This window comes from Leptothoe spongobia TAU-MAC 1115 (assembly GCF_018739885.1).
GTDB classification, from domain to species: domain Bacteria; phylum Cyanobacteriota; class Cyanobacteriia; order Phormidesmidales; family Phormidesmidaceae; genus Leptothoe; species Leptothoe spongobia.
Window position 1 is genome coordinate 1 of sequence record NZ_JADOES010000041.1, and the last position, 49,746, is coordinate 49,746.

The 49,746-nt window shown below is 48.4% G+C and carries 48 protein-coding genes and 1 pseudogene; 21 read left to right on the forward strand and 28 right to left on the reverse strand.

Going from position 1 to position 49,746, the window contains the following annotated elements:
* Positions 1 to 108 precede the first annotated feature (108 nt).
* Entirely contained in the window at positions 109 to 360 is a 252-nt protein-coding gene (locus IXB50_RS17505; RefSeq protein WP_215610284.1) for a hypothetical protein, read from the forward strand.
* Positions 332 to 1,495: a SagB/ThcOx family dehydrogenase gene (locus tag IXB50_RS17510; protein WP_215610285.1), complete on the forward strand. Its 1,164-nt coding sequence runs from the start codon at positions 332 to 334 to the stop codon at positions 1,493 to 1,495. The genes IXB50_RS17505 and IXB50_RS17510 overlap by 29 nt, the downstream gene beginning before the upstream one ends.
* A gap of 57 nt (positions 1,496 to 1,552) precedes the next feature.
* On the opposite strand, the gene gcvA is transcribed toward IXB50_RS17510, so the two are convergent.
* Positions 1,553 to 2,449, reverse strand: a complete 897-nt coding sequence (gene gcvA, locus IXB50_RS17515; RefSeq protein WP_215610286.1) for a transcriptional regulator GcvA — start codon at positions 2,447 to 2,449, stop codon at positions 1,553 to 1,555.
* 268 nt (positions 2,450 to 2,717) lie between these two features.
* On the opposite strand from gcvA, the gene IXB50_RS17520 reads away from it, so the two are divergent.
* From IXB50_RS17520 to IXB50_RS17530, 3 genes are all read left to right on the forward strand, one after another.
* The gene (locus IXB50_RS17520) at positions 2,718 to 3,026 is read left to right on the forward strand and encodes a hypothetical protein (RefSeq protein WP_215610287.1); all 309 of its coding nucleotides are present in this window, start codon (positions 2,718 to 2,720) and stop codon (positions 3,024 to 3,026) included.
* A gap of 107 nt (positions 3,027 to 3,133) precedes the next feature.
* Complete coding sequence (locus IXB50_RS17525; protein ID WP_215610288.1) at positions 3,134 to 3,316, forward strand: hypothetical protein; 183 nt, start codon at positions 3,134 to 3,136, stop codon at positions 3,314 to 3,316.
* Positions 3,317 to 3,322: 6 nt separating this feature from the next.
* A complete protein-coding gene (locus tag IXB50_RS17530) occupies positions 3,323 to 4,153 on the forward strand; it encodes a class I SAM-dependent methyltransferase (RefSeq protein WP_215610289.1) in 831 nt (276 codons plus the stop codon).
* A gap of 22 nt (positions 4,154 to 4,175) precedes the next feature.
* On the opposite strand, the gene IXB50_RS17535 is transcribed toward IXB50_RS17530, so the two are convergent.
* Positions 4,176 to 4,706: a hypothetical protein gene (locus IXB50_RS17535; protein WP_215610290.1), complete on the reverse strand. Its 531-nt coding sequence runs from the start codon at positions 4,704 to 4,706 to the stop codon at positions 4,176 to 4,178.
* A gap of 170 nt (positions 4,707 to 4,876) precedes the next feature.
* Between IXB50_RS17535 and IXB50_RS17540 the strand changes: the two genes are divergently transcribed.
* On the forward strand, positions 4,877 to 5,767 hold the full coding sequence (locus tag IXB50_RS17540; protein WP_215610291.1) for an AEC family transporter: 891 nt from the start codon (positions 4,877 to 4,879) through the stop codon (positions 5,765 to 5,767).
* Here the strand turns inward: IXB50_RS17540 and IXB50_RS17545 are convergent.
* From IXB50_RS17545 to IXB50_RS17580, 8 genes are all read right to left on the reverse strand, one after another.
* Positions 5,753 to 6,811, reverse strand: a complete 1,059-nt coding sequence (locus tag IXB50_RS17545; protein WP_215610292.1) for a bifunctional riboflavin kinase/FAD synthetase — start codon at positions 6,809 to 6,811, stop codon at positions 5,753 to 5,755. The genes IXB50_RS17540 and IXB50_RS17545 overlap by 15 nt on opposite strands.
* 75 nt (positions 6,812 to 6,886) lie before the next feature.
* Entirely contained in the window at positions 6,887 to 7,033 is a 147-nt protein-coding gene (locus IXB50_RS17550; RefSeq protein WP_215610293.1) for a hypothetical protein, read from the reverse strand.
* Positions 7,034 to 7,195: 162 nt separating this feature from the next.
* The gene (locus IXB50_RS17555) at positions 7,196 to 7,597 is read right to left on the reverse strand and encodes a fasciclin domain-containing protein (protein ID WP_215610294.1); all 402 of its coding nucleotides are present in this window, start codon (positions 7,595 to 7,597) and stop codon (positions 7,196 to 7,198) included.
* 92 nt (positions 7,598 to 7,689) lie between these two features.
* Complete coding sequence (locus tag IXB50_RS17560; RefSeq protein ID WP_215610295.1) at positions 7,690 to 8,979, reverse strand: CO2 hydration protein; 1,290 nt, start codon at positions 8,977 to 8,979, stop codon at positions 7,690 to 7,692.
* Positions 8,980 to 9,112: 133 nt separating this feature from the next.
* The gene (locus IXB50_RS17565) at positions 9,113 to 10,621 is read right to left on the reverse strand and encodes an NADH-quinone oxidoreductase subunit M (protein WP_215610328.1); all 1,509 of its coding nucleotides are present in this window, start codon (positions 10,619 to 10,621) and stop codon (positions 9,113 to 9,115) included.
* 84 nt (positions 10,622 to 10,705) lie between these two features.
* Complete coding sequence (locus tag IXB50_RS17570; RefSeq protein WP_215610296.1) at positions 10,706 to 12,583, reverse strand: NAD(P)H-quinone oxidoreductase subunit F; 1,878 nt, start codon at positions 12,581 to 12,583, stop codon at positions 10,706 to 10,708.
* Between the two features lie 289 nt (positions 12,584 to 12,872).
* A complete protein-coding gene (locus tag IXB50_RS17575; RefSeq protein WP_215610297.1) occupies positions 12,873 to 13,652 on the reverse strand; it encodes a PD-(D/E)XK nuclease family protein in 780 nt (259 codons plus the stop codon).
* Entirely contained in the window at positions 13,652 to 14,239 is a 588-nt protein-coding gene (locus IXB50_RS17580) for a PAP/fibrillin family protein (protein WP_215610298.1), read from the reverse strand. The genes IXB50_RS17575 and IXB50_RS17580 overlap by 1 nt, the downstream gene beginning before the upstream one ends.
* Positions 14,240 to 14,587: 348 nt before the next feature.
* Between IXB50_RS17580 and IXB50_RS17585 the strand changes: the two genes are divergently transcribed.
* From IXB50_RS17585 to IXB50_RS17605, 5 genes are all read left to right on the forward strand, one after another.
* Positions 14,588 to 14,848 carry a DUF3134 domain-containing protein gene (locus IXB50_RS17585; protein WP_215610299.1) on the forward strand — a complete coding sequence of 87 codons (261 nt, stop codon included), beginning with the start codon at positions 14,588 to 14,590 and terminating at the stop codon, positions 14,846 to 14,848.
* A 220-nt stretch (positions 14,849 to 15,068) separates the two neighbouring features.
* Complete coding sequence (gene mraY / locus IXB50_RS17590; RefSeq protein ID WP_326520829.1) at positions 15,069 to 16,166, forward strand: phospho-N-acetylmuramoyl-pentapeptide-transferase; 1,098 nt, start codon at positions 15,069 to 15,071, stop codon at positions 16,164 to 16,166.
* Between the two features lie 303 nt (positions 16,167 to 16,469).
* Complete coding sequence (locus IXB50_RS17595) at positions 16,470 to 17,810, forward strand: FAD-binding oxidoreductase (protein WP_215610300.1); 1,341 nt, start codon at positions 16,470 to 16,472, stop codon at positions 17,808 to 17,810.
* Between the two features lie 132 nt (positions 17,811 to 17,942).
* Positions 17,943 to 18,572: an SH3 domain-containing protein gene (locus tag IXB50_RS17600; protein ID WP_215610301.1), complete on the forward strand. Its 630-nt coding sequence runs from the start codon at positions 17,943 to 17,945 to the stop codon at positions 18,570 to 18,572.
* Positions 18,573 to 18,840: 268 nt separating this feature from the next.
* Positions 18,841 to 19,152 carry a carbon dioxide-concentrating mechanism protein CcmK gene (locus tag IXB50_RS17605; protein ID WP_215610302.1) on the forward strand — a complete coding sequence of 104 codons (312 nt, stop codon included), beginning with the start codon at positions 18,841 to 18,843 and terminating at the stop codon, positions 19,150 to 19,152.
* Positions 19,153 to 19,170: 18 nt separating this feature from the next.
* On the opposite strand, the gene hflX is transcribed toward IXB50_RS17605, so the two are convergent.
* On the reverse strand, positions 19,171 to 20,856 hold the full coding sequence (gene hflX / locus IXB50_RS17610; RefSeq protein ID WP_407658820.1) for a GTPase HflX: 1,686 nt from the start codon (positions 20,854 to 20,856) through the stop codon (positions 19,171 to 19,173).
* A gap of 352 nt (positions 20,857 to 21,208) precedes the next feature.
* Here hflX and IXB50_RS17615 point away from each other — a divergent pair, with 352 nt between their 5' ends.
* Genes IXB50_RS17615 through IXB50_RS17620 form a run of 3 tightly spaced genes read left to right on the forward strand, consistent with a single transcriptional unit; the run spans position 21,209 to position 23,127 of the window.
* Positions 21,209 to 21,589: a CAAD domain-containing protein gene (locus IXB50_RS17615; RefSeq protein ID WP_215610303.1), complete on the forward strand. Its 381-nt coding sequence runs from the start codon at positions 21,209 to 21,211 to the stop codon at positions 21,587 to 21,589.
* 44 nt (positions 21,590 to 21,633) lie between these two features.
* Positions 21,634 to 21,768: a hypothetical protein gene (locus tag IXB50_RS22530; RefSeq protein WP_281413294.1), complete on the forward strand. Its 135-nt coding sequence runs from the start codon at positions 21,634 to 21,636 to the stop codon at positions 21,766 to 21,768.
* A 54-nt stretch (positions 21,769 to 21,822) separates the two neighbouring features.
* Entirely contained in the window at positions 21,823 to 23,127 is a 1,305-nt protein-coding gene (locus tag IXB50_RS17620; protein ID WP_215610304.1) for a hypothetical protein, read from the forward strand.
* A gap of 64 nt (positions 23,128 to 23,191) precedes the next feature.
* Here IXB50_RS17620 and IXB50_RS17625 read toward each other — a convergent pair whose 3' ends face one another.
* The 3 genes from IXB50_RS17625 to IXB50_RS17635 all read right to left on the reverse strand — a co-directional run bounded on the left by IXB50_RS17625 (position 23,192) and on the right by IXB50_RS17635 (position 25,473).
* Positions 23,192 to 23,551 (reverse strand): hypothetical protein, encoded by a 360-nt coding sequence (locus IXB50_RS17625; protein WP_215610305.1) that lies wholly within the window; start codon positions 23,549 to 23,551, stop codon positions 23,192 to 23,194.
* 167 nt (positions 23,552 to 23,718) lie between these two features.
* Entirely contained in the window at positions 23,719 to 24,579 is an 861-nt protein-coding gene (locus IXB50_RS17630) for an ABC transporter permease (protein ID WP_215610306.1), read from the reverse strand.
* Positions 24,580 to 24,687: 108 nt separating this feature from the next.
* On the reverse strand, positions 24,688 to 25,473 hold the full coding sequence (locus tag IXB50_RS17635; RefSeq protein ID WP_215610307.1) for an HAD family hydrolase: 786 nt from the start codon (positions 25,471 to 25,473) through the stop codon (positions 24,688 to 24,690).
* 234 nt (positions 25,474 to 25,707) lie between these two features.
* Here IXB50_RS17635 and IXB50_RS17640 point away from each other — a divergent pair, with 234 nt between their 5' ends.
* A complete protein-coding gene (locus IXB50_RS17640) occupies positions 25,708 to 27,369 on the forward strand; it encodes a D-Ala-D-Ala carboxypeptidase family metallohydrolase (protein ID WP_215610308.1) in 1,662 nt (553 codons plus the stop codon).
* Positions 27,370 to 27,489: 120 nt separating this feature from the next.
* Positions 27,490 to 28,242, forward strand: coding sequence for a hypothetical protein (locus IXB50_RS17645; protein ID WP_215610309.1), 753 nt, complete (start codon positions 27,490 to 27,492; stop codon positions 28,240 to 28,242).
* 36 nt (positions 28,243 to 28,278) lie between these two features.
* Here IXB50_RS17645 and IXB50_RS17650 read toward each other — a convergent pair whose 3' ends face one another.
* Both IXB50_RS17650 and IXB50_RS17655 read right to left on the reverse strand, forming a co-directional pair.
* The gene (locus tag IXB50_RS17650) at positions 28,279 to 29,571 is read right to left on the reverse strand and encodes a glycosyltransferase family protein (protein WP_215610310.1); all 1,293 of its coding nucleotides are present in this window, start codon (positions 29,569 to 29,571) and stop codon (positions 28,279 to 28,281) included.
* Between the two features lie 194 nt (positions 29,572 to 29,765).
* Positions 29,766 to 30,944, reverse strand: a complete 1,179-nt coding sequence (locus IXB50_RS17655) for an RpoD/SigA family RNA polymerase sigma factor (RefSeq protein WP_215610311.1) — start codon at positions 30,942 to 30,944, stop codon at positions 29,766 to 29,768.
* 369 nt (positions 30,945 to 31,313) lie between these two features.
* Between IXB50_RS17655 and priA the strand changes: the two genes are divergently transcribed.
* Positions 31,314 to 33,836, forward strand: a complete 2,523-nt coding sequence (gene priA, locus IXB50_RS17660) for a primosomal protein N' (RefSeq protein WP_215610312.1) — start codon at positions 31,314 to 31,316, stop codon at positions 33,834 to 33,836.
* A 25-nt stretch (positions 33,837 to 33,861) separates the two neighbouring features.
* On the opposite strand, the gene IXB50_RS17665 is transcribed toward priA, so the two are convergent.
* From IXB50_RS17665 to nudC, 5 genes are all read right to left on the reverse strand, one after another.
* Positions 33,862 to 34,035, reverse strand: coding sequence for a hypothetical protein (locus IXB50_RS17665; protein WP_215610313.1), 174 nt, complete (start codon positions 34,033 to 34,035; stop codon positions 33,862 to 33,864).
* Positions 34,036 to 34,170: 135 nt separating this feature from the next.
* Positions 34,171 to 35,019 (reverse strand): anti-sigma factor domain-containing protein, encoded by an 849-nt coding sequence (locus tag IXB50_RS17670; RefSeq protein ID WP_215610314.1) that lies wholly within the window; start codon positions 35,017 to 35,019, stop codon positions 34,171 to 34,173.
* Positions 35,020 to 35,118: 99 nt separating this feature from the next.
* The gene (locus tag IXB50_RS17675; protein ID WP_215610315.1) at positions 35,119 to 35,700 is read right to left on the reverse strand and encodes a sigma-70 family RNA polymerase sigma factor; all 582 of its coding nucleotides are present in this window, start codon (positions 35,698 to 35,700) and stop codon (positions 35,119 to 35,121) included.
* 69 nt (positions 35,701 to 35,769) lie between these two features.
* Complete coding sequence (locus tag IXB50_RS17680) at positions 35,770 to 36,369, reverse strand: hypothetical protein (RefSeq protein WP_215610316.1); 600 nt, start codon at positions 36,367 to 36,369, stop codon at positions 35,770 to 35,772.
* Positions 36,366 to 37,256 carry an NAD(+) diphosphatase gene (gene nudC / locus IXB50_RS17685; protein WP_215610317.1) on the reverse strand — a complete coding sequence of 297 codons (891 nt, stop codon included), beginning with the start codon at positions 37,254 to 37,256 and terminating at the stop codon, positions 36,366 to 36,368. The genes IXB50_RS17680 and nudC overlap by 4 nt, the downstream gene beginning before the upstream one ends.
* A gap of 164 nt (positions 37,257 to 37,420) precedes the next feature.
* Here nudC and IXB50_RS17690 point away from each other — a divergent pair.
* The 3 genes and pseudogenes from IXB50_RS17690 to IXB50_RS17700 form a co-directional block, all read left to right on the forward strand.
* Positions 37,421 to 37,789, forward strand: a pseudogene (locus IXB50_RS17690) (cell-cell signaling protein); the annotation flags it as partial.
* Positions 37,790 to 38,192: 403 nt separating this feature from the next.
* Positions 38,193 to 40,121, forward strand: coding sequence for a polysaccharide deacetylase family protein (locus IXB50_RS17695; RefSeq protein ID WP_215610319.1), 1,929 nt, complete (start codon positions 38,193 to 38,195; stop codon positions 40,119 to 40,121).
* Positions 40,122 to 40,127: 6 nt separating this feature from the next.
* Positions 40,128 to 41,675 (forward strand): phytoene desaturase family protein, encoded by a 1,548-nt coding sequence (locus IXB50_RS17700; RefSeq protein ID WP_215610320.1) that lies wholly within the window; start codon positions 40,128 to 40,130, stop codon positions 41,673 to 41,675.
* A 191-nt stretch (positions 41,676 to 41,866) separates the two neighbouring features.
* On the opposite strand, the gene IXB50_RS17705 is transcribed toward IXB50_RS17700, so the two are convergent.
* Complete coding sequence (locus IXB50_RS17705; protein WP_215610321.1) at positions 41,867 to 42,193, reverse strand: hypothetical protein; 327 nt, start codon at positions 42,191 to 42,193, stop codon at positions 41,867 to 41,869.
* Positions 42,194 to 42,280: 87 nt separating this feature from the next.
* Here IXB50_RS17705 and IXB50_RS17710 point away from each other — a divergent pair, with 87 nt between their 5' ends.
* Positions 42,281 to 43,012: a transaldolase family protein gene (locus IXB50_RS17710; RefSeq protein WP_326520831.1), complete on the forward strand. Its 732-nt coding sequence runs from the start codon at positions 42,281 to 42,283 to the stop codon at positions 43,010 to 43,012.
* Between the two features lie 18 nt (positions 43,013 to 43,030).
* Here the strand turns inward: IXB50_RS17710 and IXB50_RS17715 are convergent, their stop codons facing one another.
* The 6 genes from IXB50_RS17715 to IXB50_RS17740 all read right to left on the reverse strand — a co-directional run bounded on the left by IXB50_RS17715 (position 43,031) and on the right by IXB50_RS17740 (position 49,338).
* Positions 43,031 to 43,939 (reverse strand): class I SAM-dependent methyltransferase, encoded by a 909-nt coding sequence (locus IXB50_RS17715; RefSeq protein ID WP_215610322.1) that lies wholly within the window; start codon positions 43,937 to 43,939, stop codon positions 43,031 to 43,033.
* A gap of 111 nt (positions 43,940 to 44,050) precedes the next feature.
* The gene (locus tag IXB50_RS17720) at positions 44,051 to 45,211 is read right to left on the reverse strand and encodes a glycosyltransferase (protein ID WP_215610323.1); all 1,161 of its coding nucleotides are present in this window, start codon (positions 45,209 to 45,211) and stop codon (positions 44,051 to 44,053) included.
* Positions 45,212 to 45,275: 64 nt separating this feature from the next.
* A complete protein-coding gene (locus IXB50_RS17725) occupies positions 45,276 to 46,349 on the reverse strand; it encodes a glycosyltransferase family 4 protein (protein WP_215610324.1) in 1,074 nt (357 codons plus the stop codon).
* A 10-nt stretch (positions 46,350 to 46,359) separates the two neighbouring features.
* The gene (locus IXB50_RS17730; RefSeq protein WP_215610325.1) at positions 46,360 to 47,505 is read right to left on the reverse strand and encodes a glycosyltransferase family 4 protein; all 1,146 of its coding nucleotides are present in this window, start codon (positions 47,503 to 47,505) and stop codon (positions 46,360 to 46,362) included.
* A gap of 94 nt (positions 47,506 to 47,599) precedes the next feature.
* Positions 47,600 to 48,382 carry a YdcF family protein gene (locus IXB50_RS17735; protein WP_215610326.1) on the reverse strand — a complete coding sequence of 261 codons (783 nt, stop codon included), beginning with the start codon at positions 48,380 to 48,382 and terminating at the stop codon, positions 47,600 to 47,602.
* Between the two features lie 350 nt (positions 48,383 to 48,732).
* Positions 48,733 to 49,338: a PTPA-CTERM sorting domain-containing protein gene (locus IXB50_RS17740; protein ID WP_215610327.1), complete on the reverse strand. Its 606-nt coding sequence runs from the start codon at positions 49,336 to 49,338 to the stop codon at positions 48,733 to 48,735.
* Positions 49,339 to 49,746: the final 408 nt, after the last annotated feature.

The following is a 49,746-nucleotide window of genomic DNA, read 5'->3' on the forward strand; positions in this document are numbered from 1 at the left end:
GGTCGAAAAGGCCTGCCTCCACCGTCTCCTCCTCAACTCCAAGAAAGTATTGGTTAGGGGAGGAAGTGAATTTATACTGAAGAGCGGCCAGAGCTTTCATGGAAAATCATGCAAGAACGCTCTCAACTCTCTGAAAGAGACTATCATCTGTTCACCGAAGGTGTTTATATCTTCTCTCCAGAAGAGAACCAGGCTGCCTTCACTCCAGGTAATAATTTAGAGCACCTATCCTATACGCTTGAAAAAGCGGCGAACTTTTTAGTCAAGGCAGGCAAGCTCAGGCAACCACTCAATTTCGATACACTATTAGATGATCGTTTTGTGAGGGCCTATGGCAATAGTAAAACGGCGCGATCTTGACTATGTCGTCATTACCCTACTGGTCGGTAGCAGCATCTATGTCTTTATCACCGGGTTAATCGCTGATGCCATGGGGCTACATCACTTTGGCTTTCACAGCCAGGTGGGATACCTATGGGTGGCGTTAGCTGTTACTCATCTGATTCAAACCTGGGCTCGGGTCAAAGCATTTGTCCGCAATCGCTTTCGAGAACGGTCTGACAAAATATTTCCAACGCAAAAATTAACTCAACCACTAGAAACAGTGAAGCCCACAGAACAGTCTACATCGTCCCAGCCATTCACGCTGCCGCACAAGGGACGGCGTAATTTATTGTTGTTTATTCTGGCAATTGCGACTGGTATCGGATTTGAACGGTTTGTTACTCCTCAGAAAAGTATTGGTCCTGGTGAGGCGAATCAAGACATTGGGTTGCTATATCACCGATGGAGCCAACCAGGCTATGGTGAAACAATCGCCACTATCTTGAACTGGGGTCAACAACCCGCCCTCTACAAGACCTATCCCAATAGCCAGATCATTGAACTACCTAGTGTGGAGCTGTCAGATCCTTCATCTATCACCACGCTGGACCTCGCTACTACAATAACCCAGCGTCGCTCACGACGTCGATACAACACCCAAAGCAGGCTTTCTCTAAAACAGCTATCACAACTGCTTTTTCTAGCCCAGGGCATTACCTGGGATGAGCGAGAGTTTCGTACAGTCCCGTCGTCTGGAGCATTATATCCACTGGAAATCTATCCGGTCGTTCATCGGGTAGATGGGTTAGAACCTGGTCTTTATCACCATGCTGTGGAGAAGCATCAACTGGAACTGGTAAAAGCTGGCGATCTGCGGCAGCCCTTGATCAAAGCAGGTCTAAACCAGGATTTTCTCGGCGAAGCCCAAGTTTGTTTTGTTGTCTCAGGCATTTTCCAACGAACACGTTGGAAGTATCATGAACGCACATATCGCTATGTGCTGATGGAAGCTGGACACTTAGGTCAGAATTTATATTTAGCAGCAACCGCCCTGGGTTTAGGCGTATGTGGCATTGGTGCCTTCTTTGATGATCCGCTTAATGAACTACTGGGCATTGATGGAGAAGATGAAGCGGCACTGTATTTAGTGACTGTAGGGGAGGTAACGTAGTTATTATGCTTTTGCCTAACCACTTTAGAAGGTTGTAGAGCGTCACTTAGCTTGGTGCTAACTGTGAGCTATTTTTTCTAGCCAGTCAACAAAGTTTGTAATGGCCTTTTGCTTGGGATGTTCAGGTAAATAAACTGCATAAAAGCTAAACCCTTGAAGCTCAATATCAAACGGTTGTATCAGTCGCCCTTTAGCCAGATCATCAGCGGCATGGATATTACTGCATAGCGCTACACCTTGACCATTTAAGGCTGCCTGAATCGCTAGGCTTTCCCCTGTAAACTTTAGTCCCCGTGTTGGATCAATCGTTTTTATCCCAGCTTGTTGCAACCATTTTGCCCAGCTGGGTTGATCATTACCGCTGTAATTTACCCACTCACAATGGATGAGGGTATGATGCACCAGATCATCCAGGGAGTCTAAAGACTGCTGCTGGAGTAGAGGACTACATACCGGGATAAACGCATCTGAGAGCAATTTAATAGCGACTAAACCGGGGTAGTTGCCATGACCATAACGAATGGCCATATCCACTGTGCCAATCTTAAGGTCGATGACATCCACGGATGTTTGCAGCCGAATATCAATATCCGGATAAGCAGCTTGAAACTTGGGCAAGCGGGGTAGCAACCACTTAGAGGCAAAATCATTAATGGCCGTTACCGTTAGTTCTGTCACTATTTGATCAGTTTGCAAATGAGCGATCGCAAAAGCAAACCGATCAAACCCATCACGTAATACCGGATAAAGCTGCTGTCCAGCCGCTGTTAGCATCAACGGTCGCGGATTGCGACGAATAAAGAGCGCTAACCCCAGGTGTTGCTCCAGATTCTTAACCTGATGGCTAATGGCTGTGGGGGTCACCTCCAATTCTTGGGCAGCATCCTGAAAACTCATATGACGTGCCGCCGCCTCAAAGGCACGTAGGGCATTGAGGGAAGGTAAATCACGCATGGTACTGGGCAAGCTGAATTTTTCTCATGGTACGCCTGAGGAAATTGATTTTGCAAACGGACGTTACCCCTGATTAGACTAAAGTCATTGGAAGAGATTTTGTTGTCACTAAAATATCAGCAGGTATTTTGGTGACAATTTCCCAAAAGGAATACGCATTTCGATCAGTCAACAACAAAAGAGATGGAATGACAACGGAGTCTTATACGCTAACCATTGGTGATAGCGTGCCTAATTATTTTGGGTTCAAAACCAGGAGAGTTGAATTATGGCCAGCCGACTTGGAGAGTTGACATGTATTACGTTGGCAATTGCTACTGTTGCCGTACCTATCGCCGCTGGCAAAGTGGGTACTCGTCTGGGCACCTATACCGCTATCAGACAAGCCAGATTGGATAGAGAGTCCATAGAGCCCATTACCGTTCAACCCTATGAGCTAGAACCTATTATTGCCACTCAGCTGGAACCATCCCATGAAGACTGCTTATGGAGTAAGCAACACCTTTCACACCCAACCAACCATCCAAGCTATTTGCCTATGAAGGTCGCGTTTCACGAGTGGCATCGGAGAATGTGATACCATCGTCTGCCATTGTCTACACCGGGAGCTGACATACAATCTGCCAGTTCAGGATGCTAGGCGATATTATGAACCCAGGGTTAGTGTCCTTAGCAGTAAAACCAATGCCTGAACTGATCTGGGAAAAACTGAACTGCAAAAATCAACCGGTTGGAGGATTAGGCCTATGGCGAGCCAAAGTACCGGGCGGTTGGCTTGTGGCTAGTCGCTGTGGCGGCGGCGAAGGTAGCGGCATTACCTTTTATCCAGATCCTAAACACGAATGGAATGGAGGATCTTTGCCATAAATCACCATGAATGATGAAAACCTGAGGCAAATGATTGCGAGCTATGCCAATCGGGAATTAGAACAACGTAAAACTTGGTATTCCAGGGCAGCTAATGCCTATAACCAGTCGAGACCCCATTATCCGCCATCGTTAATCGCCCAGGTCATCGAAATCGCTCAGCTCTCTAGCACATCATCCATTCTCGAAGTGGGCTGTGGTCCTGGTACTGCAACCGTTGCCTTTGCGCCTTTAGTAGGCCCCATGGTAGGTGTGGAGCCTAACCCTGACTTCACCCATCTCGCCAAACAAAACTGTCAAGCATATCCCAATGTGACCATCCATAATACATCCTTTGAAGAATGGCCCGTCACTCAAGCTGTGTTCGATGCGGTGCTGGCAGCTACCTCATTTCATTGGATCCCTGGGGAGGTGGGGTATCCTAAAGCAGCTCAAACCTTAAAAGAAAATGGGAGATTAATTCTGTTATGGAATAAAGAGTTGCAACCCAGCTATGAGGTTTATCAACGTTTAGCCGTAGTTTATCAGCATCATGCTCCATCTCTAGACCGCTATGAGGATAATCCCACCCAAGAAAAGACTCTGCAGGACTTAGGCAATATGATGGTTGAATCTGGACATTTTGGGAATATGGTCAGCGGTCATGTGTCCACAGAGACCACCTACACGACATTAGAATATTTAACCCTGCTGACCACATACTCCCCTTACTTAGAACTTGAGACTTCTGCTAGACAACGCTTATTTGCTGCTTTACAAACACTTATTGAAGAAGAGTTTGATGGGAAGTTAGAGCTTTCTTACATCTCAGCGTTTCATATTGCGCAAAAAGCTTAGAGTCCGTTAGCAGACAATCGCCCTAAGGAACAATAATCAAGTTGAGATAATGATCAGAGTTATTAGTAACTTCCGTAGGGTCCACCTTGAATTGAGGATTTTCCTCGGCCCAAGCCAACAACTCATCCAGATTTTCTAACATATCATCCATAGTTCTCAACCGTTGGCCATCCAAAGCATCGATCAAGCCTGGATGATCAAAGGACAAATACCGTCCAGGTTGAAGATTCTTTTCCAATAGTTGAACACCAGCTGCGCGATCGCGACAGTCACGGGGCTGATTGCCATCATAAACGTCAATGCCTAATTGTTGCCCAGAAGCAGTGCGAAATCTCCAGCCAAAGTCTTCTAAGATCATGTCCTGATGCTGCCATCCTTCAATAACTTCGAACTGATGACGTTCCAGGCAAGCTTTTACCTGCTCATAATCAGTATAGGTAGCGTGGATCGTCCAACGAAGCCAACCCACAAAAGTCAGAAAACCGCCTGGGATGACAATCAGGGCTGCAATCACCAACCAACGCAGTCGTTTTCTCCATGGAGCATCAATCATTATTCAAATAGTTAGAGCGTAAGCATAAGACAGTTAGTATTTCAGTCCCCAATACTGATGGCTTCACCAGTAAACCAACACTTTTCGGACTGCAGCTGACTAAATCGGCCTGAAACTGGCTAAAGCGTTAGGATGTGAAGGGTTTGCATCGCTGATTATATCTTGACAGTATGGGGATTTTAATTTCAGCTGTCCTACCTATTGCGTTGGTTGCTCTCGTCGGAGTTTGGGTAGGGCGCATGTTTACGCTGGAGCGACAAACGCTAGCACGGTTGAGCATTTATGCCCTGGTGCCCGCCTTGGTGCTCCATAGCTTGGCGAAAACCACCTTGGAATTAGGCAATGCGATCGCAATCCTCTTCGCCTTCCTCCTCCACACGGCCCTCCTCTATCTGCTGGCCATCACTCTAGGCAGACTCCTCAAGTTCTCTTTGGACGAAAAGAAGAGTCTAATCGCCACAACAATCTTTGCCAATGTTGGTAACATGGGACTTCCCTTTGTTCTCTTCTCTTTAGGAGAACCCGGTCTAGAACGGGCCATCGTCTACCTGGTGGGATCTAGTTTAATGACTGCCAGCGTCTTTCCCATTGTGCTTAAAGGGGAAGGGATATTAAAAGGGTTTCGTTATACTCTGTGTTTACCAGTTTTATGGGCTGCGATCGCAGGCCTCCTCCTCCAGGGATCAGGCACTGTACTCCCCATCCCGCTTGAGCGTGGTGTCACTCTGCTCAGCGAAGGTGCGATTCCTGTGGCCCTACTGATGCTGGGCATTCAGCTATCTGAAACCCCGTTTGTCTTTGGTCAGTATGAGCTGATGGGAGCAGGGCTACGGCTGATTGTGTCCCCCCTCCTAGCCTTTAATATTGCTAACTTGGTCGGTCTCACAGGTATAGACCGTCAGGTCGTTGTCCTACAGGCTGCCATGCCTGTAGCAGTAAATTCACTTATATGGGTGACGGAGCTAGGGGGCGATACTATTCGGGTGGCAAGAACTATCGTCGTCTCAACATTGCTGAGCCTGGGAACGCTACCCATTGTATTGTGGCTAAGTAGCCGCTGAGGCCATTTGTTGCAATCTCACCTTGGCTGTCTCACAATCTCGAGAAATCTGTTCCTTCAAAGCATCTAACGAATTAAACTTCTGTTCTGGGCGAATAAAACTCTCTAAGCTGACGGTCACGGACTTTCCGTACACATCCCCCTCCCAATCAAAAAGATGCACTTCAACACTTAAGTCTTGACCGGCCACCGTCGGTCGATTACCAATATTCATCACACCGAAGATAGGCTTCTGATTGGGCAGAATGCCAAAGGCTTTAACACTATAGACACCATGGCGAGGAATAAACTTATCGCTGGGCAGCTTGAGGTTAGCAGTGGGGAAGCCAATGGTGCGGCCTAGTTGTTTGCCTAAAACAACTAGGCCCGTGAGGGTATAGGGGCGACCCAGTAAATGATTGGCTTTGGCCAACTTGCCATCAGTCAGTGCCTCACGAATGCGGGAACTGCTAATGCGCCCTTCGACGTCGTTGTGGAGGGGGACGATGGTAACAGGAATATTGTGGCGGGTTGCGATCGCTCTCAGCAGCTCAGCATCCCCCCCACGTCCCTTCCCAAAATGAAAGTCACTACCCACACTTATGTGCGTCGCCTGCAAATCATGAATCAAGACACGCTCCACAAATGCAGTAGCATCCAGATTAGCTAATTCCGCATTAAACGGCAGTAACACCAGCTGATCTACCCCTAGACAGGCCAGTTGACGACTCTTTTCCTCCAATGGCGTTAATAACGGACGAGCCTGCCCTGAGAAAAATTCCTTGGGATGGGGAAAAAAGGTCACCACCGAAGCCCACTCCGCCTCACCCAAAGCTGTCGGTTGCTCAAAATGGACTGCTTTAGAGGCACCTGGTAAATGGCTATAGCCGGAGGCTGATGATGCCTGTAAACACATATCCTCGGCCAAAATCAAGGACGGGAGACCGCCTTTATGAGTCAAGACAGGTTCAATTACACGCTGGTGGCCAAGGTGCACACCATCAAAGTTACCAAGAGCAATTTTAGTCGGCTTTTTCGCCGATGTAGGAGATGAAGTAATCCACACGCTTTACATTCTGACATGAAACTCCGAGCATCGCTCGGGATTCCCATTACATGTTCTTCAAAACGACTATTGTGCCTACTCGACTGGCTCAGTCATCGCCTGCACAAAATCGCTATACGGACTCACCATTTCAACGTTAGCCACATCCACGAGCGTCACGCCCGCAATCACAACCGCTACCATCCAACAAAATGGATCCAGTTCGGCTAAAATCTTGCCCATGATTAGCTATCTCCTAAAGCAAAGTGCATCTTAATCGAGTGTGTCTGAAGCCTGAGGTTTGCTCATGCTAGAGAAACCTTACAGCTCTTCCCTATATTCTTCCTGACGCAATTTATAAAGCTTCTAACAGAGATAATTCTTCAAATAGCTTGATCAAGCGGATTAGCCCATCAAAATGACGTTATCGATCACATGGATAATGCCATTGCTCGCTTCAATGTCCGCTGCTATGACAGAAGCATTTTTAATTTCCAATGGCTCATGGCTGCGAATCGGGATGGGGGAGCCCTCCACCGATGTCAGTTCCGATAACTGAGCTAATGATGCACTATCCCACCGCCCAGACACCACGTGGTAACACAGAATACGTCCGAGCTGAGGCGGATTCTGCACTAAATTATTCACCGTATTCGGCGGTAGCTTTGCAAAGGCATCATCATTGGGCGCGAACACCGTAAACGGCCCTTCGCCCTGGAGTGTTTCCACCAAGTTAGCGGCCTTAACAGCAGCGACCAAGGTCTCAAAGCCAGGGTTATTAACTGCGATATCGACAATCGTTGCCATAGTTCAAACAAAATTCAGGGGACATATAGTAGTCGTTTACCATGGCCGTTGTAGGGGCGTTCCATGGAACGCCCCTACAACGGCCAATGCTTTTAACGATAATCCGCAGTTTGAATATCCTGCAGCCTTGCCTCAGATCGCGTTAGCCGATCCATCTGTTCTTCAAAAAAGCGCCGGTTAGCCTGACGATGCTGTGGGTTGGGATCGTCCAGCGGATAGTAAAGGGCTGCCCGCAACGCCTGAATCACTGCCGACGTTACGTTGTACATCGACCGCTGAAAGGTAATCCCCAGCTGAATTAGCTGATCATCTTCCCCACGACAATACTCCTGGTAATACTCCTGCAAATAGGGTGGTAAAAAGTGCAGCATATCCTGCATCAGCAACGTAGGTGGAATTCCTGCACTGCCCACCGGAAAAACATCCGCATAAAGAATGCCATAGTGAAAGTCCGACTGCTCACCGGGCACCTGTTGGGCTTGGGCATCATAGGATTTAGTACCACGAAACGGCGTCGTACGATAAAAGACCGCCTCTACATAGGGCAAGGCCGCTTCATAGAGCCAGGTCATGCCAGCCGACTTCGGAATAATTTCAAAACACTCATCACCAATGTATACATGGTGATAAATGGGACGACCCGCCACTGCAAAAATGCCATTCACCAAAAAATCCATGGCATCAGATACCGTGGCAAAACCACCTTCATCATAGATATCTGACATTTCAAAAAATACCGGAGCCATTACCTCCCAAAACAAACCGAGGTTGGCATAGTAAGACAGCTGTCGTACCTGTTCCATAAACATGTCAGGAAACAGCTTATAAAGCCCCAAAACGGCCCAGTTACCCTTGAAATAAGCCTTGATCGCTTTATCGGCCGCCGCCTTATAGGCATCGCTATAGAGATAGGCATTAAATTTCGGATTAATATCTACATGCCAAAACATCGCCCGCATACAGGCTTCCGCAAACTCCATGTTGATGCGGTCATGGCCCAGGTGATGTAAAAGTCGAGGCCGCTTACGACCAGATTCTCCCTTGGCCATAAATTCCAGCAATTCTGGATGGGCCTCACCACCACCCCGCCAAACTCTCAACGGAGACTGATCTCCAGAGTAAGTATTGTGGCGATCCAAATACTCCTTAGAAATGAAGTACTTGAACAGCGGTAACGGCTTTAAGAATACTCGCTCAGCAATATAAAGCAAATCTCGCCAATAAAAATCCATCGGCACCGCATAGGCCTTATAAATACCGATAACCTGCATCAGATTCTCTGGCGTATCCGGCAGCATCGACCCACCAGCTTCCAACCGATGAATCACATCCGCATGCACATGGGAAGACGGCGGCAAAGTTGCAGTAATCGTTGTAGACATAATCCTTACCCAAAAGAGAGACAATCACCGTAGGTTGGGTTCACCCTAACCAACCCACCAAAAAAATCGAGACAATTCACGCAACTCAACATTCAACATCCATGATTCGTTGGACAACAGACACCAACAACCATTACAACGACGAATCACCTAACAACAACCCACCAATATCGCGCAGCGATACATTATGCTCACCCGGCACAATCACCACTGTTTTCACCTCTGTCGGCTCGCTCCACCGCATCAACCAATTCGGCTGCACACCCAATACCACAATCAATACTGCCAGCACCAACGCTGGAGCCTTCTCATTAAACGAAACCTTGGGAAAATACGCTCGCTTACTATCCAATCGACCAAAACAAGTCCGATTCAACAAAATCACAAAATAAACCGCTGTTAGACCAGTCCCCACAATCCCTACTAGTGTCTGTAGGGGAAATACACGATAACTCCCCTGGAATACCGCAAACTCAGCGGCAAAATTCACTAAACCAGGAATTCCCGCGCTGGCCATCGCCCCCAGCACCAACATCGCACTCACAAAGGGCAAGCCGCGCACTGGGTTCATCAATCCATTTAGCTGGTCCAGGTCACGGCTGCCCACCTTGGCCTCAATTACCCCCACCAGGTGAAACAAAATCGCCAACACTAAACCATGGGCCATCATCTGAGCAATGCAGCCCGACAAGCTCAAATTATTACCTGCCGCACTCCCCAGCAACACATACCCCATGTGACTCACAGAGCTATAGGCCACCATCCGCTTGAGATCCTGCTGAACAATCGCCAGAAACGCACAATAAATGATCGTAATTGCCGCCCAAGTCGCAATCCATGGTGCAACCACAGCCCAACCATCGGGCAATAAACTCAGGCCAAAGCGCAACAGTCCATAGGTGCCTAGTTTTGCCAACACCCCACCCAGTAAAATTGCCACCGGAGTGGACGCCGCTACATAGGTATCCGGCAACCATGTATGGAGAGGCACCATCGGAACTTTAATCCCAAACCCGATGGCCAATGGAACCAGTAGTAATACCTGCCACTTAAGTGACAAACTATTATCCGCTAAAGCAGCATAGCTAAAGTCCTCAGCACCCCCCAGCCATAACAAACCAAACCCACTAATCAGAATCAGTGCTCCAGAAATTGCCGTATAAATCAGAAATTTAGTAGCAGCATAGCTGCGTTTCTCACCACCCCAAATGTTGATCAACAGATACAGGGGAATCAAACACGCTTCATAGAAGAGAAAGAATAGAAGAAAATTCTGAGCGATAAACGAGCCTGAGATGACGCTGCTAGTAATCAGCATCAAACTGTAAAACAAGCGGGGACGTTCAATCTCTGATCGGGCGCTATAAATTGCAATCCAAGTCAGCAAAGTGTTGAGGGCCACCATCAGCAACCCCAAGCCATCCATACCTAGCTCATAATTGAGACCGAGGACGGGTAACCAAGCCCCAGCCTCTGACCACTGAAACTGGCTATTACTGATATCAAACTGACTAAATAGCCAGAGAGTCCACAGGAGAGGAATACCGGCTCCCCATAACGCCACCAGCTTCGCCTTGGCTGGGGGAAAGAGCAGTAATGCTAGGGCTCCTAGCAACGGTAGCCCCATGAGCAGAGTTAACATCATGGCTTGAATGAGTGAAAAAGCGTTTACAGAAAATCAGAGATTAAAAAATCAAAGCCGAGAAAATAAGAGATTAGAAAACAGTCATCTAGAGAACAGGCCTCTAGAAAACAAATTCTGGCCCAGGTGTGGCAGATAACTCCAGCTCATAAACAGGCCTAAGAGCACTACACAAATAGCAATGGTGAAGACATAGACCTGAGACCGTCCAGGATTAACGTATTTGAGGGTTTCACCACTGAGCAGCGGTAATACACCGACAAGATTGACAACGCCATCAATAACATAGCGCTCTATCCAGTTAAAGCCTTTAGCCGTCGTAGCTACGGGCCAAATAAACAGGTTCTGGTATAGACCGGTGGTATAGAAGTCATCGGACAATAGATTGATGCACCACTGAGGCATATAGTCCGCCGGTAATTTCTCTCGTTGAATACCGTAAAAGACAATGCCCAGGCCTAGACCCAGACCACTGGACCAGATCAAGAGCAGACCTGTCTCACCAATGGCGGTTTGCATAATGGGCAATAGCTTAAGTGTCTGCAACATAACCGGTATGTGCAAGGTGAGAGCCGCCATCGCGACCATGGGTATCACCACCGTCCAAATGGGCTCTGGGGCACGACTACTCATGACCTGTGGCTTACCCAAAAAGATCAGACAGAACATCCGCACTAGACTAAAAGCGCACAGACCGTTAATGGCCAAGACAATTGCAAAGGGGAGAACCTGCCCCTCATACCATAGACTTGTTTCGAGAAAGCGCATGGCCCAAAAAACACCGAAGGGAGGCAGGCCGACTAATCCTAAAGTTCCAAAGATAAATGACAGTGCCGTTACCGGACGGCGAGACCATAGACCACCTAACTGCGTCAGGTCCTGGGTAATGCAGGTGAGAATGATAGAACCGGTACTGGCGATGAGAGCTGCGATCGCAACCGAAAACGACATCAACAAAAAGTACGCCACCCCAACCTGGGATGTACCGACAGCAATAAACACCAACCCCATAAAAGCAGTCGTCAAATAGGACAGCACCCGCTTAACATCCACCTGTGCAATTGAGATTAACGCCGCCCCAATCGCAGATATGGTACCGATAGCAACCGCTACGCCATCTACCACAGGCGATAGAGCAAAAACCGGCGTCAGCTTAATCAATACCCATGCTCCCACCGGAATCACCACAGAGTTCCGCAAAATTGTTGTCGGCAGCGGTCCCTCCATGGCCGAATCCAACCATAGATGCAATGGAAACTGAGCACACTTACTAATAGGACCCGCCAGCAAGGCCAAGCCTACCAACGTTGCCGTTGTCCCGCCAATGGGATTTTGTGATGCCCAGGTTGCTAATTCGGCATAGTTCCAGGTGCCTGCCAGGGGATACAACGCAATCACCCCCATCAGCAGGATTAAATCCCCCACCCGCTTAGTCAAAAATGCATCTCGCGCACCTGTTACCACCAGAGGCTGATTAAACCAAAAACCCACAATCAGGTAGGTTCCCAGGGTCAAAATCTCCAGCATCATGTAGCTAAAGAACAACGAGTCACATAGCAACAACGCCGTCATCCCCGCCTCAAATAATGCCAGGAGACAATACAAACGCGCCCAGCCCCAGTCCATCTCTAAATAGCCAATGGCATAGATCTGGACTAAAAAGTTCAGCACCGTTACCACTGCCACTGCCGCCAGATTCAGGGTAGACAGCTCAAACGGCAGCGAAATTGATAGGTCCGCCACCTGCATCCAATCCACTGTCCAACGCACCGGATGCTCTCCCCAGACAGCCTGTAAACACAACACCGTGTGCACCAGGGCTACCAGTGTCGTCAGAAGATTGAGATATCCAGCCGGCCGTGGACCCGTGCGACGCAATGACATCCAGGGCACCGTCAACAAAATACCTAGCAATGGGTAAAGTGGGATTAGCCATCCCGATTGCAAATAAATCTCAGCCATGGAAGGATTTCAAACAGCAACAGTGGAGACAGACGATCAAATCCGCAGGCATAGATGCACAAGCATTGAGCGAAAGGCCTGAATCCAGGTACTTACCTCCGATCAGAGCACGCTAACGCCTATGGATTGAGTGCGAGAAACCATTTAGTCGAGTCTATTAAAACTCAGAAATGATTTATTAAAATCTATTTACATTCCAAGTTTAATCAGCTGGGTGCAAAAGATCCAGCACTTCAATAGATTATTTTTAATGTAATTGTTTAATTAGATTTATATAAGTCAATGGAGCCTAGTCCAGGCGGATTTCTTCGATGGCATCGAGATCAAGGGGTAAGGTGGCTTCATCTAAACGCTGACAGCGAATCTGAAAGGGGCAACGGCAACAGCGATCGAGAAGCTGAGTTTGCGGAAATTCTCCCCCCTGACGTAACCTCGACAACCGCTCAGTTAACTGCAATAGATCCGCTCTGGTTTGATCATGCTGCTGCAAATTATAGGCAAATCGATAGTCACTGGGGGGTAGATCGTTGCCCTGCTGATCACGGTGACGGACAAACCAATAGACCATAGTCAGCTGTTCCGGATCTAAGTCACTCGTTTCAGCTAATACATATAAATAGAGGCGCGTTTGCCAATCACTGGCTAAATACTGCTTGAGGGGTGGCTTGAGGTAAGTCTTCCAGTCAAAGATCACCCCTGACTCCTGGGTCAACACGACCAGGTCATAAATCACCGTAAATACATAACCATTAAAGGCCAGGGTACGCTGGTGTTCACTTTGTCGGAGGTATTCATTCGGCTCCGGCTGAAATAGATGGGGAGCCCGCTGACGTAACGCCTCAACTTTGGCAGTCATATCCTCATTGGCAGTTGCCATCACTGCCATCGGCATACCCAAGGCCTGCTGCTGCATCAGCAGGTGAAACTGACTCCCCCAGAGAGCGGCCTCCTGTCCCTCAGGTTTGGGCGGCACTGCCAAGGATTGATCAAAAATGTACTGAAACCGTCTGGGACAGGTTTCCAGCAATGTCAGGTGGGCTTGGGATAGGGAGAGAATGGGCAAGGCCATTACACTTTCCGTAAGACAAAGACACTGCCTTGGTTCCCTCGACCCAGGCGCATGGTGTGATCTAAATAAGTGACTTCTAGCCAACCGGGGTCGCGGTTGGAGCTGACAGTAAAGTCTATGCCTTTGAGAAAATTGAACTGGTTGGTTTGCTGCATGGTTGCTATAAACTGCCCAGGATTTTGATACCCCAAGGTGGATTGCAAGCCAAAGATGGCGCGATCAAACCGGACATTAACTCGCTTGTCTGAAACACCTTCAAAGGTAGCCGTGACTGAGACCAATCCACCCAAGGCCGATTTTATTTCTGCCAGGTTATAGATACGTTGTTGCTCAACACGAACACACTGATAGATATTGCCTAGGGTAAGGAATGGAAATCGGTCAATGCCGAGCAGCTCTGTACTAGTGGTGTAAAGCAGCTGCCAGTTTCCGTTGATTAAATCAGTTGCCTCTAAAGGCTTAGGAGTGGGATTACATTGCTCCAGTCGGGCAACTTTAGTCAGGATGTCTTGCTTTTGATCGGGCGTTGCCAGTAGTCCACGATTAGTGGATGCGATCGCATCTAACAATTCTGTTTTTTCAAGCATGGTGTTCTTATTAACACACATGGTTTTAGCATGCGGATGCCTAACCATGTGTGTCAACTATTTCAAGGGCTAGCAAATTCTTATCCTGAGGGGCTTGACATCAGCATACTTTCATACTTTATTGGCATGACATGGTAAAAAATGCTTAATAACTAGCTTCAGGCCATCAGTATTCATGATGAGTTCTGAAGTAATGTATATTTTGATGCAGAGTGACATACTCTCTGTATAGGAAAACCTAAGTTAGTCTTTGCCATGTGTGGACATATGCCGACCCTTCTCCTGGAGAAATCTGCATGCGTTTAGATACGTTTGTTCACCCATATTCAATCTGAAACACAAACGCGTATGACTAAGTACAATCCCTCCGTACGGCAAATCCCTCGCAAGCAACATGCATCAGTGATCCCTGAGCGGGGTGACTCCTCTATCCTTCGCTGGTTAGAAAATACAGGTCGTTTGATTCCTCGTGAACCCGTAGAAGGTGTCCGCGACGAAGCCGATAGCGAAGAAATCTCTGACCTGATGGGCAGTGAAGATCAGAGTTTCGATGATTCTGATGACTCTGATAATTCGTCTGACTCCGATGATTCGTCTGCTTCCACTTAGGTCGCAGCTGACTAAATCATCCGACTAAATCCGCTAGGCTAAACATTAGGTTTTTATACTTAGCGATTTTGTATCCTAGGTCCCTAGACTTTCAGTAGAATTCACTGGAGAATCTAGGTTGTGAGGTTTTTCGTTTTTTAGCACTCCTTATCTACAGGCAATTCTGTACGGAAAGTGGGGCTAAACGCTTGAAGTGTGTGGTGTGTGAAGGACGTGAGTTGTGGATGCTAAATTCTTTACCTCTAGGGCAACAGCCCTAACAGGTACGAGCCTCTCGGTACTCTTAATGGGTATCCTGGCAAGCTTGGCTGCTGCTTTAGATATATGGGCAAGCCGTGATTGGTTAACGCAGTCTAATCTGCTAATGCCGTTTTTATTATCAGCCTTAGGCTCATCCCTATTGGGGTATGTGGTCGTACCGGTATTAAAACGGCTCAAAGCGGGACAGTTTATTCGTGAGGAAGGTCCCAAGGCTCACCTCAAGAAGGCGGGTACGCCTACCATGGGGGGTATATTTTTTGTCCCTGTGGCGTTACTCGTAGCTATTCTTGCCTCTGGTGCGGCAGTCAATACCTTAGCGGTCTGTGCTTTGACTATCGCCTACGGTTTTATCGGTTGGATTGACGATTGGCAAGTGCTGCAGCGGCGCTCCAATAAAGGTATTTCTCCTAAGATGAAACTGGCCCTACAGATTGGGTTTTCCATTGCTTTTTGTGCCTGGGCGATGACTAATCAACCAGCTGAGATTACTGAGCTGGCGTTGCCCTTTGGTATTTTGCTACCCCTGGGTATTTTGTTCTGGCCCTTGGCTGGTTTTACGATGGTGGCCGAAAGCAATGCAACGAATTTAACGGATGGTGTTGATGGGTTGATGGGGGGTACTGGTGCGATCTCGCTACTAGGCTTCGGTGCTCTGATTGCTCCTGACTATCCAGAACTAATGGTTTTCTGTGCAGCGATGAGTGGTGGGTGCGTCGGCTTTTTGACCCACAATCGTAATCCTGCCCGAGTATTTATGGGTGACACTGGCTCTCTTGCCTTGGGCGGAGCGTTAGCCGCAGTCGGTATTTTGAGCGGCCATTTGTTTGCCCTGTTTATCATCACTCTGCTCTTTGTAGCCGAAACCCTATCTGTAATTATGCAGGTGGGTTACTACAAAGCAACAAAGGGGCCCGATGGCAAGGGCAAGCGTCTGTTTAAGATGGCACCTTTACATCACCACTTTGAGTTATCTGGCTGGTCCGAGATTCAGGTAGTCAGTGTGTTTTATGTGGTTGCCGGATTTCTATCTTGTGTGGCATTAACCACCCTTCATTAGTGGTTTGAGAGGTAAGGCATAAATGTTGCTCTTTACCTAAGCTCTACCGCTTCGCAATTTCATACAGCGTTTGAAAACAGTGACGTTCGTGTCACTGTTTTTTTTATTGACTTTTGGAAACAGTGACACGAACGTCACTGTTTTTTTTATTGACTTTTAGCAACAGTGACGCAAACGTCTATGTCGTTTGGTATGAACAAGTGCTCAGTGCAGGAGACTCTGCCTTGATCCACTTGGGAATTCTTGCCACACTACTCCTACGGTTAAATTTTGCCTCACTTCCCCCACTGTCTGACATAAAACATGCCCTCCCCAATCCTATCCCTCCTCCCTCAAACCCTCGATGTCATCCAAGACCCACACCAAGTGGCTAAGCTCTCCAAGGACTACTACCACTTCAGTCCCATCCTGACCCCGCAACTAGATGACAAGGTGGCTGAGTTGGTAGTGCGACCGAGTACAGAAGCAGAGGTCCTGCAGGTGGCAAAGGCTTGCGTGACTACTAAAACACCGCTGACAGTGCGCGGCGCAGGAACCGGAAACTATGGTCAATGCATTCCCCTTGAAGGTGGGGTGATCCTGGATCTGAGCAAGCTGAATCAAGTGAAGTGGGTTAAGCCAGGGATCGCCTGCGTACAAGCAGGTGCCAAACTAGCCGCTATTGATAAAATCACCCGCGAGCAAGGATGGGAAATTCGGATGGCTCCGTCGACCTATCGCACGGCCACTATTGGTGGCTTTATCGGGGGCGGTAGCGGTGGGATTGGTTCGATTACCTATGGTCAGCTGGCGGATCGAGGGAATCTCACTGCAGTGCGGGTGGTCACCATGGAAAATGAGCCACATATTCTAGAACTGCGTGGCGATCAGGTGCAAAAGGTCAACCATGCCTACGGCACCAATGGCATCATTACCGAGTTAGAGATCCCCTTGGGACCGGCTTACCCATGGGCTGAGGTGATTGTCACCTTTAATGACTTTATGACTGCCGCTCGCTTTGGTTACACCCTCGGCGAAGCAGACGGCATTATCAAAAAGCTGATCAGCATTCACGCTTGGCCTATCCCGAGCTATTTTGCCGCCCTGCAGGATGTACTACCAGAGCGACAGGCTGCCGCCTTGTTGATGATTGCCGAATCCTCTCTGGAGTCTTTTAATGAACTCGTTAAAGAATTTGGCGGTACGGTCACCTATCAAAAAACAGCTGAACAGGCCAAGAAAGGAGCTGCCCTGGCAGAGTTTACGTGGAACCACACCACCCTCCATGCCAGGAATGTGGACCCTAGCCTCACCTACTTGCAAACCCTGTTTCCCTATGACACCGCTCTCAAATTGGTAGAGCACATGTATCAGCACTTTGGCGATGAAGTCATGATGCATCTAGAATTCTTTCGGGTGCATGGGCAAGTTTGTCCAGCCGCCCTACAGCTGATGCGTTACACCACTGAAGAGCGGCTGAATGAGATTATTCGCTACCACGAGACCCAAGGAGCCTTTATCGCCAATCCCCATACGTACATTTTGGAGGACGGAGGACGTAAGCAGATTAATGAAACTCAGGTGGCATTTAAGGCCAAAGTCGATCCCTATGGGCTATTGAATCCTGGCAAAATGCGTGGTTGGCTAGAGCGGACGCAGTCTTAAATTTTTGCGTCTGGTTTCCTTCCCCTTGGAGTCAGGCTCGATACGCTTAGGCTAGAAATCTGACTAGCGAGGTGCAGCCATGCGACTCTTCTTTCTCTATCATATTGTGATGGGGAGAATAAGCTAAGAAACATGACTCGACAGATGCTGAGTTTATTTAAACAGCTGGGAGTTGCTGGGGGACTGATTTTACTAGGCGTACCGGCAGCATTGGCTGAGCCGGGATGGCGAGATTGGCAAAAAATCACAGGATCTAACGAGCCATTGCCCCACTCAGCAGGGTTTTCAAATCTTGAACTGGGGGGCTATCTAGAATACGAAGATAGATGTGCACAAGCAGCATTTGCGGCCCAAGAACCGTTTACGTATTGGTATCGCCTCAGCGATCTTGTTTGGGAAATTGGCACAGGCGAAGTGGAGAATAGGTGTCAGGAGGGGGATAAAGTTGTTACCACCTATAGCAGTAGGGCTACGCTTAGAGCAATAGACGAGCCGTATTGTTTGCAGGTGAATACTGATGTGGGTAGCGGGTTACGGTTAAGAGAAGAGAGAAGTGTTGAATCACGACAGATTGGTTTCCTACCGAATGGAACAGAGATTTTTCCGTTGAGCCTACCAGCCTCAATTATGACGGATGAAACAGGGCGTCAGTGGTTGTTGATGGAACAGCGGTCAGATAGAACACAGCTAGAAGGCTGGGCATCGATCTCGTCAGGGATAGGGGAATATGTAAACTTTCGGTTGTGTTCTCCTGATGTGTGATGGGCTGGATCAGTCCCACTCTAATGCCCAGTGTCAAAATAACTGCCTCTAATCCCATGATTCCGACCACTCTCCAAAGCTGCAAAATAATTACCGCTGACCTATTGCTGGCTAGGATGGGGCGAACGAGTCACAAATAGCTCTCCATGGATCAGCTCATAGTTCGTGCCTTCACTCTGGGGCCGTACTGCCAAATCTTGTATAGTCCATCGAGTGTCGGGTCTCAGGTATATTAAGAAATGAACCTTCCCAATCAGCTCATTTCCCTATGCTTTACTCTATCGGTGTAATCGAAACCCACGGATTTCCAGCTTCGCTAGCGGCAGCGGATGCCATGGTGAAAGCAGGTCAGGTTTCCCTATTAGGGATTAATCAGGCTGATAGCGGACGTCAGTTTGTAACTATTCGAGGCCGTGTGGGTGAGGTTGATAGGGCTATGGAGGCGGGGATAAAAGCGGCTAACGCCTGCCCTAATAATGGCAAAGTTACCGCCCACTACACCGTGCCCCACCCAACTGAAAATATTGAAAGTGTCTTACCCTTACACTTCGATGAAAAATCAGAGCCATTCAGAGTTTGATCGTCGGAAATAAGGATATTAGCCTGCGATCGCATAATCCACTAACTGCACTAACCGCTGTCGCAAAGTCTCCAACCCCAGCTTCTGTGCAGCCGAAATAAACAACGCCTGAGGATACTCATCCTTCGCAACAGCGAGAGTATCACTATCCACTGTGTCTAACTTGTTAAACACCAACAAGATTGGCCCCGGTGTTGTCGGCATTTGTCCCAAAATGCCCATCACCGAGCGAATGTGATCCTGCCAGGCAGGATGCGACAAATCCACCACATGCATCAACGCATCCGCTTCTGTTACCTCTTCTAACGTGGCCCGAAACGCATCCATTAGTGAAGGCGGCAAATCCTGAATAAATCCTACTGTGTCAGTGAGCACCATAGATCTCTTTTCATGGGTCTCACTATTAATGACAGAAAGTCTCTTTGTTGTCGGATCTAAGGTCGCAAATAACTGATCCGCCGCATAAATATCCGCATTGGTCAGCGTATTCAACAACGTGGATTTACCCGCATTTGTATATCCGACCACCGCAACAGACGGTACTTGATGATGTTGCCGATTCTGACGTATACGAGAACGGTGGGCTTGTAGCTGATTCACCTCTCGCTGCAGCCGCGTGATCCGTTTTTGAATTGCCCGTCGCTCCGTTTCCAGCTTCGTCTCACCAGGACCCCGAGTCCCAATACCACCTCCCAAGCGAGACATGGCTTGCCCTCGACCTGTCAGTTTCGGTAGCTGATACTCCAACTGCGCCAGCTCCACCTGTAACTTACCCTCGCCCGTCCGCGCCCGCTGGGCAAAAATATCCAAAATTAGCTCGGTGCGATCCACCACCCGCACACCAATGCGCTGCTCCAGACTGCGGACCTGAGCCGGAGATAAATCCCGATCAAACACGATTAAACTGGCCCCGAGGGTTTGGGCCTCTAGGGCTACTTCATCGACCTTACCCGCCCCCAACACTGTCTGGGGATGAGGCTTAGCTCGCTTTTGCTTCAGCGTTTCTAATACTTCCCCCCCCGCAGTTTCCACCAAGCGAACGATTTCTTCGAGACCACTTTTAAACCGTTTGGTCGAGGTTCGATCGGTTTGCAGGCCGACCAGTAGCACTCGATCGTGGCTAGCATCTACCTGCTGAGCTACAAATAGCCGCCGAAATTCTTCCTCTAGACCCTCAGTCAAGTCAGCAAAGTCTTCCAGACTGATGCTTTCCAAGTCCATGGGGGCAGAGACTGACCAGCGCTGGGTCTCGTCCGGTACCAAATGAGCTAAGTAAGCCTCGCGAATGTAGCCCGTTGCGCCTCCCCCTTTTCGCTGGAAACCACTGCCCGTCAGTGTCAATAACACCAACGCATCCAACCGTTGTAAGGCCATGGCCGTTAAGGCGGCATTGCCGGGTTCTTCCTGCTTGAGCTGGGTGGCGATACAGCGAATACCACTCAGACGCTCAGCACCATACCGGGGTAATTCCATCACCGGAATCTGGGTTTGCCTGGGTGACCCTACTCCGACGCGCAGGACATGCCCGCGTCGGTCAATGTAGGCACACACCGGTTGATTGATATCAGTGCTAATGGCAGCTAGACGCTGGGCAAATTCGCGGTTGGTAATTTGATTACCCGGAATGCGCTGATGATAAAGACGACGTAGTTGCTTGAGCTGACTAGGTTTGAGACCTTTGAGCTCCCCGTAAATGGTTTCGATAAGCCCTTGAAGAATGCATTAGATCTTATTCTAATCACGGTCCTCCGCCTCAGCGGAAAGCAGTCTTAATTTGAAACGTTATCGGTTAAGTCAGGCTATCTAACTGATTGGAATTGGCTATATGTCGAAGCAGGATAATATTTTTTTGTGAAGTCAGAATAAACTGTTTTATAGTGCATTGGTTTGCACACAGCGATGCAAGGTCTGGCATATTCCTAATGTGCGGTTGATGGCTTGCATTGGGGCTAACTCTGAATTAGCTTCAAAAGCTGATAGCTAGGCTGATTCGCTAGCCGCATGGCAAACGAGCGAGGAAAATCCGCTCTCAGGTTGTTAATACTTCAATATAAAAATGAGCACTGATATCAATCCCCCTGAAGAAAACGTAACAACTCAAAGCACGACCGATACTGCTGAACAGGCCAAGGAAATTCTGGCAAAAATTGCAAGCGTACTAGGGGACGCTCCAAAGTATGTGGTTGAAACTTTTAATGAGTACAAGCGACCACTGACAGTGATTGGCCTTGTATTCGGTGGTTTAATCGCGATCAAGGTGATGTTTGCTATCTTGGCGGCGATTAATGATATTCCAGTTCTGGCTCCTACCATGGAGCTAATTGGTTTGATTTACACTGGCTGGTTTATCTATCGCTATTTGCTCAAAGCTAATAATCGCAGTGAGTTGCTGGGCAGTTTGGGTAGTGTGAAGGATCAGATTACTGGTAATAAGTAATTGCTAGTTGCCGTTATTCATGGGGCAGCTGTTCTGAGATGAGGATGGTTGCTTGCTCCCCTGGATTTCGAGAGTTGTGGCAATTGTTAAAAACACTAAAAAAGCTGGATGGTGTAAGCTATCCAGCTTTTTTAGTGTTGATGGAAACCCGCACCTTTACCGTCATGGCAAAGGTGTGATGGGGCTTTCTATACTAAGAGCATCCCTATGCAAATGCCTGTCTAAAGGAACCCATGGAGCTAAATCAGGACATCATGAAAGCGGTCGAAACCCTTGAATACCGGGTGACTGCTGGTGATGTGGCCGCTAAGACTGGATTAAATATTGGTCAGGCTGAGGCTGGGGTACTGGCCCTGGCATCTGCTACCCAGGCCCATATGCAAGTGGCTGATACAGGGGATATTGCCTATGAGTTTCCCCGGCAGTTTCGGGCTACTTTGCGCAATCAATACTGGCAGCTGCGCTGGCAGGAGACCTGGGCAAAAATTTGGGCTGTCCTGTTTTATCTGATTCGGATTTCCTTTGGTATCATGCTGATCCTGGCGGTGGTGCTGGTGTTTGCGGCGATTATTGCGATCCAGATTGGTATGCAGTCCCAGCGGGATGAGGATAACCGAGGTGGTTATAGCGGTGGTGGCATCGGGTTTAATCCATGGTTGTGGATTGGTCGGGATTGGTTTTATTGGTTTAGCTATGGTCCGCGACGCCAGTACGATCGCTATGGTCAAGTGGGCGGCGGTCGCGATAGCGCAAGCGCTGACTGGTCAGTTCGCAATCGCCATGATTTGAATTTGCTGGAGGCGATTTTTTCGTTCTTGTTTGGGGATGGTGATCCGAATAAGGATTTAGATGATCGTCGCTGGGGTGCGATCGCAACCGTCATTCGTAACAATCGAGGTGCAGTTTCTGCCGAGCAGTTGGCTCCCTATCTAGATAACGCCAACCTCAACGACGACCTTGAAGACTATGTGATCCCAGCTCTCAGTCGCTTTAACGGTCGACCCAAGGTTAGCCCCCAGGGCGACCTAGTCTATTACTTTCCTGAGCTACAGGTCACCACTAAGAATCACAGACCCCAATCAGTTCCCGCATTTCTCAAAGAAACCAAACGTCGCTTCACCAGTGCCAGTTCAGGGCAAGTCTCCATTGCCATTGGTCTCGGCACATTGCTAGTGGTGGGTTCCATATATCTCAGCTATATTGCCGCTGACTTTACAGACGGAGGATTTGTTGATCTGGTCTATTCCCTATGTGACCTATTTCTAGCCTATGGCGTTGCTTTTCTTGGCATTCCCGCTATCCGATATTTTCGTATGCAGCGACAAAACCAAAAAATCGAAACTCGCAATACTCAGCGCCAGAGCCTGCTTGGTAAAACAGTCCAGCGGAAACTCGACTATGCCAAGCAGTTCGCCATGGAGACCATTGTGGGCAAAGATAACCTGGCCTACACCACCGAAACTGATCTAATCGACCAAGAGATCGCTAACCGCGACAAAATCGACGAAGAATGGCGCAAACGTCTCGAATCATCGTAGGGGCGTTGCATGCAACGCCTCTACAGGGATCATGCGTGGCCCCCCAATGTGTATTCCGGGTATCTCAATTACCCAGAATATTAATCAGTGCTCCAGCCGCACCCCCCTGAATCGCATTCTCAATCAACGAATCATCATTGGTAATTGTGCCAACTGCAGCACTAGCAGCCGCGCCGATAGCCGCATCTTCAGCCAGGCTAGAGTCATCTCCACCGACGATTTCAACCGCCGCCCCAGCTGCGCCGCCATTGATCACATCATCCAGCCCTGCATCGTCACCAACCACAGTGCCTGTGATGATGCCAGCGCCAGCGCCAATGCCAATATTTTCCAAGAGCTGAGCCGAACTGGGTGCTGCCAATACTGAGCCGAATGTGCCAGTTGCTAATCCTGTAATGAAAAGTGCGGTAAGTGCTTTTTTCATGGTGATAGCTTCCAATCGGGAGCGAATGAACGATTGAGTTAACTATCGATCGCTTCCCTAACAGCTATCTGATCGCACCCTGAGCTGGGCATAAAGTCTGGTTAAGTTAGGCTGAGTTTTTTGAGTGATCAGCATCACATAGCAGGGCTGAAAAAATATCCAAAAACTCAATTCTCTTTGCGTACCAGGGGATTCACCAGATCATTGAGTCCTTCACCGATCAGGGATAATCCGGTGACCATGCCGGTAATGGCCAGGCCAGGAAAGAGGGCTGTCCACCAAATTCCGGTCGGTAATGCATCCAACGCCTGACGCAACGAACTGCCCCACTCCGGTACTTCATCCGGCAGCCCCAAGCCCAGGAAGCCGAGACCACCCAAAATCAATACCGCATCCGCCGTATTCAAGGTGAATAGTACTGGTACACTCTGGACGACATTCAAGAATAAGTAGCGGGAGAGCACCGCCCATGTGGACGCCCCCATGGCCTGGGCCGCTTCTACAAATAGCTCTGTTTTGAGGCTGACGGTGTGGTTCCGCACCACCCGGTAATACTGGGGCACATAGGCAATGCTCAAGGCCGCTGCCGCATTCACTACACCCTTGCCGAGGATAAAGGCCAGGGTTACTGCCAACAGCAGTACTGGCAAGGTATAGATCGTGTCCATAAAGAACAGTAGACCCCGGTCAAGCCTACCCCCCAGATAACCGCTAACCATGCCCAGAGGCACTCCCACGACCACACTCATGGCCGTTGCTAATAGCACTACTTGCCAGGCTGCCCGTGCTCCAAATAAGGTACGTGCAAAGACGTCGTAGCCCTGACGGCTAGTGCCGAACCAATATTTATCTGAGGGGGGCACATGCACTGGGTTTTCTAAGGTAATTAGCGGATCTTGAATCCATCCCCAGTTCTGCATTAAGGGGGCAAATAAGGCTATTAGTACGAAGAGCAGCGTGATGGCAATGCCTATCCACATGAGTGCTCTAGAAATTGTCCAGTGTCGTGCCTGCAGATTTTCTGCCATAGCTATGGGAGTCAAAGGGGATATTTATTGTCTAATGGCAAGGGCTAATGGGAAAGGGCCATATGCAATCCCTGTGGGGGACGTTCCATGGAACGTCCCCCACAGGGATTATGGATTCATTGCGGCAAATAATGCTTTTACCAGTTCACTAAAGCCTTGGCCTTCCTCTGCTTGGGTGACAAATGTAGGGTGATGGGCCAAAGCGTCCAGATAATGACTCACATTGGCGACGCCAACTGAATTGGGAAACTGCGCTGGATCAAACATGCTTTCGTCATTGGGACTGTCGCCAATGGTCAGTACCTGGTGGTGGGCTAAGTCTGGAAACTGCTGGGCAATCACTTGGGTGAGGCCACTGGCCTTATCTTGGGGGAGAGGCTTGATGTGACACTGTACGGTGCTATAGGTAAAGCCCCAGCCGTTTTCATGGCAGTTGTCGGTCATCCATTGCAGAGATTCTAGGCTCAGCCCGGTCACGTCAAAAGTCCAGTCTGTGAGGCGAAAGGGGTTATCGCTGGATTCTTTGAGCTGGGGGTATTTTTGCCGTAGGCGATTGAATTGTTGTAACAGCAACTGTCTATGGTCGTCCGCAATGGGCTGTAGAAATGTCGGGTATCGGTTGGCTTTGGTGAAATAGAGGCCACCGTTTTCTGCGATCGCAAGTACCACCGGCAAATAATGCAGTAATCCATGGACCCAGCCTGCCGAGCGCCCAGTGGTGATCAGCACTGGCATGCCTGATGTTTGAAGTTTTTCTAACATCACTAACAGGGAGTCATTAAACTCCTCTGCTTGAGTTAGGGTGCCGTCCATATCTGTCGCCACTAGACGAATCTGGGCCAATGCCTGGCGACCCTGTTCAGTGGCCAGCGCCTGTAACCGTTTTGCTGTCATTGGTTGATTTAGTTGTGCCTATTGCCAACGGTATAGTGCCAGACAAGCACTAGATTTTGATTAAGGAATTCCCCCGATATCAAGAAACTGATATAACTTGGAGTCCAGTTCTTGACATATCTGAAAAATTCGTACATATAAAAAAGGCTCTATGGTCAAAGACGTCCTATAATCAGGCCTTTCCCACCGTCAAGCTCAACCCCGTCAAGTTAACCCTTTTTAGTCAAGTTAACCATGGCAGAACTCGTTCCCGATCAGCGCAACTATTACTATCTTCTAGAGGCTGAAAGAGCCGGAATCCATAAACCAATCCTGGCTGGCCTTTACACAGTGCATCAGTCCCCAAGGTTGATGGATGGTGAAACCGGTTTGGGTATTGCCGCCGCCAATAAGGTGCCTGTGGATCGGGTCAATACCTTTCCCGAACAGGTGCAGTATGCGGCCAATACTCTACGAGGCTTGACCAGTACCCTGACATCTGAGGGCTGGGGGGGAAATGATTTATGGGATGCTGCGAAAGGGCGCTATAGCGATCGCTTTATAGAGCGTATTGCCGAGGGCTATATGCCATCCCCCTCTGAGGAAAACTCTGCGCGTTTAGAAAGCTGTAATGCTGAGCAGCTCCTATCGTCTTATCTCGAAGATATCAGCTATGACTACGGTGCCCAGGAGTTGCCTCACAATCTTGCGGACCTAGATGATGAGTTGCTTGCCCTGGCAGATCGTATTGCTCCCAACTATGGTCGTCTGGATTTTCAGCGCGAAGCTCTGCTAGAAGTTGCACGCATTTGGCGCAAGCTAGACTCCCATGAGAGCACCATCAAGGCGATGAATGTGCCCATTAGAAATGATGTGGCGGATGAACCGGTCCTAGATAAAGCCCTGACTGACTTTATGCGGCAGGTTTCTCGTTTTTACTCTGGCTACCCCCACCAGCGAGAGGCGTTGTTACGACTGACTCAGCTCTGGAAGCAGTTAGATTCACGTGAAGAAGCCATTGATTGGTTGCAATCCACTGATCCACGAGCGGAGGAAACAAATTTACAGATTGTAGACCCTGCTCTGATCGCCTTTGTACAGAGGATCCCGGATAACTACAAAGGGGATGGCTACCACCGGTTTGCTCTGACCGAAACCTATCGCATGTGGAAGGGGTTGGACTCACGCCCTACTGCCCTGAGTGAGCTTGGTGCTACGCCCCAGTTTCTGAGCGCCAACAAAGATAATCCAACCGCTCTGGCCCAGGCTGCTAAGCAGGTGGATCAGTCTTTGTTGACATTTATCGAGAGTATTCCTGGTGCCTATAAGGAAATCGAGGAACAGCGGGAAGCGCTGATTCGCTTAGTGCAAATCTGGCGCAAGCTGGATCGACGTGTTGATGCGATTCAGTCCCTGTTTGATGATGTTCGCAGGATGACACGGGCGAACCGTGATTCTATCGAGGCTCCTCCTGCTCCAAAACCAGATCCGCTGCCTGCACGCCCTACCCGGTGGACGCCCTACAATCTTCAATTAGGAGCCTCTATTATTGTAAATGGGAACTTTACGTGGGCTGAAGCTACCCGTGGGGGGACACGCATGCCTCCCAATCAGGCTACGGTAGATGCTATGGTGCGCATTGCTACACTGGCGCAGCAAGCCCGCGATCGTCTAGGTCGTCCCTTTCATATCACTAGCTGGTATCGCCCAGCTGATATTAATCGCCAGGTGGGGGGAGCTTCCAATAGCCGTCATATTGTGGGAGATGCGATTGATTTCTATATTGATGGTTTGTCCGGCAATCAAATTTACTGGGCCCTTGATCCTTGGTGGCCGGGAGGGTTAGGACGCTATACTCGATTTTCCAGTTTGAGTCATTTGGATGCTCGGGGATATCGCGCACGTTGGCGTCACTAATCACACCTAATACCATCGAAATTTCACAGAGGTTTTATATAGCTTTAGATATATCCTCTTAGTCCGGAAACTACCGCCCAGGGCATGCTAAATGTAATCGGATAGCAATATTCCTTAGCTATGTCTAATTCTGTTATTGAGCTCAATCCCTTAGTAGCTCAGGCTCCGGCAGCTACTACTCAACCCAAGAATCTATGGATGTACACATCGATTGGGTTGATGGTGCTTTTACTGATTTTGGGTATTGTCTCTCAGTTTCAGTATGCTCGAGTACGCAAAAAACTGAAGTTTGAGGCTTATAAAAATAAGGAATTGCATAAGCGGGTTAAGCTGGCGCTGACGACCATCAGTAAGATGGAGAAAAATCCTGATTTGGTACATTCTCGTGACTTTAACTTGGATTATCTCAGGATGCGGATGGAGGAAAAGCACTTCCATGCTTCTGTGGTAAACCAGCTCAAAGTCAAGGTTAAACAGCGCGTGACGCTGTCGCTACGTCCTCAGCAGGCACAGCAAGGTGTGGTTGGTATTGCATCGTCTAAGCCACGGGCAGTAGATCAAATCTTTGATGTGGAATACCAGACCGTTCAAGAGGGGCAAAAGAAGAAGCGAGTACTTTTCCGTATTCAAATCAAGCTAGTCAAGCTGCCTACCCAGGCTACGTCTATTACTGTTCAAGAAATTATTGACTGTATTGAGAATTTCTTAAGTCCAGAGCGGGATGAGAAATTCTGGCAACCGACGTTATTGGGTCGTTTAGCGACGATGCATTGGGACCAAAAGGCAAAGCCCACCCCTCTACTCGTGCTAGAGCAGACCAGTGAAGGAGTGAATGTAACCTTCCGGAGCACTAGCAATCGCGTAGCCCTTTAAAACGTTGTAGGGGGTGCATGCACCCCCTACAACGTTTTATGGAGTTAAAACCAGCCCCTCAGTGGGCATAGCGCCATGCCCATTATGTTGATTCCCCTTAGGGAAAGGGGGCAGAGATTTCTCTAACACCTCCTGCATATCTTTGGTGACGGCTTCACCCAGAAGCTGACGTAAGTCAGGCATGACAGCCAGTGCACGGGTCCAGTCAGGAATTTCAGTCCCAGTCGGGTCTTCTAAATACTGATCTCCGGCTTTGATAATCACCTCTTCAAACTTTTCGAGGGTATTTTCCTCTTGGTGCCGGTCGTACTGTAGACCATTGAACCGAGCATCGACAAAGTATTGCCTCGCTAGGTCTTGGGCTTCACGTCGGAATTTAATCCGCAGTGATCGTAACTGGTCCTTCCCGATGACGACTTGCTCAGTTTCCGTGAGGGTTCTTAGCAGGGAGTGTAAAATATCTCGACACATCTTTTGCAGCCCCTGGTTGGGGGACTGGCCTACATTCTGGTGTTTGTGGTCAAAGGTGCCTAAATCAACTTGGGCAATACGCTTGAGGGCAACATTACGATATACCTCGGCCAGTAGTCCTACCTCTAGTCCCCAGTTGGCGGGAACACGGGTGGTTAAGGCTAGATCGCTGGTGAGGGCAAACTCACCAGACAAAGGATACCTATAGGCTGATAGATAGGAGATGTAGTCCCTATGGCCCCAGACATCCATCAGCGAGTGCAATAAGGGGGTAACGAATAGTCGAGTAACACGCCCATTCATCTTACGAGGTTCGCTACTGATACGGGCGTAATAGGCCTTGGTAAAGGCAATACCAAACTCAGGCTCTAGCAGAGGAAAGAGGAGCTTGAGGGGGTAGGTTTTGTCGTAGGTGATGATGTCGGCATCATGGAGTGCGATCGCGCCCGCGTACAGTGTGGCTAGACCTAACCCTAGCCATACGGCCCGACCTTTGCCGCGATGGGCCAAGATATCCATGCCTTGCTTTTGTAATTCCTTGAGTAAGGCAATTACCCGTGGACCGTTCTCCCAAATGATGTGAGTTTTTTGAGGTAAGGGCCGAAAAAATTCAACAGCTTTAGCATATTGCTCTGCGTTATCCGCATAGAGACTGACGATCACGGTATTTACAAAGACGCAGTCTTTAAGTTGATCACGAATATGACTAAGAGCAGGCCGTTCAAGCTCTTCATACAGAGATGGAATCAAAACAGCGGTTGGCGTATCGTGGGTTAATTCACATGCCCGTTCTTCCAATCGTGATAAATCGCCACCAAAATCATGAATTGTAGTAATTCGTTCCTGTTTATAATCCATTAGCTCCTAGACACCCTTTAGTGTTCAGTCACATCATAGGAAAATACTAGGCAAATACTGTCCTCAAAGCTACATCAGACCTCGGTGGAAATGCATGCATATCTTTAGTATTTCTTATGACATAGGTCATACAGAGGCCGACTTTTTTTAAAAAAGTCGGCCTCTGTATATGACAGAACTTAGCTTTTAAATATCTAGCGCAGCCAGTTTTTCAGCCGGGATGCCACTTGGGGCCGTCTCAGCTTACGCATAGCTTTGGTCTGGATCTGACGTACCCGTTCCCGAGATAGGTTGAAAATGCCGCCTACCTCTTCCAATGTATGTGGCTCACCCGTGGTCAAACCATAGCGTAAAGAAATAATGTCCTTTTCGCGTTCGGTCAGCACCTCGGTCAGTACATCGGAGATTTCTTGTCGCATCATCGACTCGTTCATACGAGATTCAGGCGATAGGGTGCTGCCATCTTCCAGCAGTTCCATCAGCTCTGTATCTTCGCCTTTACCCACCCGATGATTGAGGGAAAGGGACTTACGACGTACTTGTTGTAAACTGCGTAGTTGTTCGGGAGTTAAGTCTAACTCGGCTGCTAATTCTGCTTCGGTTGGGTTACGGTTAAGCTGCTTGCGGAGCTCGCGCTGGGTTTTCTTAAGCTTATTAAGCTTTTCTACGATGTGGATCGGTAGACGAATCGTGCGAGCATCGTTCGCAATTGTTCGAGTAATTCCTTGGCGGATCCACCAGTAGGCATAGGTGGAAAACTTATATCCCTTATCGGGATCAAACTTTTCAGCGGCTCGATTTAGACCGAGTGCTCCCTCTTGGATCAGATCGAGAAATGGTACGCCCCGGTTTAAATAACGTTTAGCAATGGAAACCACCAAGCGGAGATTGGAGCGAATCATCTTCCGCTTAGCGCTGCGGGCATACTTTAATCGATGCTGAAAGTCAGCTTCGCTACACTCTAAGGCATTGGCCATTTCCAAACGACTAGGTGTGCGCTTCAGCTGTTCACTCAGCTGCTTGGATAGGGCCTCAACATCTGCCAAAAACTTGACCTGACGTGCCAGTTCAATTTCCTCGTCAGCCTTAAGGAGAGGATAGCGGGCCATTTCCTTAAAGAAGGCCCCGACAGCATCATCAGCGAGGGTCTTTTTGTACGCGGAGGCTACTTCGGCGGTGAGTTCAGCAGCAGGATCAACATTTAAATCTTCATCCTGCTCACCACCCTCAGAACGGTCCCAACCAGGGACGTTGGATTCTTCGTTAAACTTATTGCCTTGACGGTTATTGTTCTGAGTTTTTGGTGCTTGGTCTACATCTGTAGTCCAAGGTTCAATTACTGCTGTTTCTGGGGAATTAACAGAAGGAGCCATAGTTCCGCAAGAAAAATCTGTGCCTGAAGGAGTCTTAAATGTAGCTCTTAAATGTAACTGTAAAGTGCCGCTATCAATAGGGATTTAAAAGAGGCTGTACACAGCTCCAATTACACTATACCAACCTCATTCTGGAGCACTGTCCACCATGATATTTTTTGGACGATGAAAACTCTTGTTTATCAAGGTTTTATAGCTTTTGTAACGTTTGATTCTATTCATTGCGGCATGTAAACCTTTCATGACATTGGCGTTTGAAGGTATGGTTCAAACCTCCTATCTTTTGGCTTTCAGCTGATAGCTTAGGTGCTTGGTTTTGCGTTAGGCAGACGTCTATAGACGTTTATATTTCTAAATGATGTGAATTGTATGTCTCAGTCTGAAAACTCTGAGCTATCAGCCTTTGAGGGGGTTGAAGTGCTCGTTGATTGTCCCGGTATTCAAGGGCTTTATACGTACAGAATTCCTAAAGATTTTAATGTGACTCCGGGAGATATTGTCAGTGTGCCTTTTGGCGGACGTCAGCTGGGTGCAATCGTAATTCGATTGATGTCGATAGTGTCGATGTCTACTCTGAATTACACTCTTCGCGATATTGATAGCATTGTTAGTCAGGGATTTTTTTCTAAAGATTATTGGAAATTATTAGAACGCGTTGCTAACTATTACCAGACGTCGCTAATTCAGGTGATTCGAACTGCATTGCCACCGGGTTTGTTGGGACGTTCTCAACGCAGAATTCGTCTCAGGCGATCCGTCGATGCAACCGCATTATCATCCGCATCAGATTCGTTAGATTTGCTTAAGCCATCAGCTCAGGCCTTGCTGAATGCTCTGAGTCAATCATCCCAGGGCGATTACACATGGCGTTATCTAAAGCGTCAGCACAAGCAAGCTACTGCGGGATTAGATCAACTTTTGAGTAAGGGCTGGGTAGAAAGCTATTTGGCTATGGTCACTCCACCCAAACCTCAGCAGCGTCAAGCGGTGAGTCTAACTGCTTCTAGTATTCCCGAATCAGCGGCTCTAACGAACCGTCAGCAGGAAATTTTAGTCACACTGCAGCGCTGTGGTGGAGACTTATGGCTGAGTGATGCGCTCCAGCGATTACGGACCACTAGTGCGACATTGCAGCGTTTGGCTGCCAAAGGGTATGTCATCATCGAAGCCCGAGAGCGCTTGCGGCTGGGCGGTCATTCTCCAGTCTTGGCCGATCAGCCTAAACCTCTAACTCCTGACCAAAGTCGTGTGCTGTCTGTGATGACCGGTCTCACGGGATATGCCCAGGTTCTACTGCATGGAGTGACCGGCTCTGGTAAGACGGAGGTATATCTGCAGGCTATTGTGCGGTGGTTACAGGCTGGTAAATCGGTCCTAGTGTTAGTGCCTGAGATTGGTCTCACTCCCCAGCTGACCGACCGGTTTCGGGCTCGCTTTGGTGAGCAGGTGTGTGTCTATCACAGTAACTTGTCCGATGGTGAACGTTATGACACTTGGCGACAGATGCTGAATGGTCAACCCCAGGTGGTTATTGGTACACGCTCTGCTATTTTTTTGCCCTTGCCCCACCTGGGAATGATTGTGCTAGATGAAGAGCATGACAGTAGTTTCAAGCAAGACCAGCCAGCTCCCTGTTATCACACCCGGACGGTGGCCCGATGGCGGGCGGAGATGGCGGATTGTCCATTGGTGTTGGGATCGGCGACGCCGGCATTGTCGACGTGGGTTGAGGTAAAGGATCCAAATAATATAGAGACGTTCCATGGAACGTCTCTATATTATTTAGGCCTCCCCAATCGTGTTCACCAACGCCCCCTCCCCCCGGTCAAGGTGGTTGACATGCGTCTCGAACTACAGGCAGGTAATCGTTCTGTTTTCAGTCGTCCATTACAAATGGCGTTGGAACAAATGCAGACTAAGGGAGAGCAGGGGCTGCTCTTTATCCATCGGCGAGGCCACAGTCGCTTTGTCTCCTGTCGTAGCTGTGGTCATGTGATGGATTGTCCAGACTGTGATGTGTCCTTGGCTTATCACCAACCCCAGAATGAAGGGCCAGCTCATCTACGCTGTCACTATTGTGGTTATGGGCAACGTCATCCTGATGAGTGTCCTAACTGTAAGTCGCCTTATTTGAAATACTTTGGTAGTGGTACCCAGCGCATCGTGCATGAGTTGCAGAGTCAGTTTCCGGGGCTGCGCTGTTTGCGATTTGATAGTGATACGACTCGGGCCAAGGGAGCGCACCGGGCTTTGTTGGAGCGGTTTGCGGCGGGTGAGGCAGATGTTTTGGTGGGTACACAGATGCTGACTAAAGGCATTGATTTACCGCAGATTACGGTAGTGGGAGTGGTGGCGGCTGACGGGCTTTTGCATATGCCGGACTATTGGTCGGGAGAGCGGGCATTTCAAACATTGACTCAGGTGGCTGGGCGAGCGGGACGAGGGGAGCGACCGGGGCAGGTGATTTTGCAAACCTATACACCTGAACATCCGGTGATTGGGGCGGCGAAGAGCCATAACTATCAAGCTTTTATTGATTATGAAATTGAGCATCGACAGCTATTGGGCTATCCGCCCTATGGACGATTAGTTCTGTTGCGGCTGACCAGTCCAACGGAGGTGGAGGTGGAGGTCGCCGCGCAACGATGTGCCGAGCAATTGCAGGCATGGCTCACATCTTTCGGGCATGCTGAGTTGGCAGATGACTGGGCGGGACCTAGTGTATTGGGTCCCACTCCAGCTCCTGTTTTTCGAGTGGCAAAGCGCTACCGTTGGCATGTGTTGCTCAAATTGCCATTGGCGATGGTGGTACCGGACTTGACTTATTTGCGATCGCACTTGCCCAAGTCCGTCAGACTCACCATTGATATCGATCCATTAAATTTGAGCTAGGCACAAGCTAGATACCTGGCAACACTTAGAAGTTCATGTCGCGCCAGTGCCATTCCTCGATGACGGTTTGGACGTTAGAGCTATTGGTTTCTAGATGTGAGTTGTGGTTAGCAGCTCTAGCCCGGACTGGAATTGTCAGCATCAATGCAGTCGTCAGGATCCCGCTCAAAACTCTAGTTGAAGTGTTAAAGCGTTTCATAGGGACCTCCTCGTATCAAATGAGACGGTTTTGATTACCAGGATGGGTATTCTCTCTGAGATTTCACTGAGGTGTTGCTAAACAACGGCTAAGTTTTTGTAGCTTTAGATACATATTAGATGTATCGCTATATGTCTAAATACTGCCTTCTAGGACCGCTGGCCCTTTGGGTACGGGGGGATCAATGACTGCATCAACGGTGATGATGACTTTGACCGGTGTGGCATTACAAAGGGCATCAGGTACGGTCCATTGCACGTTGCCTGCTTCGGTATTGTTGAATTCACCACAGAATATGGGGGCTGATGTTTCAGTCGCCACTGACCAAAGACGGTAGACTTTATCGTCTGGAAGGACAGGCAAATTATGGGATACCAGCTGTACTTCTGAATGATTTGGCAAAGTTAATAGGCTGCCAGATGATGTGTTTGCATCATCTGTTCCCTGGAGGGAATATACCAGAGCATTTGGCTGGCGCAAGATCTCGACAACGTTCTCAAAATCCGGTTTGGCCGCTGTCTCTGCCAATAGATTCTTCTTTAATGTTTGGATCTCGGTTTGGCGAGTATTTAGCTCGGCCTGCAATGTCATTTGCCGTTGGCGTAGGCGATAGTTATCGATTCCCATCATGGCGAGGACTACGGCAGCCGCAGCCATGGCTGCACCATACCAGCGTTGCCCTATGGATTTGCTAGGGCGACGGCGTTGGGTGGATAGGGGCTGGATTTGTTGGGATTGCTCGTTGGCTGCCGTGACGATGGCCTCTTCTAACCCTGGTGGTGGTGATTGTGGCTCTAAGGCATAGGGAACCATGGCCAAGGCTTCTTGGTAGGTCAATAGCTCAGCTTTGAGTTCGGGACGCTCGGTCAGCAGTGTTTGTAATGTTGTTTGTTCTTCCGGTGACAAGCTTCCGAGGGCATAGCCTGCTAATAAGTCATGCCAGTCGGGCTGCGGGTCTGAGGTGGATGGCGAATCGAACGGCATAGGTCTTGGGAAAAGTGAAACGTTAGTAGTGCGGAGGAGCAGGGAAGGGAAGGGGAATAAGTATGGTTAGGGGCTGTCTTGTACCTGCCCGAAAAGGGGCTAGAGGCTTGTTTCGAGGGTTTGACGCAGTTTGCGGAGGGCTTGACGGGAGCGGGATTTGACAGTGCCGAGGGGAATATTGAAGCGCTGGGCGATTTCTGATTGGCTGAGGCCTTCGTAATAGGCGCTTTCGATTACCTGCCGTTCTTTGTCCGATAGGCTAGCTAAAGCCTGACGGGTCCGTTCTCCTCGTTCGGTGAGGGTGGCCATATCCAGAGGGGTCGGGGATACATCGGCCATCATCAAATGCCATTTGTTCAATCGCTGACGGTGGGAGGTTTGCGATCGCAACTTATCAATCGAACGAGACCTAGCCAAGACGACGAGGTAGCGACTCAGGGAACCCCGATTCGCTTGATAGGCATCTTTTTTCCACAACGTCAGAAAGACATCCTGGGTGATTTCTTCAGCCTCTTCATCACTGTGAAGAATGCGGCGTGACAAGGTGTACACCAACCGGCCATAGCGTTGATACAACGTACGTAAAGATTCCACCTGGCCAGCTCGCAAGGATGCCAGCAGATCAGCATCAGAAGCCATGGCTTCTGATGCTGTATCCTCCCAAGATTCAATGGGCCCCATAGGTTTAATCAGACACTCCAAAGCTTGAATGGCCATTCGTGATCACATCAGTGAGGATCGACGAAAATCCTACGATCCCTGTAGATAAAAACTGGCGTAGAAAAACCACATGAAGGCATTACTAATCATTAATAATGCTCGTAACCAGCGCGTTCTTAATAGTGTCCATACACGCCAGCTCGCCAGCAACACCAGCAAAAACTCCCCTAAGGCCACAATGCCGCCGTGGTGATCCGGATCCCAGTAGGAAATAGGACTCTCAAACCGAAAGTTGCTGAAAGGCCAAAAGTGACGGTGACCGTCGTCGACATGGACGGGTAAGTCAGCTAGACAATGTAAAATCACACTAGCGGCTAGAAAAATCGTGCCATCTGCCAACGCTTGCCAGTTTGGACGATAGTTTCTGACCCACAGGGCGATGCCAATCACCAGCAGCGCTAAGGGAATCGAGTTGCCTGCATCAAATATGTTTTGCCAAAAAGGTTCATAATAGGTATCTCGCCAGATAGTGGCTTCGTCCATCTTGGCAATGAGCTTGGCCCATCCATAAAAACCAAACATGGCTAAGTCTGGGAGCATGGCTCCCCAAAAGATAGGACTGTTGAGTTGCGATTTTGAGCGGCGGCCCAGGAGGGCAAGATTGAGGATGACGTGGCTAGGTGTATTCATACGGCTGCTTGTTCTACAAACCAGTCGATTAACTTTCGGGCGATGCTTAGTTTTCCAGGGACGGGGGGCAGGTTGTCCTTGGTAAACCAATCGGCAGTTTCAATCTCGGTCGGATCGATGACAATGTTGCCGCTGGCGTAGCGGGCAGTGAATCCGATCATGAGCGAATTGGGAAATGGCCAGGGTTGGGAGCCAAAGTAGCGGATGTCCTTCACTTCGATGCCGACTTCTTCTCGAACTTCTCGGGCTACCGTTTCTTCTAAGGACTCTCCTGGTTCGACAAAGCCTGCCAGGATGCTATACATGCCGTCTCGAAAGCGGGGCGCATGGGCTAGTAATATCTCTGGGCCACGGGAAACGAGCATGATCACGGCAGGCGATAGCCGGGGATACTGTCGTAGATCACATTGAGGGCAGTGTTTAACGCGTTCATGGATGGACTGCTCCATGGGGGTGGCACAGCTACCGCAGTACTGGTGAGTACGGTCCCATTCTACGAGCTGGGTGGCACGGCCTGCGATCGCAAAAAACGTATCGTCTAACTGACCGTATAGTCCTCGTAGATGTTTGAGTGCTAATTCGGGGGGAAGATCCAGGTCTGTGGGTAGTTGTGCGGCGTAGCAGGGGCGATTTTCCAGGGTGCCGAGATATTGCGATCTCACCACATTTATCCCCAACTTATCCAGGCTAACAACCTGGGGCACACCCACATCACTCTCCCCCTGAAGCTCGTTTCCCGTGATCACCAACATCTGCGATCCACAAAATCCAAACCACCATCCCAGACCCTCAGGAGCCTCAGCCGGATCCACTCCTGGCACAAACGCCGGAGGTACCCCAAATGGATTCATTCCTGATTGCATATCAGGAGCTAGTAATTCCCTCATTCCCTATAGCGTCTCCAACCTGCCTGCGCTATCTTACGCTAACGCTCGATTGCGTCCTATCCTTACCGATGTAATAACCGCCTCATCCATGACAATTTTCTCTGAAATACAGTCTGGTCATGCCCTTGTGATCGGTGGTAACCGAGGTATCGGTTTTGGTTTTGTTCGCTTTACCCCTGCTCAATCATAAACAGCCCAATATCTTTGCTACCATCTCCGCCAAAATCGGTAGCATCGAGGACAATCGTCTCGGCGGCTGGTATGGCTATCGCGCGTCCAAAGCCGCATTGAATATGTTTCTCAAAACCGCAGCCATTGAATACAGTCGTCGCAGTAAACAAACCGCCATTGTGATGCTTCACCCCGGTACCACCGACACCCGTCTATCAGAACCCTTTCAGCGTGGTGTTCCGCCCGAAAAACTATTCCCAGTGGAAAAAACGGTTGATCTACTGACCCACGTCCTGGAGCAAGTGACTGTAGACGATAATGGCTCATTTTTCTCCTGGGATGGCGGTCGTTTGCCTTGGTAGAGATTGGTATTTATCCCCTTAACTGTCTGGATTGGCCCACCTTATGAGTGAAGGTAGTGTCATCACCGGGTTTGTAATCTTAGACTCGTTTTTTTGAAGTTTTGCAAGCGACGTTGGCGTTTTATTACTAGATGGCTGATTCGATTCCAGGACTCCGATAGACTGATTTCAGTCTTCAGAGCTTAGGACCCTCTGAAGTTCAATACCGAACCGGTTCATTTAAAAGCACCTATACTAGAACCGCTCCAGTTTACGGCTGCTCTGCTGGCTGGAGTGGTTCTAGCAAACTCCAATAACTCCATTGAGTTTTATGGTTTCTTAATCTTTTGCTGACGTTTTCTTATGAAAAGCTTAGTAGTCTAGCTCAGGTGTAATTAAACCTAGGAAGGAAAGGAGCCCTTAGATGGAGGCTTGTGATTTAACGGTTTCTCCCAGGGCTCAGTCACGACTATCACCATTGCGCCGCACCTGGGGAAAGGTGATGCTTGGTGCGGGGGTGCTCTTGGCGTTTGGTGGCGGATTGCTGTATGGTGCCGCTGATGCAGAGACGAAGGTAGTGACACAGCTAACCTTTAGTAATCAACTCCAGGGCAGTGTAGGTAGAGTGATGGCGAGTCTGCCAGCCCCTGATCTGGCGTCTATTGTTTTCAATGTCCAGTCTGAAGATGAGTTATATCAGACTGCTGAAGAACTCGATGATGTTGGCCAGGAGACATTCTCCGAGACTGATTACTATTGTTTGCCTGCGCCTCAGACGTTTGATGCTGCCAATAATATTGGGCAAAATCTTTCAACTTGGGGGACTCAGGTTAACCAAAGCAGTCAGAGTCAGGTTTCAAGTTGGGTAGCTAATATTACAGCGCAGTTGGATGCGGCTCAGTGGCCCCAGGTCCACGAGCGAGCTCAGATGGCTCGGGTACCTGTGGTGATGTACCACGATGTTTTGCCTGAAAAGGAAGTTTTCTTTGACATTACCCCAGAGCGATTAAACGCCGATTTTCGAGCGATTAAAGAGAAAAATCTAACGCCCATTAGTCTGGATCAACTGGTGAATCATTTGAGGGCTGGGGTCCCCTTGCCTGAAAAACCTGTTGTTTTGACCTTTGATGATGGCTATGTGGGTCACTATGACTACGTTTATCGGTTAGCAAAATACTACCGTTATCCAGTTGCCTTTTCTATTTTTACCGATAAGGTGGATGGCAATATTGTGGGCCGTTCCACCGTCACCTGGGATCATGTAGAAGAAATGGCCCGAGACCCTCTGGTCACCATTGTTTCCCACAGTGTTACTCATCCTCGAGATCTGCGGGAGCTGTCTGATCGAGACCTGCGCTACGAACTGGAGGAAGCCAAGGAACGCCTTGAGAATAAGCTAGGTGTGCCTATCGATTACTTTACCTATCCAGAGGGTAACCATGATGAGCGTGTAGTGGAGGCTACAGAAGCTGCAGGCTATAAGGCTGCCCTGATCATGCGCAATGATTCAGGTAAATTTGCAGGAGATTCAGAGGACTTGTTGACCATTGAGCGCTTTGGAGAATCTCGCTTTGCCGAAGTGATTGAATCGGCGTGGGGTGGTCCACCGTTGCCAGGAATTAAACCTGCGTTGGACTTTCAGGCTCCAGTACAGCGTCTGAATGTGGAAATTGATGAGATTCCCATGACGTTGATCAGTGGTGGACAACCTAAAACCATTCATGCTGATACCCGTTATCCCCTCGCTGAGCTGGTAGCTAATTCTGATGCAGTTGCCGCCGTCGATGGGACATTTTTCTCACTAGAGTTTCTCGATTCCAATACGATGATTGGCCCGGTGCTGGGGCGCAATACGGGGGAGTTTATTCCAGGTAGTGAGGGCGATATTTATAAGCTGAGGGATCGTCCCCTAGTGTTAATGACTCCTGACGAGGTAAAATTTATCTCTTTTGATCCAGAAAAACACAATACACTGGCAGGTATTCAGGAAGAGATGCCCGATGTGACTGATGCTTTTGTAGGGGCAGGTTGGTTAGTGCGAGAACAGGAGCCACAATCTGCTGCCACATTTAAAAATCTGTTTGCCTACGAGGAATATCGTTTTCGGGCATTTTGGGGGATTAATCTGGAAGGGCAGCCTGTTGTGGGGGCTACCCACGCTCAGATCGATTCAGTGGGGTTAGGAGAGATCTTGAGAAAGGCCGGCTTTCAAAATGCTGTGATGTTAGATTCTGGTGCTAGCACATCCCTTGTTTATGAAGGGGATTCTCTAATTGGATTTGAGTCTCGTACCGTTCCCCATGCGGTGGTGCTTGTGCCTACAGATCCTGGGGGCTGTGGTTCTTCTTTCTAGAGTTTTATGGGGCAGACAGAAATAGTTGTGATCGGGAGTGGCCTTGGCGGTCTATGTTGTGCTGCGCTGCTTGCTCGTTATGGTTATGACGTTGTGGTGTGTGAGAGCCATAGTATTGCTGGGGGTGCGGCCCATGGGTTTGAGCGGGGAGGGTTTTTATTTGATTCTGGCCCATCGTTATATTCGGGGTTGTCCTATAGTCCGTCTCCTAATCCGCTGCGACAGGTGTTGGATGCCATTGGTGAGGATGCTAATTGGATTAATTACGATACTTGGGGCTGTTGTCTGCCAGAAGGAGACTTTAAGACTATGGTTGGGGCGGAGCAGTTTTGTGATGTGCTTCACACATTACGAGGGACAGGTGCTGTGCAGGAGTGGCGTGATTTACAGCGGGTGATGCAGCCTTTGGGGGCGGCTGCGATCGCACTCCCCCCCGCTGCCATGCGTTTTGACCTGGGCGCTTTCCAAACCGTCGGACATTTTTTACCCGCTCTCCTCAGGCAGGCCCCCCAGGTGGCTAAGCTCACGGGTCCCTTTAGCCACATTATGGATGGCGTAGTGCATGATGATTTTGCCCGTAACTGGTTAGACATGCTCTGTTTTTTGCTGTCTGGCCTACCGGCGGATGGAACCATTGCCGCCGAGGTGGCGTTTATGTTTGCGGACTGGTATCGCCCCGGCGTGCAGCTGGACTATCCTAAAGGCGGTAGTGCTTCCCTGGTAGCGGCGTTGGTGCGGGGAATGCAAAAGTATGGAGGTGAGCTAAAATTAAACGCTCACATTGAAGAAATTTTGCTGGATGGCGATCGGTCAGTGGGGGTGCGATTGCGTCATGGAGAGACAATCATGGCGTCTAAAGCCGTGATCTCTAATGCGTCTATTTGGGATACTTTAAAGTTGTTGCCGTCTCTCCCTTCAAGGCTACAGCGCTTTGTTGAAAAGCGTCAGGCTACCCCCGAGTGTGACAGCTTTATGCATTTGCATTTGGGTATTGATGTGACAGGCCTAGAGGATCTGGCCTGTCACTATATTGTTGTTAATGACTGGAGTCAGGGCATAAACGCGCCTCAAAATTTGGTGCTGATATCGATTCCATCGGTGTTAGATCCGGGGTTGGCTCCAGTGGGTAAGCATACGAGCCACGTCTACACGCCGGGTAATGAGCCCTATGGTGTCTGGGCTGGTCTTGATCGGCGTAGTGACGACTATGGTCAGCTCAAACAGCGGCGGGCTGAGGTGATGTGGCAGGCGTTAGAGCGGGTGATTCCGGATGTGCGATCGCGCTGCGATATCACGATGGTAGGCACACCGCTGACCCATGGCCGATTTCTCCGACGCCATCATGGTTCCTATGGTCCTGCAATTCGGGCTGGGCAAGGTGTTTTTCCTGGACCACAAACGCCGGTGGAAAATTTGTGGTGTTGTGGTGATTCTACATTTCCTGGGATTGGTTTACCGGCGGTGGCAGCGAGTGGGATGGTTTTGGCGAATACGCTTGCTCCGGTGAGAAAACATAAGGCGATGCTGCGGGAAATTGGTGTTTTGAATATTTAGGAGGAGCAACCTTTATAAAATGCGAACAAACTGTTTGATTGCTTAAAATCTGCTCCTAAAACCCTAGTTTTGGCGGCTTTGAGTCTAGTTTTGCCAAAAATGAACTTGTCAAGATGAGAGCATATATCCCCTCTGAGGAGTAGGGTCGTTTCGTATTTACCAGAGAAAATCTATGAGGTTTATTACTTAGTTCATCCTGGATCGAGATATAATCGGAGGGAATCAAAACCGGCTGCTTGGGGTCCCTCCGAGTTCCCCAAACCCCCATGGCTAGGGCCGGGAGGCCGCCCTAGAACCCAGCCTACTGGGTTATCCTCAATGGCATAATAGGGGTTACGGCGGGGTCGATTAATCAAGTTATCGCATTGTTGTTTGGCACGACGTTGTTGGAAAATCTTTTTCATCGTAATTCCAAACAGTGGATACGGATATTCTGGAGGGTGGACACGGCCCACCTCCAGGTAGAGCATGCCTTTCTTCAGATTTTCTGTCCGGACAATGAAATAGCCCTGCCTCATAGGAGGGATTGGGTTGGCCGTTAGTGTAAGTGATCAAAACCTACCCCGCCTGACCGGTACTCTTTCCGAGAGGGGAGAAATCGAAAGGTGATTTCATCTTCAGCCTTTGGATATGAAATACTCGATGAAGTGATTGGAGCTGCATCTGTGACTTTACGCCTTTTTCTTGATACTGCTGATGTGATTGCCTGGGAAACCTGGCTGCCGGTGGGTATCTTTTATGGGGTTACTTCTAATCCGCTGTTGTTAGAACGGGCGCAGGTACCTTGTACGCTGGCTTCATTGACGGATTTGGCGACTAAAGCGTTTGAACTGGGTGCTAAGGAAGTCCAGCTACAAACTTGGGGAAATACAAAACACTCTTTCGTCACCAAGGGGAAGGCCCTGGCTGCCATTGATCCACGTATTGTTGTCAAGGTACCTATTACTCGGCTGGGAACCGAAGCGGCGGCGACTTTGATCGAAGAGGGCGTGAGAGTGACTTTAACGGCTGTATATGAGGTGCCACAAATTTTGATCGCGGCGGCTTTAGGTGTAGAGTATGCCGCTCCCTATCTGGGACGAATTAATGATGCCGGTGGAGAGGGTCGTGAAGCTCTAACGAGTATGCAACAGGCTTTAAATGGTGTGAAAAGTTCCACTCGTATTCTTACGGCGAGCATTCGTGATGTTAGTGACATGACGTATTTAGCTGCCCAAGGTCTCGATACATTTACCTTTGCTCCGCGTATTGCGGCGGCATTGTTTAGCAGTGAGCAAACGGCTGCAGCAACAGCGGCGTTTGAATTAGCTGCGGGCAGTGATGATCATATCATGTAGGTTTTGTTCCAACAGAAATTACTGAGCTTGCACCGAAAATGCTGCTTGGGCAACGCACATGATTGATTGAGCTGATGCTTTTTGGTTTGGCTGAATCCCAGATAACCATTGTGTAAGCTGATAATGCCATGGTATCTGCCCTAGATGACCTATCAAAACATCATCACCAACATTATGATTATGAGGGTAAAGACGTACTTGAAAACCTAAAGGAGCTAGAACCTGATTATATAGCTGAGGTGTAAGGCCATCACCTGGGTTAGCGTTATGTAGTTCTGTGGCCAGCCGCATGTTGATTTCTGTTCGAGAGCGGTAGCGTGAAAAGCGCATTAGCCAATACATAGGGACGCGGCGACGGACTTGATTAAGTAAAAGTCCCAGACCTTTAAGCTCCCAGGCGGTCTTTTGTGGATCTAAGTCTGTGATTAGTAGACCTCCTGGTTTAACCAAACGGGCGGCCTCGCTGAGGGTGCGCTCAATGTTATCACAATGGTGTAATGTGGCGTTGAGGGTGACAATATCGGCAAACCCAGACTTAAGTGGTAGGTCTTGGGCGTCGGCTAGTAAAGGTGTATAGCCTAATTTCTGAGCATTTTTTAGGGCTTCGAGACTGATATCTACGCCAATCATGATGGCAGGGTTGCCGCCCATGGTTGCAAGTACGTGGCCAAGACCGCAGCCAATATCGACAACAACTTTATCATCCCAGGATGGAATCACTTTTTGCCATCGACTTTTCCAAAAATGGTTATGGGTTTCTCGTTGAAAGTCTTTTTTGGCCCAAATGGGATGTCCAAAAAAGTAGGCATTTGCTAGCATGCCTTGGGTATAAATTAAGTGGGTGGCCACAGCTAGCTTGTCAGGTGAATACTGAATTTTGTCAGATAGACAGTATTCTTTGAGAGAAAATTCGGATAGGCTGTGCATGCTGCCTGGAAGTTAGGTAAGTTATTTCCCTGATGCTTTTAGAAAATTGCATCAGATGCTCATACCTTAGTTCCCTGGGCAGCTGGTTTAGTTTTTTTAAGACATGGTTCTTCAATGAACTTTGATTGATTGGTTAAGTAATTGATTAAGTCGTAAGTTTACGGATCTCAAATCAAATTTAGAAGATGCTTGGGTTTGAGCCTGGTGTGCACATTGTTTGGCCTGTGTAGGATGATTCTGACAGGTGTTAATAATATCAGCTAGTTTTCGAGCGTTTCCAGGTGGTGTTAACCAGCCAGTTTGACCATGGTCAATTAGTTCGGTGGCTCCGCCAGCCGCAGCCGCAACTATAGGAGTCCCGCACAGCATGGCTTCAACAATGACTCGACCGAAGGGTTCGGGAGAAGTGGATGTGTGAGTGACTAAATCGCAGGCTGTCATGAGTTGAGGAATATCGGAGCGAAAGCCTAGAAATTTAACTCGATGCTCTAGATTAAGTGCAGTAACCTGTTGATGTAACTGTTGAACATAGTCTTGCTCTCCAAATAGTGCATCTCCAACTAGCAATGCGATGACATTGTCCGGGCAGTGTTGGAGAGCTTCTATCAATATATGTTGACCTTTCCAAGGGGAGAGGCGACTGAAGTGTCCGACTAGAAATGGGATTTTTTTATCTGTAGGAGCTAGTTGCTTTCGGAAATCTTCTCGCTCTGAATCGTCCAGACAGGTAGTATAGGTTTTTGGGTGAAAACCGTTGTACACCACATGGATATGATCAGGTCGTCCTCCTGCCTGGATAAAGGCATTACGGCTGGCGTCTGAATTCGCAATGACAAGGGCTGCTTGGTTGGCCAGTGTAATAATAATGCGGCGATTTGTAGTGCTAAAGTGATCTGGAGAGACGATGTCGTGGAGATGATAGACGAAGGGACGACGACTGAGGAAGCTTGCCAGTGCTCCTACGACTAGAGCTTTTTGGGTATTTGCATAGATCAGATCGTACTTCTTGCTGAGTTTAGCAGCTTTGGTGACTAGGGGTATTAGTTGATTGAGACTTTTGAACCCCGTCAACAAACCACTAGCTTTTTGAACTGCGAGAGTTTGATTGGTAAGAATCTCAACAGGAATATTGAACTGACGCAGGTGCTCGGGAAAAGTGCCTTCGGTAAAGATGCCGACGAGACTGGTGGAGCTAAACTGTTGGGCGATATCAGCAAGACAGAGTTCGGCTCCGCCCAGTTTGTTGCTTTGATCAAGAAAGAGAATTCGCATTTTGTCGACTTGATTAGATAGAGTAGTTGTTGTTAAACAGATTCTGAGCGAAGAGGAGAGATTCTTAACGTGTCAGTTCCTGGTATATTGCTAATGTTTCCTGGCAAACACGATGAGCATCTAATTTTTTTAGATTTTGTTGAGACATCTGTTGCCAGTGAGCTAAATATTTTTTGTTTGTTAACAGTCTGATGAGAGCTTTCGCAAAAGAATTACTGTTATGAGGTGAAATTAATAATCCTGCTTGTCCATTATCGAGTGCTTCTGGAATACCATCTACTCGATTGGCAACAATGGCACAACCGGCCTCACGTGCCTCTGAAAGGACTAATCCAAAAGCCTCATGTCTTGAGGGTAAGACGAATGCATCTGTTGAACGCAAGTATCGCCACGGTTCGGGTTGAAATCCTTCAAAGTGGATGCGATGAGCAAAGGGGCTTGCTTTGGCCTGGGTCTCAAACTGATGTCGGTCGGGGCCATCACCAACCAGATAAAGATTTGCAGTTGGGATAGCCTGCGCGACTTGATTAAATTCTGTAATAAGTTCTGCAATGCCCTTGCGATGATAAAGCCCGGCTACAGTGACAATTGCGGGACGCTTCAGGGAAACGGGAGTATAGCTTTGCAGTGGTGGCTGTCTTGGACTACCGATGGTGCCATTATGAACGACCCTGAACTTGTGTTGAGGGATGCCCCGATTTTGCATTTTTGTCGCTACAGCGTGACTGACTGCAATCACTTGATCTGCTAGCCCCATGAGGATGGCACTATGTTGAAAATCACTATGCACTGTGGAGACTAGACGATAATTTGATTTAAATTGCAATGCTTTGGCGAGTACTATACCGGTCATCATGTGCGCGTGCACAATTGTTGGTTGAAAGTCTTTGATGATTTTTCGGTAGCGCCATACGGCAGCTAAAAGCTTATGGGGAGTTCTGGTTTGATCGAGACTAAACTGTTGTACTGAGTATTGTTTGAGCAAAGACCCATAGTCTTGGACGCCATTTTTCGGGGGACCAGCCGCTACGGCGACTGTATGGCCTGATTGACGTTGTAGGCAGGCCAGATCGATTGCTACATTCACAATACCGTTGCCCAGATTACAACTATCGTTGAGTAAATGTAGAATTCGCATCTTTGTGGTGTCAGTGTGACTGCAGTAAGACCTGTTTAACTTGCTCTGCAATGGTGAGCCAACTAAACCGAGTAGTTGCATAGTCTTGGCAATCCTCACGGTTGGGTAACTGGATCTTGTCGGTGAGGATAGCTTTTAGGGTAGTGGCGATAGCCTGCTCATTAGGAGAATCAGTAATCAGTGCGGGAGAGAAGTCACGGATTACTTCAGGCATACCACCTACGGGGGTGCAAAGTACTGGCGTGCCACTTGCTAGGGACTCAAGCAGTACTAGGCCAAATCCTTCTAAAGACTGACTGGGCATAATTGTCAAGTCGGCTGCCTGATAGGCAATTGGGAGAGCCTCGTCAGGGAGAAAGCCCAGGAATTTGACAGAGTTGTTGAGGCTGAGTTCAATGGTTTGCTTTTCTAAGGTATCTCTTAGGGGACCTTTGCCAGCAATAGCCAGCCAGAGATCGTATTTCTCTGCTTTGAGCTGAGAGATCGCATTAAGTAGCTTATCGAGTCCCATGCGGTGTACTAACCGTCTGGGGGTAAATATAATAAAGCGATCTTGGGGCCAGCCCAATTTTTCTCTCGCTTCTTGACGAGATAGATTTTTTTGAAATTTTTGGGTATCTACGCCCCCAGGAATGATGTGGATTTTATCCCAGGGGATGTGGTATTCCTGGTGCAAGATCTGACCAAAGGCTTTGCTAAGGACGATGAAGCGATCGCAACGGCTATAGACTTTCTGCTCCATTTGTTTTTTAAACCACACGCTGAGCTTGCTATCTCCTTCTTGCCGACTTTCAATGGCCCAGGGACCGTGAAAGGTACAAGTCACTGGGACATCCTTTGGCAGATTAGGAATAGCCGCTAACCCATAGAGTGCAAAATGTAGGTTAATGGCGTCTGGTTTAGACGAAATCAGAGAGTGACTGTTTCTGTAGGCCGAATACAGACGATGGCCCAGGGAAGCAGTTGGTTCAGCCAGATTTTTTAATTGGATCGATGAAGTTTTTGTGCTCGTAGGCAACCCGATACCAAATAGATCGATCTGGGTTTCTGATTTAACCAGGGTGTGAACAAGTTCATAGATATAGCGGTCGAGTCCACCGGGCTTGTCAGGAAACCAATTATTGCCCAATATAGCAATTTTTGTAGGAGGATGCATAAATTTTAAGATAATTAGGCAACATCGATATTGATGTCTTTACTACATGCCTATGGAGTAAGTACCTAAAACCTAATACGCCTCCTTCAGCCTTTTAACCGGATAATCGCCCTGTTTGCATTACAATTTCTTTAGAGGATTCATTTAGTCTGACAACAGACATTGCCCGTGGTTGGAAACGTCCAATTAATGCGTAGCTGACTAAACCAACATATTCTCGAAGAGCCAATGCAGTTTTCTCGATAGCGGGCAAAGAAGACGGAACCTGGACAGGGTAGGGAATGGTTTCAAAACCAAAGCTACGGAAAGTCAAAACTGAGCGTAGCATGTGGGGCTGATCTGTGACTAAAATGATGCGACTCGCACCGATGCTTTGAAGTAGTTCAAATGAATGTATAGCATTTTCTTCAGTTGTGCGGGCTTCTGGCTCTATCAATTGAACATTTAGAGGTATGCCTAGCTGAATAAGCTGAGTAGACAGACGAGGTGCCTCTCCACGTCCTGTGGTTAGAATGGTCGGTGCACGATGAGCTTTCCATAGGTTTGCAGCAGCCTGGGCTCGTTCCTGCTCAGCTAAGGGACCACGACCTAGAACAACGATCGCATCAGCGCTCTGTCCAATATCTGGTAACAAGAATAGGGTGAGTCCCCTTGTGGCAACAGTTGCACCGAGGGGAGAGATCAGCAATAGATATGTAGCACCAAGAGAACAGATACTACGCAGTAATATAGGTTTCTTATAGGGTGAAACCTTAAGACAAAGGGCCATCAGCCCGATTAGCAATAAGGGTAGTAGAACCCGTCTGGGATCAGTGAACCAATTTAATAAAGCGTACTTTAGCTGGCTCCACTGGTGTAAATGTAAAATCAACGACATAAATCTGGTAGAGCAACTGAGATATTGCTTTCCAGTTTACGTTATGCACCATAAAGAATCATTAAAGATGCTGGATTGATTGTCAGAGTATAGATTTCAGCTATCCAATAGCAATCAAGTAGCTAGTGAGTAATGCTGTTATCTAGGCTACTAAACCTAGTAGAGCGTCCCCTACTAGGTTTAGCTACATGGAGTCAAACCTACTAGAAAAGTGATGAGGCAATAACGATGGGACAAAATCGTTACTCAAACTCTCTTGAATTTGCGAACATCTGAACTGTATAGTTCCTGAAAGGGGCAACAGGGACTGATACCTCAGAGTATAGTCTTGATTGCCTATTCTTGAGAATTCAACTTTCTTCGGCCAGGTTTGATTTTTGATTACGCTGACGCACAATTCCTAATCCCAAGCTTAGTAATCCTGGTAACAGGGCCGGTGTCGGGATCTGTTGTGTTGCCAGATTTAGCGTAAATCCATCGGAATCTAATAAGCTTTGGGATGTCAAAACCCCTAGTGCGATTGATTCTTCACCAAATTGGAAAACACCCTCGATGTCCTGTGCAAGCAGAACAGTAACAAAATCATTATCGACGAGAGTTTCAATGGTTGCTGATGTCAAATTGAACACCAGTGAGTTGCTTTCCCCTTCAAGGATAACCGTCCCAAAATTAACGAACGGCGTGATTGTACCGAGAGTTGTTGTGGGAGGTGTCAAAGTGATATCTTCGATGTCGACTATATCACCTACTAGAGGTGCAAAGCTGCCAGTTGCATCTTGAACCTCAGCGCCATCAAAATCAATTAAAGTATCGCTGAGATTGAAATTACCAAAGGTTTCGAGATCGATAGAACCAGATAATTGTGAAGCATGAGCTGGATTAGCAGACACTAAAGCACTGACGGCCAAAGCCGTAGCGACTGCTGCCGCTTGTGGAGTTAAATTCTTAAAGTTCATAGCCTAAAGTCAAATAAAAATGTGATCATTAACACAAAACCTATTGAAAGTAAGGTCTACATCCCAGATTAGTTTTGTTGTTCAGAATGCTGGTAGATTGCGCTTGATCTGTGTTTTGTTTAGCCTCCACAAATCAAACCTGATTCGAACGCATACTATTCGTTGACTTTTCGCTACAACCTTACATTAATTATTTTCACTACAATATCCAATATTTGAGTTCCATTTCAGGGGTAACTTCATATTTCTTTGATGAGACTATTAAAATTAGACCAGGGGTGAAAATCTTGGGGTAGCATGGGCAGCACTGCTGCTATCGAGGTTAATAATTGGCTCTCCTGTAATTCCCGTAGTTGTTACTAGATATAGTGTTTAGGATGCAGGGAACCACTCATAGCCATTGATGTC

Coding starts and splice junctions, on each gene's coding strand:
- IXB50_RS17505 (WP_215610284.1), top strand. CDS start 109: ATGCAAGAACGCTCTCAACTCTCTGAAAGAGACTATCATCTGTTCACC.
- IXB50_RS17510 (WP_215610285.1), top strand. CDS start 332: ATGGCAATAGTAAAACGGCGCGATCTTGACTATGTCGTCATTACCCTA.
- gcvA (WP_215610286.1), bottom strand. CDS start 2,449: ATGCGTGATTTACCTTCCCTCAATGCCCTACGTGCCTTTGAGGCGGCG.
- IXB50_RS17520 (WP_215610287.1), top strand. CDS start 2,718: ATGGCCAGCCGACTTGGAGAGTTGACATGTATTACGTTGGCAATTGCT.
- IXB50_RS17525 (WP_215610288.1), top strand. CDS start 3,134: ATGCCTGAACTGATCTGGGAAAAACTGAACTGCAAAAATCAACCGGTT.
- IXB50_RS17530 (WP_215610289.1), top strand. CDS start 3,323: ATGAATGATGAAAACCTGAGGCAAATGATTGCGAGCTATGCCAATCGG.
- IXB50_RS17535 (WP_215610290.1), bottom strand. CDS start 4,706: ATGATTGATGCTCCATGGAGAAAACGACTGCGTTGGTTGGTGATTGCA.
- IXB50_RS17540 (WP_215610291.1), top strand. CDS start 4,877: ATGGGGATTTTAATTTCAGCTGTCCTACCTATTGCGTTGGTTGCTCTC.
- IXB50_RS17550 (WP_215610293.1), bottom strand. CDS start 7,033: ATGGGCAAGATTTTAGCCGAACTGGATCCATTTTGTTGGATGGTAGCG.
- IXB50_RS17555 (WP_215610294.1), bottom strand. CDS start 7,597: ATGGCAACGATTGTCGATATCGCAGTTAATAACCCTGGCTTTGAGACC.
- IXB50_RS17560 (WP_215610295.1), bottom strand. CDS start 8,979: ATGTCTACAACGATTACTGCAACTTTGCCGCCGTCTTCCCATGTGCAT.
- IXB50_RS17565 (WP_215610328.1), bottom strand. CDS start 10,621: ATGTTAACTCTGCTCATGGGGCTACCGTTGCTAGGAGCCCTAGCATTA.
- IXB50_RS17570 (WP_215610296.1), bottom strand. CDS start 12,583: ATGGCTGAGATTTATTTGCAATCGGGATGGCTAATCCCACTTTACCCA.
- IXB50_RS17575 (WP_215610297.1), bottom strand. CDS start 13,652: ATGGCCTTGCCCATTCTCTCCCTATCCCAAGCCCACCTGACATTGCTG.
- IXB50_RS17580 (WP_215610298.1), bottom strand. CDS start 14,239: ATGCTTGAAAAAACAGAATTGTTAGATGCGATCGCATCCACTAATCGT.
- IXB50_RS17585 (WP_215610299.1), top strand. CDS start 14,588: ATGACTAAGTACAATCCCTCCGTACGGCAAATCCCTCGCAAGCAACAT.
- IXB50_RS17595 (WP_215610300.1), top strand. CDS start 16,470: ATGCCCTCCCCAATCCTATCCCTCCTCCCTCAAACCCTCGATGTCATC.
- IXB50_RS17600 (WP_215610301.1), top strand. CDS start 17,943: ATGACTCGACAGATGCTGAGTTTATTTAAACAGCTGGGAGTTGCTGGG.
- IXB50_RS17605 (WP_215610302.1), top strand. CDS start 18,841: ATGCTTTACTCTATCGGTGTAATCGAAACCCACGGATTTCCAGCTTCG.
- IXB50_RS17615 (WP_215610303.1), top strand. CDS start 21,209: ATGAGCACTGATATCAATCCCCCTGAAGAAAACGTAACAACTCAAAGC.
- IXB50_RS22530 (WP_281413294.1), top strand. CDS start 21,634: ATGGTTGCTTGCTCCCCTGGATTTCGAGAGTTGTGGCAATTGTTAAAA.
- IXB50_RS17620 (WP_215610304.1), top strand. CDS start 21,823: ATGGAGCTAAATCAGGACATCATGAAAGCGGTCGAAACCCTTGAATAC.
- IXB50_RS17625 (WP_215610305.1), bottom strand. CDS start 23,551: ATGAAAAAAGCACTTACCGCACTTTTCATTACAGGATTAGCAACTGGC.
- IXB50_RS17630 (WP_215610306.1), bottom strand. CDS start 24,579: ATGGCAGAAAATCTGCAGGCACGACACTGGACAATTTCTAGAGCACTC.
- IXB50_RS17635 (WP_215610307.1), bottom strand. CDS start 25,473: ATGACAGCAAAACGGTTACAGGCGCTGGCCACTGAACAGGGTCGCCAG.
- IXB50_RS17640 (WP_215610308.1), top strand. CDS start 25,708: ATGGCAGAACTCGTTCCCGATCAGCGCAACTATTACTATCTTCTAGAG.
- IXB50_RS17645 (WP_215610309.1), top strand. CDS start 27,490: ATGTCTAATTCTGTTATTGAGCTCAATCCCTTAGTAGCTCAGGCTCCG.
- IXB50_RS17650 (WP_215610310.1), bottom strand. CDS start 29,571: ATGGATTATAAACAGGAACGAATTACTACAATTCATGATTTTGGTGGC.
- IXB50_RS17655 (WP_215610311.1), bottom strand. CDS start 30,944: ATGGCTCCTTCTGTTAATTCCCCAGAAACAGCAGTAATTGAACCTTGG.
- priA (WP_215610312.1), top strand. CDS start 31,314: ATGTCTCAGTCTGAAAACTCTGAGCTATCAGCCTTTGAGGGGGTTGAA.
- IXB50_RS17665 (WP_215610313.1), bottom strand. CDS start 34,035: ATGAAACGCTTTAACACTTCAACTAGAGTTTTGAGCGGGATCCTGACG.
- IXB50_RS17670 (WP_215610314.1), bottom strand. CDS start 35,019: ATGCCGTTCGATTCGCCATCCACCTCAGACCCGCAGCCCGACTGGCAT.
- IXB50_RS17675 (WP_215610315.1), bottom strand. CDS start 35,700: ATGGGGCCCATTGAATCTTGGGAGGATACAGCATCAGAAGCCATGGCT.
- IXB50_RS17680 (WP_215610316.1), bottom strand. CDS start 36,369: ATGAATACACCTAGCCACGTCATCCTCAATCTTGCCCTCCTGGGCCGC.
- nudC (WP_215610317.1), bottom strand. CDS start 37,256: ATGAGGGAATTACTAGCTCCTGATATGCAATCAGGAATGAATCCATTT.
- IXB50_RS17695 (WP_215610319.1), top strand. CDS start 38,193: ATGGAGGCTTGTGATTTAACGGTTTCTCCCAGGGCTCAGTCACGACTA.
- IXB50_RS17700 (WP_215610320.1), top strand. CDS start 40,128: ATGGGGCAGACAGAAATAGTTGTGATCGGGAGTGGCCTTGGCGGTCTA.
- IXB50_RS17705 (WP_215610321.1), bottom strand. CDS start 42,193: ATGAGGCAGGGCTATTTCATTGTCCGGACAGAAAATCTGAAGAAAGGC.
- IXB50_RS17715 (WP_215610322.1), bottom strand. CDS start 43,939: ATGCACAGCCTATCCGAATTTTCTCTCAAAGAATACTGTCTATCTGAC.
- IXB50_RS17720 (WP_215610323.1), bottom strand. CDS start 45,211: ATGCGAATTCTCTTTCTTGATCAAAGCAACAAACTGGGCGGAGCCGAA.
- IXB50_RS17725 (WP_215610324.1), bottom strand. CDS start 46,349: ATGCGAATTCTACATTTACTCAACGATAGTTGTAATCTGGGCAACGGT.
- IXB50_RS17730 (WP_215610325.1), bottom strand. CDS start 47,505: ATGCATCCTCCTACAAAAATTGCTATATTGGGCAATAATTGGTTTCCT.
- IXB50_RS17735 (WP_215610326.1), bottom strand. CDS start 48,382: ATGTCGTTGATTTTACATTTACACCAGTGGAGCCAGCTAAAGTACGCT.
- IXB50_RS17740 (WP_215610327.1), bottom strand. CDS start 49,338: ATGAACTTTAAGAATTTAACTCCACAAGCGGCAGCAGTCGCTACGGCT.